Source organism: Terriglobales bacterium (genome assembly GCA_035561515.1).
In the GTDB taxonomy this organism is placed as follows: domain Bacteria; phylum Acidobacteriota; class Terriglobia; order Terriglobales; family Acidobacteriaceae; genus DATMXP01.
In genome coordinates this window covers 1-54,278 of the sequence record DATMXP010000050.1, presented here as the reverse complement: position 1 = coordinate 54,278, position 54,278 = coordinate 1, and the positions used below count along the sequence as shown (strand labels likewise).

Genomic DNA, 54,278 nt, shown 5'->3' with positions numbered 1-54,278 from the left:
TAGCACCTAGTTGGTCGTCGACAAAACAAATAGGCCAAACAAATGCGAAAGGTGGTGAGACGGAAAAGCGTCTTCACCACCTACATTTTCAGGATAGCAATTTGGGTGGGGGCATCATGCCAAGGTTTGGAAATTTATTTTGTGAGTGTTTTCAGGACTTTGCGGGGAAAAGGGCGCGGTGACCCCCTTGACATCGTTTGGAGCGGGTTGTGCCGAAATGGAACAAAAAGATGACCACAGAGACGCAGAGACACAGAGAGTTGAATGGGGAAGAACTCGGTGTGAATGCTGATGGTAGTTCGGTCATTGGTGTCGCCGGGTAGGCGTCTAAGTCCCTCCGGGATCGGAGTGCAGTGGACTCCACCTTAATGTCCCAAGATGCGAGACGTGGAGATGGGCACGGAAGCCGTATAAGTGGTCCGGTACGTGGGCTACCAGCCGATATAGCTAGTGCGTTAGGTGGGCCACCAGCCCAGATATGGGGCACCAGAACGCCGAAAGGGCTGGGCATCCGGACACGCCTAACGCAAAGGGTCGGCCTCCCGCCCGTCTTCGGCGGCGATCTTTGCCTTCAGTTCCGAGACCACCTCATCTTCGGGTTTTCCGCAAAACGAACCGGTGTATTCGGTTTCTTTCTTGCGTCTGGTTTCGCATTCCATCTTTCCCAAAGCGAAACGCCAGACGCCGAAGCCATCGAGGCGGAAAATATATTCCCAAAAGTCGTTGGGTACAGGGGAACGAACGACGAAAAACACGCATAACTTATGCCAAGGTATGGGCGGAAAGTCGGTGGTCTCATACACAACTGGTTTGCCTTCCAACAACATGTTCCCGCCATACTTGCTGATGACAACCTTGTCTCCGACTTTTACGAGGTGCTGAGGATCTTTGAGAACCTCGGCAATGGACACCGTAAAGTCAGTCATCACTTCAGATTCGTCCGTCGAAAGCCGCGTCGTTTCATTGACTACCTCACCGCGGACGATCAAAGTGCTGCCTTTAATCAATTGGGCGAGCGTGTGCGGTTCGTGCAACGGGAGATCCAGCCAGCGGCCGTGTTTGGCGTAACCCTTCTGCCTCACTTCTTCGCGCAGGTTTCTACTCTGTGAAGATGCGGGAGTAGCAATGGACAGAAGAATCACAAGTAGTGTGAGGGCGAGTCTTCTCATCAAATCCTCATCACGCATATCGGCCAGCGAAGCTGCTCCGATGCATCGGATGGTAACACTGAAGTTATTCGAGGGAAGCCAGTCGGTCTGCAATATGCCTTAGTTCTTTCCCAATTCGGAACGAAGAAGAAGAGGGAATCGTGCGTCATCCGGTCGACGCTGGCTTGGACCGGGCTGGGTATACAGAAAACGTAACCCCTGACGGGTGCGAACGTCTGTGATGCCCGGGTTAGCCCAACAGCAGGGCGAACCCGAGGCACCCGATGCCTGTTGGTAGATGAATAGAACCCGGGCCAACTGCCTAGTTTCACTTCGCGCCGACGGCGGACACTCATCAGTGCTTCTTGAGGCGGCACTGCTTTCTGGGTTCCGCATCTCACAGGTGCGGTCGTCCCCAACCGCGTGGGCCAGAATGTACAAATGGGTACTTTTGATCCTGCCGATTGGCTTGCTTGCGCAAGACCTGCCGAACGCGCCCAGTTATTCCACTCATCAGCCACTCAAAGCCAGGGCAGCAACATCTTCCAAAGCCAATGCGATTCCGGAGGCAGCGATTGCGTCTCCGCCGAAGAAGCAAGGATTCCGGTGGGGACATGCTACTGGGGAGACGCTGCTGGTGCTTGGCGTTCAACACGCGGCTAACCTGGGCATGGACAAGTGGGCACGCCAGACGATTCAGAAACCCGACTTCTTCGGGCGGTGGTTTCACGCGGTGGAGAATGTCCGCTGGACGGTGTGGAACGATAACGATCCGTTTCTGGACAACTACATTGCGCATCCGATGATCGGCGCGGTGTATGGATGGATCCAGGTGCAGAACGATCCGAAGTATAAGGACGTGCCACTGGAAAACTCGCGACGATACTGGAAGAGTCGTTTGAGGGCGATGGCATGGGCCGCCGCGTGGAGCACGCAGTGGGAGATCGGGCCGCTGAGTGAAGCCTCGATTCAGAACATTGGCGGCTTTCCTTATTACTCGAACGAAAGCAAGGGCATGACAAACGGGACGGGGATGGTGGACTTCGTGATGACGCCGGTTGCCGGAACCGTTTGGATGGTGGGCGAAGATGCCCTGGATAAATACGTTAGCTCGCGATTGCGACGGGTGAGCAAGAATCGGCTGTGGCTGCTGGGTGTTTCCATACTGACGCCGACACGCGGCGCGGCCAACCTGGTGCGGTGGAAGGCGCCGTGGTATCGCGATTATGAGACGCGTCCGGGGATGCTGGTGCAGTTGGAGTCGGCTGTAGGTGAGCCATGAAGATTGCGGTTCGCCTTTGCATTCTCGCCGGCTTGCTTGTGGTGGCTACGTTGGGTGCGGCACAGGATGAATTGCCGGGGAAGCATGAGGTCTCGGTGTGGCTGAACCGGTCGTTCAGCAATGGGCACGTCTTCGGATGGGCGCAGAACCGTGAACTCTTCTTCGCGGAGGTTCGATATGCGCGCCGATTCGCAACTATCAAAGGCATGGAATTGCGTTACCAGGCGGCGGTGGTGCCGGTTGCACTGCTGAATGACGATCTGGGCAACTACCAAAGGGAGTGGGTTTACGCGGCTGGCGCGAGTCCGATTGGGCTGCACGTGCGGTTTCGTCCGACGAAACGCGTCTCGCCGTTTCTCTCGAACACGGGCGGGTTTCTCTACTTCCAACGGCGGGTACTGTTTGATGACACGACGCAGTTCAACTTCACGGTTGAGCTGGCAGCAGGGACGGAGATTCGAGTTGCGAGCAGGGAGGCGGTTGTATTCGGGTATAAGTATCACCACTTCTCGAATGCAAATCGTGGAGTGCGAAATCCGGGGCTGGATTCGCACATGCTGTTCGTGGGATTTGCGTGGTTCCGGTAAGGGCTCAGCTACTTCTTCAGCAGAGATTCGAGTTTGACAAGCGCCGGTTCGAGTTTCTGTTTCAGCACTAACACGGGCGAGAAAATGTCGCCGAGCCGGGCGAAGCGATCGGGCACGGTGGCGAGGGTGAACTTGTCAGGGGTGAGCGAGGGGACGAGTTCGTTCCAGTGCAGGGGAGTTGAGGCGGGAGCGCCCGGGAATGCGCGCAGAACATACGGCGCGGCGATGGTTTTGCCTTCGGCGATCTGGAGGTAGTCGAAGTAGACCTTGCCTTTTTCGCGTTCGGAGACGGTGCGCGGAGTGGTGAAGAGATCGGGCCGTTCGGCAGCGGCGAGGCGCGCGAGGATCTCGGTGAACGAGCGGACCTGCGTGTAGTTGTACTCGGGAGCGAGTGGCACGTAGATGTGAAGGCCGTCGCCGCCGGTAGTTTTGGGGAATCCCTGGAGCTGGAGCGAGTCGAGAAGCTTTTTGATCAAGAGTGCTGCGTCGACGATTCGGTCGAAGGTGCAGTGCACGGGATCGAGATCGATGAGCATGAAGTCGGGGCAGTCGAGCGATCCGACGCGGCTCATCCACGGATTCTGGTCGATGCATCCGAGATTGGCGAGGTAGAGGAGCGAGGCTTCGTCGTCGGCGAAGAGGAAGCGGATGGGGCTGCCGCGATGCTCGGAGTCAATGAGGTGCGACTTCATCCATGATGGCGTACCGAGCGCGGCGTTCTTCTGGAAGAAGTATTCGCCTTCGATGCCATCGGGATAACGCTTGAGTGAAAGCGGGCGGTCCTTGAGATAGGGAAGAATGAGCGGCGCGACGGAGTGGTAGTAGTTGATGACGTCGCGCTTGGTGTAGCCCTCGCGGGGAAAATAGATCTTGTTCAGGTTGGTGAACTTCAACGTCTGGCCGTTGATGGTGAGCGAGACTTCGGTGCGCTTGCCATCGAGGAGAGGAGCGGCGGTGTCGGTGGCTTCGGGCTTAGTCGTTTCGACGGAAGGGAAGTTACAGTCTGCGGGAGCGACGTCGTCGCGGAGGCCGAGGTAGACAGGCGCGCGAAGATGCTTTTCCTTGGTCCACTCCATGTACTTCACGGTGCACACGAGCTTGGGCTCGACCCAGGTGATCTTTTCGGGGATCTTTGGCATGTCGCTGATCGGCGAGGTTTTGCGGATCAGCGGCTTGAGGAGCGAGTGAAGCTGGTCGAGTGACTTCTGCGTGAAGCCGGTACCGACGTTTCCGGCGAAGAGGAATTTGCCGTCCTGAAAATAGGCAAGCACGAGCGCGCCGAAGGGTTCGCGCTCACCTTTGGTGAATCCGCAGATGACGAACTCTTGTTGGGTGACGACTTTGACTTTTATCCAATCGGTGCTGCGGCGGGCTTCGTAGCGGCTGGTGGCGCGCTTGGCGACCACGCCTTCCAATTCGTTTGCGCGGGCAGCGTGAAGGAGTTCAGGTCCGTTTTCGAAGTGGTCGGAGTAACGAACAAGTGCGGATTGCGAGAGAACACTTTTGAGCAGAGCCTTGCGGTCGATGAGGGTAGCACCGCGAAGGTCGTAGCCGTTGAGGTAAAGAAGGTCGAAGGCGAATAGGAGGACGGGCGAGGTCTCGGCGAGCTTTCGGCTTTTGGCGGCGCCGGCACCGATGCGCTGTTGCAGCAGTCCGAAACGGGGGCGGCCCTGGTCGTCGAGCGCGACGATTTCGCCGTCGATGATCGCGGAGGAGGCGGAAATGTGGCGGGGAAGGTCGGCGAGTTCGGTGTACTGCTGGTCCATGGTGCGTCCGGTGCGGGAGATGAGCGAGACCTTGCCGTCGCGGATATAGCAGAGAGATCGGACGCCGTCCCATTTGGGCTCGAAGATCCAGCCAGGACCTTCTGGCAACGACGGTGACAATGTCGCAAGCATGGGGGAAAGCGAAGACGGCATGTCGGCTTTGACGGCACCGGTGACAGCGGAAGGATCGGTAGGAACTTCGAGAACGCTGCGGATGTCGGATTCGGGATCCCAGCCGAGGATGACGGCGAAGTCGTTCTTCTTAATCAGAAGCCAGTCTTTCGGCGATTTCTTTGTCCGGACGAGCGCGAATTCGCCAGCCAGTTTCTGGCCATGGAGGCGGAATTTCAGGTCGCCGCGTTCGAGTTGCTGATGGATGGGCGCGTCGCCCAGGAGTTCATATCGGCCGTAGTCCCAGAGCGAAACGGTTCCGGCACCATAGTTTCCCTGGGGAATAGTGCCTTGGAAGGTTCCGTATTCGATGGGATGGTCTTCGACATGGACGGCGAGGCGCTTGTCGGTGGGATCAAGTGTCGGTCCCTTGGGTAGAGCCCATGATTTCAGTACGTTATCGACTTCGAGGCGAAGGTCGTAGTGGAGGCGGCGGGCGGAATGTCGCTGGATGTAAAAGCGATTTTCGGGGTGAATCGCGGGTTTTCCGGGTTGGGGCTCGGGCGTTTTGTCGAACTTACGCTTCGTGCGGTATTGGTCGAGAGACATTCCTGTTTGTAAACGCCCTATTTCTGTGGTATTTACGAAGCACTCTGCCCATTTTCCAGCCGAGGTGTACGGATGGCAACCACGGTTTGGAAGGGACACCTTACATTTGGTTTGGTATCTCTTCCAATAAAACTTTTTAGCGCGGCTCGCAGCGAAACGGTCAGCTTCAATCAGTTGCACAAGTCCGACCATTCGCGCGTGAAGCAAGTCCTCTACTGTCAGGTTGAAGATAAACCAGTTCCTCGCAGCGAACTCGTGAAGGGATACGAGTACGAGAAGGACAAGTATGTCGTTCTCGACGAAGAGGACGTGAAGAAGGCTGCACCTTCGACGGCGCGGACGATGGAGATCCTGGAGTTCGTGAAGACGGACGAAGTGGATCCGGTGTACATGGAGAGCTCGTATTACGTCGCTCCGGACGAAGCGGGCGAAAAGCCGTACACGCTGCTGTTCGAAGGACTGAAGCGGACTGGGTACGTTGCGCTGGCCAAAGTCGCAATGCACAACCGTGAGCACATCGTGATCATCAGGCCGGGTAGCCGCGGGATGATCCTGCACACGATGTATTACGCGGACGAAGTCCGGAAGGTGGAAGAGTTTCGCGCCGATACGACGCTGGTGAAAGACAAGGAACTGGAACTGGCGACGACGCTGATTGAATCGCTGGCGGCGCCGTTTGAGCCGGAGAAGTACAAGGATTCGTATCGCGAAAACCTGATGGAGATGATCAAGGCGAAGGTGGAAGGGAAGCAGTTGGTGGAAGCTCCGACCACGGAGAAACTCGCGCCGGTGATCGACATCATGGAAGCGCTGAAGATGAGCCTGGCGCAGGCGAAGAAGCCAGTTCGGTCGACGACGGGCACGGCGGCCCAGGCTCCGGTGGCGACGGAAACGAAGGAAGCGTCGGCTGCAAAAGGGAAGAGAAACCGCAAGGCATCGGCTGCCGGGTGAGGATGAACGTCATGCATTGTGAAGCGTATCGATCGGCAGCATACGACTCCACGGGGGAGTGGGCGGTGGAGTGCGGCGCTGCGGGAGAATATTGCGCGGTGTGCGAGATGGTGCTGTGCGCATACTGCCACAAGGCCGTCGCGGATGATCCTGATCATCTGGGCAAGAAGACGCCGGTGAGCGTGAAGACGGCGGAGAACTCGCGCAAGGCGGGATAACGTCGACTTCGGTCCGCAGCAAAAGAAACGGGCGACGGCAACAAGCCAGATTGTCGTGCCCGAAGATCACATCCGTTCCAACTCGGATTGTCCTGAGAACTAGATTTCTTCCTGTTAGAACTTGTCTCGTGTTGCTCACTTCTTCGGCGGCTGGTTCTGCTCTCCCTTCATCATTCCATCTCCGTGCTTGCTACGCATCGTCTTCATCATGCTCATGCACTTGTCCATGTGGTCGTTTACGTTTGCGAGCGCCTTGTCTGCTTCATCAAGCGCAGCCCGCATCTTTGCGGGGTCGTTGGACTGCTTTGCAGCCGCAATGTTCTGTCTTGCTTGAGTGTTTGATTGCTGCATGGCCTGCATGTTCTTGTGGCAGTCCGCCATCATGCCGTGCATCTGGTCATTTCCACTATGCTGCATCTGGCCGTGCATTCCTTGCATTCCCTGCATCGATTGGTTCTGCTGCTGATTGCTGGTGTTCTGGGCGACAGCGATGACCGCAAACACTAATGCAATCAGTGCGAGAAATGCGAAAGTCTTGATGTGCCTCATAATGTTTTCCTTTCGTTCATCTGCTGAACAGTTGGATAGCAGCACTGGCCCCCAGGGATTCCCACACCATTACAAGTCCTTCCCCGTCCCCATTTCGGGACTGGATCTGAACCCACTAGTCATGAAGTAAAAGCGATTCGAACCTTTGGGCGAGGGTTCGAGTCACCTGCGCCGAATAGGGACTTGAACCCTCTTGTTCACCGGGGTATTGGCGTGTGCTGTACACTCGTCCCGTGCACAACGAGGAAGCACTGATCGCTGCGTTCGTAAAGCGCAACAAACGAGACCGTTACCGGGAGATCCTCTCCAACCCTCGGCTGCGACATAAGTTTACGAATCAGTTAGCGCACTTCGCCGACTTTGATCCCAAGTATCGATTGGCCCTTCCCAGCAATAAACTATTCGTAGACAACATTGCGTGGGAGCTACAGAAACGGCACTCTCCGAGCATCGTTTTCGCTATCTCGGAAGATCCTGCACTCGATGGGAAAGAACTACCGCTGATCGAGGCCCTCAAGCAAATCGTCGGGCGAGGTATGGGAACCGTTCTCTCATGTATTCCGGGAAGATTGGCTTTTGTTGAGACAGAGGATGAACGATTCATTCTGGAGCGGCACGATCCATTGGAGAAACGCGAATTCATCCGGTTTGTCATCGGCCGTAAGGATGACGACAGTCATGTTGAACAGGGCATCTTCCGGGCGGTTGCTCTAGCCATCGAATGGCAGGACATCAAAGGTGCTGATGCTGACGAGTTGAACGCACTGCTAATGTGGTTTAGTGAGAACCTGGAGAAACCAAGTTCCTATGGGCGCGACAAGCTACGCCGCGGTATTTGTTGGTTCAAGACCGACGCCAAGGAACACATCTCTCGGATCTGGGAAATGGTCCAAATCCTCGAGCGCAATAGGATCTACGTGAAGAAAATCAAAACCGACAACCCGGGTTACGTCGTCTATGAAGACGAATGGCAACTAGTAGCTGAACCGTTCCGCAAAGGCACTTTGCTTAGGAAATGACGAACCCTAGCCATACCGAAGGAAACTGAGGAAGGTGAAGATCTACCGGATGTAATGCTATTGGCTGCCCCCCAGGGATTCGAACCCCGATATGCTGATCCAGAGATGCACTGTGCCACTTTTCTGGTGCAATCGTGAGTGCTCAAATCTACTCATGAATCCCTCTGAAACGCTTGTCTATAGCGGCTTTCCATCGAATCGTGAATTCTGCTGAGTATGTGCGACATTTCCTGAAAACAGGCGGATTTTTGAAAGTTATGTGGGAGTTATGTGGGAGTAAAACTCCCGGCAAATCTTCTTTCATTTGAACCATCGTAGAACTGTACCGACATCTCCGCACGTGCCGAAGTTTGCATCCTTCCGGAGCCCGTGTCAATGATCGACAACGTTACGCCCACCTGCAATTGTCGAACAGCGCAATCGTCAGCCGACTTGTTTCAACCAAGCTTCCAGCGCGGACGAGAAAACAGGATCTCGTTTGCACATCTGAGTTCCTGCGCAACATTGCCTTCGTAGTTTTAATCGTCGGACCGCGCGTTGCGTGCAGCGAAAACACATAGTTCGCGAAAGCGACAAATCGCGGGACCAATGTTTCACAACCTCGGAAAATAGCGATAAGTACCGAGGAAATGGTACGTTCTCTCGTGCGAATAAACTTCACTTGCACCTATCCCGAATTTTGCAATTGTTGATCTAAGCGATTGATTACACACAGGATTTACATCAACGATGTCAAGTTTCTTAGCAATAAAACTTGACACACTTTCTGCAAATGGACGTGATAGGGAAAGAATCTGAATCACAGTGCCAGCTCCTTTGCTACCGTCCCTACCCCTCATGGACAGAGGTGCAATTAGGCTTTCTTGAACTGAGAGAAATGCTCCAAACAGTCCGAAGACTCAGTTTGGACTGTCACATTCTGTCGAATCACACCTGTGATACAAATTCCCGAGAATCGTTTACGTGGTGCTTCAACCGCAACAGAACTGCTACTCGATTCTCCGTGGCGCTCACGTGAGCGCCATTGGTGTTAATGGAGAGCGCACCTATGCACGAACTCTGGAATCGTGATGAGCTGTACAAAGAAGTCTGGGCAGAACCGGTCCAGCGTGTGGCTGCAAGATATGGAGTGTCGGGCAACGCCATCGCCAAGGTCTGTCGAAAGATGAATATTCCAGTGCCGGGCCGAGGCTACTGGGCGAAGAAGGACAGCGGGCAGCATGTAACACAAAGACCATTGCCGCCGATGAAAAATGTCCCTCAACTCTGGAAGCCTGAACCCCAACCGAAGACGCCGCCACCTCCACCGGATCCCGAGTTCGATGAAATTGATAGAAGGATGGCTGCCGGGGACTTCGAACCTCCGGCGACTCGCACGAAACGACACCCTCTTGTAGAACGAGCGAAAGAGTTACTGTCGTCTAGCACCGGCGAGAACAACTTCCGCAGACTTCACGTTTACGGCCAGGACACACTCAACATCAGAGTCTCCAAAGCCGTACTTCCACGTGCGTTGAATCTTTTCAATTCACTGTCCGATGTTGCCGAGAGAATAGGGGGATCAGTTCGCCTTACGACCAGGTGGTCAAATAAGGTAACCGTCTTTGCCGCTGCTGGTGGTGAAGCTGAACTGAGAATCCGTGAAAAGCTAACGATGGTAAAGAACATGGACAAGGCAAGGTGGTCCGGAGGCCACTACAATTCCTTTGAACCAGCCGGGATCCTAATTCTAGAAATCACCGCGTACTCCAGCGGACTAAAAACGGAATGGAAGGATAAACCCAACCTGCCGCTCGAGAGCCAGATTCCTGCAATCATCGCGACGCTAATAAAGGTCTGCGTCATCCATCGTCGGCGAGTTGAAGAAGAGGAGCGCAAGGAACTCGCACGGCGTAAACGCGAAATGGAACTGGAGGAATTAGCAAAGTTAATCTCCGTAGAGGAAGCGCGGGTTAACGCGCTGCTGACGGATGTGGAGAATTGGCAGCGTGCCCGCGGCATTCGTGACTACGTTGCCGCTTTAGAAACTTTGGACGGAGAAGCTCAATCGAAGCCGGGCTTTCTAGAATGGGCTAAGGACCAAGCTGATCGTCTAGATCCGTTGACTCCTTCGCCTTCCTCAATACTGGATCGCCGTAGCGAAGTCTCACACTGATTTCAGCAACAATCACGTTATTAGATATGGGTTACGAATCAGCACTCTCGATTGACAGCGGTCGAACCTTAACGGACTAGCATTCGGCTCCCATTGTGGATGAGCTCATTTCATCAGAAATACCCAAAGCCATGCTGCCGCAAGAAACAGAAGCAATCCCGGAATGACCTGGAAGGCAAACCGCCTGCCACCACTCGCTACCGCCGCAATCATCTTGGCACCCGTGTTCGTCGTGAGCCCAGCCAGCACGGGAATCAGGGAGTCTTGCGGGTTCAGCTTCCCAGATGCAACGAGCGAGGCTACTGAAACGGCCACGGAATGTGCATCCCCAAAACCAGCAACCGCGGCTGCCACGATGACGCCCTTTTCTCCGAACCAGTAGTTCAGTGCTGCAGATACCAGGAGCATCACCGCGATGGCCAGAGCGAATCCCAACGCTGTACGCAGGCTAAATGGCCGTCCCCGTTGGGGCTGCTCAGGCACCTCGTGCCGAAGATTTTTCAGAGTGAAGATTGCCCCATAAACGACAGCCATAGCGCCAGCTGCAATCAAAGGAATCGCCATAACCTGAAGCGTTGCTCGGCTTGTTGCAGCTAAGACTATGGCAAGCTCGATCACCGTTGCAATCGTTGAGAGTACGGCACCCGCCACGGCAGGCCGCGCGAGGCCGGGTTCCTTTAGCGCCCTTGCACCCATGGATCCAATGGTGGCGATGCTGGAGACAAATCCGGAGGCTAGACCGGCGAGTGGAAGTCCAAACCTAGGGCCGATCAGGCGGACGGCTATATAGCCCAACGCGCTGATCGACATCATCAGAATGACAATGATCCAGATGGTATGAGGATTGATTGCGTTGAATGGACCGAGGTACCGATTCGGAACAAGAGGCAGGATGACAAACACACCGGCTGCGAAAACCAGTGCATCGGAGAGTTCATCTTCGCTGAGCGCGACACTCACAAAGCGGTGAATGCGATCTCTGGCGGCGAGAAGTATTACAACAGATACCGCGAGGCCTGCCGCCAATGCCGGGTGGACGGTGACCAGCGCACCCAGAAGAACGGTCAAGACCAGTGCTGCTTCGGTCGTCAGTCCGGGATCATCCTGGCTCGAGCGAGAATAGGCGATCGCACTAAGGCCAGCCATCGCCACAGTACACGAGGCAAGCAACCACGGTGTGCCAATGGTCAGGCTGACGGCGCCGAGTAAGGAAGCAATCGCGAAGGTTCGGATTCCGGCTGGGGAGCGCGAGGGCCCCTCTCCCTTGCGACGTTCGCGTTCAGCGCCGATCAACAGACCAATAGCAAGAGCAGATGCAAGTCGAAATGCGAGGCTGTTCACGTCCAGCATAGTCTTCCGCCAGATCGAACAAGTCCCGTCAGGAGGTCCACTTTACGCGTTCTCCTTCTTGTGACACTGAGTGCATTTTGTCGGAGCAGCGCCGCCGGACTTCTTGTGGCAATCAATGCAGGTGCCGGCTGTGGCAGTCGCGTTATGGAACGCAGCCTGTTTTCCCGTCTTCATTCCAGGTTGTGTGGGCTTGGTATGGCAGTCGGTACACGCCTGTTGTGCTACTTTGCCGGGCTTCGGCTCACGCGATGCATGGTGACAGGTCTCGCACGCGACAGGATGCTTGCTGTGCTCGAAGCGGACGCCGCCCATCGGATTACCCGTCAGCAGTATCGGCTTTGTCGGTGCCGTGGCCTGTTGTTGTGAGAGTTTGGGTGGTGTAGCAGTGGCAGCTGCTTTTGTCGCGGGAGCTGTTGGTTTAGATGGTTCAGCTGCGGCTGGCTGCTGTTTCGCGATTACCAGCGCGGCTATCTTCTTGTACGTGGCCTGGGGAAGAACCTTCTTCTTTACGAGATCTGCCTTCGCCTTGTAAGGACGGTTCTCGATGATTTTCTGGGAGTAGGTATCTCCAATGCCAGGAAGTGCGGCAAGCTGCTCTTTCGTGGCCGAGTTCAGGTCAATCAGAGTCTTGCTTTTCTGAGTCTTTGCCGCTTGAGAGCTGCTCGATTTACCGGTACTCGACTTTGCTCCAGACTGTGCAAGTGCCTGGTACAGACACATCAACGAACAGGCGACTATCAGGACTGCGTACCATGCGGTGCTTCGCTTGATCATTGTGCCTCCAGTATGTGGATCACTTTATGTGAATGTCGATGGGGCTCCGGCTCTTCTCTTTTAGAACAATTCCTTTCATGTAGGTGTCCTAACGAGGCGGAACCCCAGTCGACTCGCGTCATGCTAAGTTTGCCTTCGCGCCCTATTCAAGCGATTTGGGATCGGACCTATTCTTAGGAGATTTCTTGTTCAGTAGTCCGACTAGCTTTGCCCCACTTGCGGGTGTTCCGACCGAATGCTTGGCGAGGATGTCTTCGGCACTTAACTTTTTGCCATAGAGGTTTTCGTTAGCCCCACCGTCAGAGCGGAGCGTCGACCCTTCCAGAGAAACACCGGCGAACAATCCTTTAGAGCGAGAGTAGGAAAGGATCTCTGCCTTCATTACCACATCCGTAGCAGCTTGGGCCGAGCGACCCTTTGGTCCGGCCGCAGCAGCTGCATCTGCGCCCAACTTGACTTTGCTCTTGAACAGTGACCGCGCACCGCGCGGGTTCATTACGAGAAGGACGAAGTCTGTCGCCTGTCCGCCCAATTGGAATCCGATATTACCTCCTTCCAGAGCGTAGAATGCCGGAGCACCCCAAGGACCTGTGAAGTGTTCGCCGCCTCGGCACACCATTACCCCGCGACCGTAACTGGCGCCGATACCGATGGCCAACTTCTTGACCGATGGCAAAACCACTACGCACTCCGCCTTGTCCAGAAGATCCTGAGGTATGTTGTCCGGAATGTTCAAAATTTCGGTGAGCACCTCGCCCGCATCCTTCAGTCGCTCTTGTTCCTTCTGCTGGGCAATCAGAGGGATAGCGAGCAAGGCGAAGCAAACGACAATAACCAAGTTCCGCATTGAGATACACCTCCGTTCAAATGAAGACTAATCCCGAATCCTCCCGACCGCACCTAACGTGCCACTTCGAAATCTGCTGTACACCCACCCGAAACCCAGAGGCGCCCGTTGTCGATTCCCCAAGTGGTGTTCTTGCGGCAATTGCCATATGCGTTGATCATATGAGCGTCGCGAATATAGCTTGTACTCTCGCACATCTGCCGGGCGTTGCCAGGCGCCGAACCGCAATGCACAAGTGCCTGGTACTGTTCATTGCGATCGTAGCCGCCAATGTTGGACCAGCGTCCACGTCGCGGTGTTTCTACACGGAGTGACGATATGCGCCCGCTCCAGTTCTTTGAAGGATCGTCTGGAATACTCCAGGAGCGAAGATCAGCTACGTCGCGAGTGGTACGTGCGGCAGCTCCTGCAAAATCGCTGTCGTTGAACATCTGAACTTCACTGCCCCCTATGACCTGGATGGATTGGATCCGGTCATTGAAGCCGGGCGGAAGGTTATCCAACGCGCGACCTTGATCGACACAAAAGCTTCGGCCTTGGAAATTAGGCCGATCGAAGAAGCAAGCGCCAGTCGTCGTGGTGGTTTGGCGACGTCCCCAGATGAAGTCCCACGGACGGTTGCCGGTATTAGCCGGAGAGGTAGCATCGACACGCAGTGACGAAATTCGCGTTGTCCAATTCTTGTTAGGCTCGTTGGCCAACGGGATGGTCCTGAGGTCGGCGACGTCGTTCTGGATGAGTGTGCTTGCACCCACGAGATTGCCATCGTTGAACGCCGTCAGTTGAACGTTGCCGAAGATTCGAATGGAACGAATCGCATCATTGAAGCCACTCGGGAGCGCTGATAGAGTTTCTCCTGCTTGAGTGCAGAAGTAGGCGCCGCGATAATTGATGTCCCGATAGAAACACGCTCCGTTCGTTGGAATGCTGGTTTGTGCTGACGCGGTGATGAAGCCGAATAGGAAAGAGATTGCGAATAACAGCGTGGCCCATTTAAGAGATTTCATGGCAGAGCCTCCTGTGGTAACACCCACTAGTTCTTCAGCATGTGAAGTTCTGTGCCCCCGTGTTCATACCAGGCACTGTCCATCAACTGATTGATAAGGTAGATTCCGCGTCCGTGTTCTGAGTAGACGTTCTCACCCATGACAGGGCTGGGAATGGAAGAAGGGTCGAACCCCTGGCCGGGATCGCGAACGACGATGATCATCCCTCGATCTTTGTCACAAGCGACACAGCACTGTACCTGCTTGGCCGGATCGTTGTGACAACCGTGCAAGATGGCGTTGGCCAGGGCCTCCCTGATTGCTGTTTCAATCTCAAACTCCTTGCCAGCAGCACACTTCATTTCAGAGGTGATGGCCAGGATGCCTTCCACAATTGCTGAGATAGAATTAATGTCCGCCGAGACAGTGATGTCCAGGCGGATGATTAGTTTGTTCCTTTCGAAATCACTAGAATGCACAGCGTCGTCACGCATGTGGCACCTCGCCTGGTTCTAGGCGGTCAGTATGCTCTCCATGGCTGGTCTTTTCAGTGACATGGGCGAAACCCGACCGCTCAACCTAAAGTTCGAGATCTCCGGGATCATGCTGCAGGTATCTTCAGTTCCTGGCCGACCCGAATTTTGTCAGGATCAGGGATCCCGTTGGCCTGCGCTATCTTGTTGTACAGATTTGCGTTGCCGTAGAAACTCTTGCTGATCTTCGAGAGGTTGTCGCCTGATTTGACGACGTAGACGGCCCCGGATCCCACTGTAATAGTGTGTTGTAGATCGGCAAAAGTTGGGTCAATTTTCTTAATCTCGTCCCATGCCCGATTCTTGAGATAGTCGGTTGGTGCTGCCGCTGTTAGTACAGCCTTTCCGTTCTCCACATGAAAGTGTTCCACCTGAAACGCATTGGCGGACATGAAGTCGACTACCGGCTGGTACTTGCTTTTGAGTTCTTGGTCAGTCATTTGAGAGGCACTCCTTTCTTGCATGCTTGCATATATGACGGCTGCTGATTGAGGGGATGATCGTTAAGCGTTGCAGTGCCAATCGTCGATGCGAGATTTGTCCCAGGCAGCACACGTCAGGCGGTTGTAGAGTCCTCGATACTGGCTACCGGCGCATTTTTCATTACGGATTTAATCCCATTCTCCATTGCCGCCACCGACGAATACATTTCGCTTTTCCCGATCGTCTGTCCGTTCGTAGCTTTCAACACGAAGTATGTTTGGCCATTCTTCGCAGTCTTCCGTTCGTAGCGAGCCTCAATGGGCCCATTTGTCTTGACGGATTCAATCCCGGCGAGCGCACTTTGCTTTTCCTTGTATAGTTCGCTGGTAAGAATAATCTCGCCATTGCCGGCTTTCAGATTGAACATGAACTGACCACTGCCGCCCTGCTTCAGTTGGTATTTCGCTGCCATAGATCCTCCTGTTGGAACTAGTGTGTGAACGAGATGTTGAGACCGGTTGTAAATAGAATGTCATTCTGCTTCTTGCCCGCTGGCGGGTTACTGACATAAATATCCCCGAAGGCGTTCTGCCAGCCCAGCCACTTGCTGAATTTGGTCACCGTCCCAAAGTTGAACGTCGCTCGGTAATCTCCTGTGCTGGTCAGGTTCGGATAGAAATACAGACTCTGCGTCAAAGATGTACTTGCCCTTAATTTGTGAAGTAGTTCTTCGCCCAGGGTCGCTGCTGCAAAGTTCCGGCTGAAGTCATCGTAATTCTCACGGGTGTAATTGACCCCGGATAGAAGATCCAGTGTGGTGGCCTCGCTCTTGATGACGTGGAACCCGAGACCGCCACCCAGAATCGTTCTGAGATTCAGGGTCTGCAAGCTGTCCGACTGAAAGTCCGCACTACCGAATCCGAATAAGCGTGCCGTGAAGTCGTGATCGTAGCGCAGGCCTCCTTGAATCGCATTTGCCGTTGTACTGGGAGTAGCGCCGGGAGCGTCGTTGGTCGCAAACACCGTGTTTGCGTAGAGTCCAAGTTTGTCGTTCAGCGTCTTGCGGGTGGCATTGAAGGCGAGTGCCAGGTTCTTGGTCTGACTGTTCCCACGTGTAAGAGCGAACCCAACGTTAGTCCCACCGGCCCAACCTTGCAGCAGGCCCGGATGCAGGGACTTGTCATAAGCGAGTTGTTCGGATTCGCTACGGATCTTGCTGACATCACTTCGTGGAGTTTCCACCGTTCCAGTTGACTTGGTACTGACGACGAGGTTGCCGTCCGTTGTTGAGACCGGCCCCGCTACCTTTTGGCCGTTTTTCAGCTCAACATGGAGCGGCTGCGAAGAAGTCAGCTCCCGAATCCCGTCCCACTGGATAGTCACATCACCAGCAAACTCGGTCTTGATAACCAAGCTTTTGGTGTCGGCTTTGACGATCGTTCCGGTGAGCCGGTCACCGTTCTTCAACGTCACCTGATCCGCTAGTAAGGAAGAAGGAAGAAACATGGCAAACAACAGGAAACCGAATAATCTCATAACTCCTCCTATCGCGATCAGCAGGAGCAAAGAGTGCTGGTTCTTTGCTCCTGCTGTCGGCGCAGTCCCCCGTGTCGGCGTCGTAAAACAATGTCTTAAGTCGTCGTTGTTTAGGCTGTCTGCGCCTCACCACACCATTTGCATTTTCGGGCTGAGATGCCGATCGTTTCCGTACAAGCTGGACAAGTCTTGGTTGTGGGGTCCGGCGGTGCCTGACCACGGGCTTGACGCGCCTTCCACGCGTTCATCGGAGCAACCATCGCGAAATAGACCGCAGCTGCCACCAATAAGAAGGCGATCAGGGCATTCAGGAACAAGCCGTACTTGACCTCACTCCCGTGCACGTTTGCGACAAAGGCCGAGAAATCCGGCTTGCCAACAACCGCCGCGATCAGCGGATTCAATACGTCAGTGACGAAAGAAGTGACGACCGAGCCGAATGCGGCACCGATCACCACCGCAACAGCGAGGTCAATGACATTACCTCGCATGATGAATTCCTTGAATCCCTTTAGCATGCGCATCCTCCGGTCATTTGAACAGGATCAGTACGATTCGTGTTTTCATGGAGTCCTCATCTAGCGTGCCGCAACTCGAACAGCCTTCGGCACGGGCTCTTCGGAAAAGACACCGTAAACAACCCCTGCGATGGCTGCACCGATGATTGGAGCAAGCCAGAACATCCAGAGCTGTGCTAGTGCCCAGCCGCCGACGAAGATTGCCTGACCGGTGCTTCGAGCCGGATTGACGGAGGTGTTGGTAACAGGAATACCGACAAGGTGGATCAACGTCAGACATAGGCCGATCGCGATTGGGGCCAAGCCTTGCGGTGCGCGCTTGTCAGTCGATCCAAGAATCACCATCAGGAAAAAGAATGTTAAAACGACTTCGGCGACTAGGCAGGCCAGCAGAGAGTATCCGCCGGGCGAATGAGCGCCATAGCCGTTTGTAGCAAACCCCGCAGCTGTGGAAAATCCTCCCTTGCCGGAGGCGATAACGAAGAGGGTCCCGGCGGCGGCAATTGCGCCAAGCACCTGCGCGACGATGTACGTAAATAGCTCAGCTCCAGGGAAGCGCTTTCCCACCCAAAGTCCGATTGAAACAGCAGGGTTGAGATGACATCCGGAGATATGTCCTATGGCGTATGCCATAGTGAGCACTGTCAAGCCGAAAGCGAGTGCGACGCCCAAAAACCCAATTCCTAGCTGCGGAAAAGCGGCAGCCAGAACCGCGCTGCCGCACCCTCCGAACACCAGCCAGAACGTACCTAGAAACTCCGCGACAGCACGTTTCGTGAGAGACATGGCGACCTCACTGAGTTTTGTATTGATCTTGCCTGGCCCGGGGTTGGACTACGAGAACAGTTTCCCTTTCAGCAGTTCCATTCCCTTCGACATCAGATCTCCTTCTGGCACCTCGCCGTTCGGAGTCAGTCGGTCAACGATCTGGGGAAGAAGTTGTGCAAGGCCTGTCTGGGCAGCCTCGGGTGAAATACCTGCTTTGGCTGCGATAGCTTGAACCTGATCGGAGCCGAGGGCGTTCTGTACCTGCTCAGGTGAAATCGCAAGGTTTTGGCCCGTGCTGATCCACGAATGAATAATGTCGCCTAGACCCTTGGCGGTGAACTGATGTGCCAGTCCCGAAATGCCTCCGCTCTGGCTGGATAGCATCGAGAGGACGGCAGATGCGAGAGAATTCTGGGAGTTGTCCTGTACTGGGGCAATGCCAGCTGCCTTATTGAGTACGTCATCCAGTAGACCCATATGCACCTCCACGATTTGCGCCAGGTCAGGAAAGCAACGTTCTGCTCAAGGATTTTGCTTCCTGATTACGTATCAAGTTCGGGCATGCGAATCTTGTCCCTTTTTGTATCGATTGTCTTCTGCAGTTCAGTACACAATTTCTCGACCACCCCGCGATCCGCAGCAGACAGCTCGGTTCGTTCAGCAACGAGCGTGCCCCCTCGAGCCTGTTTGGAATAGCCGGAGGTCAACTATGCCGCCAAAGTTACCCCTCTGTAGCTGAAGCGTCTGTGCGCAGGGTCACTACTACCGCGGTTACCTTATTGGCTCTACGCGGGGGACTTCTTGAAAAGTCGATATATAACCAGCAGAACGATCGCTCCAATGAGCGACATTATGAAACCAGCGGCCTGACCGGGCTGGTACCAACCAACTGCGCGGCCGAGGAATGTCGCAATAAACGATCCGGCAATTCCCAACAGCATCGTGATAATGAAGCCACCCGGGTCCTTGCCGGGCATGATGAACTTTGCGAGGGCTCCAACGACAAGGCCGATAATGGCCACCCACACGTAATGCATAAAGGCCTCCTAGTCGAGAGAACGAGATTGGAACGGCATCCTAGGCTCATTACGGCAAAGGATTATAGGCTGTCTCAGTTTTCCGTCAACAAATTTGGCTGGCTAGTCTGGCTGATCTGCGCTAACTTGTGACGAACCTCAGCAGTACCGGAAGTGACCCGAGGAAGCAATTCCCGGGTCATTTCCATTTATGCTTCTCGTGCCACAGATGTGTGCGGCTCGCTTGCCTGAGCCGCGCCAATCTCAGATCAGTCTTGATCGGCACTATCTTCTGGTTGTCGTTCCGGCGTGCCAGATGTTTGAACTTGTGCTGAGCGTACGTCTGATTGCGCGTATGCTGCCGCTGCATTATGGACATACACAAGTTTGCCGCCCGCATGACCAACTCGGACAGCCAGCCCGGCTACCGCGAAGGTCCCCGCAACTGTTGCAATAGCGAGCGCGCGAGCCACACGCGACTGGGGTATTAACACCAGCACTCCGACCGCAAGTGTCATGCCCACCGCCCAAACGAATTGTTCCGCAAACGCTTCATGCGTCTCAATTGCACGCTCTGCAACAACCCTCTCCACGCGCTCGCCCTCGCGTTCTCCGGTGTTCATAGCCAGGAGCCCCGCTGCTAGCAATATGGCTTGGAGGACTATGATCACCAGCCAAGCGCGAGGCTGAATCCTCTTTGTCCATAGTGCCCATGTGAATCCGATGGCCAGAATTGGGAGGATGAATGCTAGCCCAAGCGGCAGGTGTACGAGCGCGGGGTGGAGTGGTATAGATGACACGGTAAGTCTCCTCGTTCTAAATTGCGCCGTACCGAAAGGACGACGCTGCGATGCTGTTCAGATACCGCTTACGCACGCACTTGTCATCGCACGTATGAATGAAGGCCTAAATACATGAAAAATAGTGACGTTACAGAGCGTGATCATACGAACGTAGGATTAGGGCCGACGGGGTTTGCGGCGATTCTGTTCGGAGCAATCGCTGTCCTGATCGGATTTGACATCGTGGCAGATTACCGGTCAGGCACCCAATTTCGTCACGTTGCAGTCGAGGGGCTGGTGATGGCCCTGGCAATCGGTGGAGTGGCTACTCTCTGGCGTCGCTTTCGGATTGCTAGCCGGCGAGCAACCGAACTAACCATTGATATTGAGGCGGCACGTCGGGAGGCACAACGCTACCGAGAGGAAGCTGCCGAAGCTCTGAAGGGTCTCGGAGAAGCGATCGAGAAACAGTTCGTCCGTTGGGGGCTGACCCCCGCCGAGCGCGAAGTCGGCTTGCTGATCTTGAAAGGCCTCAGTCATAAAGAGATCGCCGGAATCAGATCCACAACTGAAACGACTATTCGACAGCAGGCACTCGGGGTATACCGCAAGTCAGGTGTCCGCAGCAGGACAGAACTGTCGGCCTATTTCTTGGAAGACTTGCTGTTGCCCGTGCAACAGCGATAGCGCTCCTAGCTTCGCGTCCCTTACCCACAAGCGATGATGATGCTACGGGGTAGTCAATGGGACGAGCACAATCTTACCCGTTACCCCTCCACTTCCAAGTATCTCTTGTGCCTTCCTCGCGTCGCGTAAATCAAGGCGCTGACTGATCAACGGTTTGATCTTTTGCTGCTGAAGTAGGTACAGCAGGAAAAGGAGGTCCTGTCGGAACCACGAAGGCCTAAGGCGTTTTAGCGTTTGGATGCTGTACGGCACCATCCGCTTGCGCCCTGGGCGAACCCAGCTCCGGAAAACATCGAGTCCGAGCTTGGCGGCTTCACGAAATTGATGACGCCCTCCTGGAGGACCCGAAGCAAGCCGCCCACGATCGAGAGAGGACGTGAAGCCATAAACCACTACTTTACCGCCATTCCGAAGAGCCTCGCGCGAACGCCACACGTGGCTGCCTCCGATCCCGTCAAAGACGATATCGACGCCCTCACTTGTAAGGCTTCGGATTTCCTTCACGAAATCCTGCTGCTTGTAATCAATTGGGGTCGCGCCCATGTCGGACACAACGGATGCGTTCTTCGATGAACACGTCCCGTACATCTTCAGTTCGGACAACCGTCCAAGCTGCAGCAGTGCTGATCCCACTCCGCCTGCCGCTCCATGAATTAGCACCGACTGTCCTGGTTTGACCTTCACCGAACGATGCATCATTTGATATGCCGTGATGTAGTTCAGGATGAGGCTCACCGTTTCGGCAGCATCCAAACCGCTCGGAACCGGCGTTAATTCACGCCGCCGGAGGCAAGCGTACTCCGCATACGCGCCGCTGATCGGCATCGCCGCCACAGTCTGCCCGATTTCGATGCCGGTTACTCCCCGGCCGAGGCTGTCGACCACTCCAACCAGGTCCCATCCTGGCGTGTAGGGAACCTCTGGGGTCTCGGGATGGAACCCTTCTCTTACCATTATGTCGGGCAAGGACACGCCAGCCGCCAGCACCTTGACGCGAACCTCGCCAGGTTTCGGTTCGGGACACGCCTCCTCGACAACTTGCAGTGCCTCAGGTCCGCCGTAGTGGGTGACGATAATCCGCGTGTTCTTCACACTGCACCTCCTCACGCAGGATGACCCGAATCGGAATGGCACAGCCTCTCGCAAAGGCGCGCCTATTTCAAGAGATTGCTTTTACTGCTTCGCTTCCCGTGCGTCTGCAGCTCAACGCAGACGCGTAAGCATAGGCTAATGGGTTGACGGTTTAGCACCTGTGCGGGCGCTTCGATGTAAACCGTTGAAAAAACTGAGTAGTTCACGGAACGGTGCCGCCTGGAGCTGATAGATGTTGTTGCGTCCTTGGCGCCGGACAGAAACCATGCCGGCCCTAAGCAACAGGGCGAGGGACTGCGAGACGGAAGCCCGGGAGCCGATCTTGATCCGTGAGTAAATCTCCGCGACCGATTGGGGCCCGCGGCGGCGAAGGATGTTGATTATCATGCGACACATGTAGCGGTCGAGTCACCCAGCGTGAAAAGGGACTCGAACCTCAGTCTTCAAGCTCCCACTGCTTCAAGTCACCCACAGGTCTTGGCAGGCGCCCCTCCAACCATTCTGCACATTGATCCGGAAGGAATTCTTTCTCCCGGCATTCGATAACCCACGACAGAAACTGCTCTGGGCCACCGTTCATATAGGGTGGTGGAGATACAGGCTTAAACACGGTTGGGAGCCTCTCTTCCAGCGAAACGTAGTTCAGAACGTGTCCGAGCTCTTGGACAACACGCCAAGCCAAAGGATGGTCTGTCTCAATCGTGAACTTAACCCACCAGCAACCATCTGCATCGGCTCCAGTCCCGATGTTCCCAGTAATCGCTGGCACTTTCTTGAGGTATTCAGTTAGCGGGTTGAACTCTACTTCGTCCTTGGTGATCACGGGACCTTCACGTCTTGGCGCTTATAGTTCGCCGGGGGCTGGTATTTCGATACGTCCGGCTCGCCGACCTTTACATTCTCCAGTTGATTGGTGAAAGTGCCCCGCGCAGGATCAGTGTTGGTCTCAAGAATCATGACTTTCAGTTCTGGTGAATACCAACATTCGCTGACGGAAACAGTCGGCCTGTCGCGATCGGAACGAGCTGGCACAGTGCGGGTGAGGCGAACACCATCGGCCGCGACTCCTTCGATGGTTTTTGTCCCGAGCTTCTCCATCTCGGAGTTCCGCGTCAAGGCGCTCATAAAGGGATTGGGCTGACGCCCGGAATTGTTGCCATCGTCCTTTGGCCAATGAACAACTTTTACCTGTTTGTCGCCCGAACTCCAGGTGGTATCTGTGTTAGCAACGGGATCGAAGATCCGGACGAGTACCTCGCTCTTCTCAACATCTTTGTCGCCGACGCGCGTTGTCCAGAAGCGTTCGCCCGCAATGAACTTGCGTCCTTTTCCGTCACGAGCCTCACTTTGAACTGCTTCACGCCGTTTAGTTGTACCGTCCGCGTTCAACTCCGTCGTGATAACCCGACGTAGGCCAGAATACGGAGCATTCAGGACCGGATTACCACCATCATCTGCAACGCCAGCGCAGTAGATACCGCGATCAGCTTGCGCAAGCGCCATTGGCGTGATCGCGAAGAAAGTGGTGCAGACTACCGCATTTACCAGGCGTCGGAGGCGTAGGCTGTTCGACATAATGGTGTGTGTATCACAATCCGTCGAGGATTGCAGTGAATTCTCCCAAAGCGCAAAACCTTCACTGGACGCGGTGGTTCGGTGTTAGTAAACTTCAGCTTCCCCCGCTAACTGCTCTGGCGTGAAGACGAAGACGAGCTTCGATCTAGACCTATTACGAGACGGAATGCCCGGCCTGACGGCTGCTAACGGCAGCGTACTGGCCGAAGCGGCATCAGTTTGTCTCGAAGATCAGTCCCACCACACCGGTGTAATCGTTGTTGTAGACGGGTCCCAAGCTGACAACTTGACTCTCACCTGGGATGCTGTAACTGATCAGCAGCGCAGAACGTATGCTGATCTACAAGAAGCAACCGAATGGGGCGCCTGTGGTATCGGGATCATTGCTGTGTGTAAACAGACCGGGCAAGTGGTCGTTGAACGCTCCCGGAAAGGCACAGGATTCGATTACTGGTTTGGAGAAGAAGATGACGATCTGTTCCAGAACAAAACCCGTTTCGAATCATCAGGTATCCTCAACGGCGACGGCTCCGTTATTGGCACGAGAGTCAAGCAGAAGTTGGAGCAGGTAAAGGCTTCCTCACACACGGGAACACCGGCGTACGTATCTGTCGTTGAGTTCAGCGGGCCGCGTGCTCGCGTGGTTATAGGAAAGTGAATCACACGAAAGACCTTCATCGAGCGGCGATGCAGCTATTGGATGACGCGCTTGCGGCGCGTCAACGGGGAGACATGGAACAATCCATGTCACTTCAGAAGCTTGCTCTCGAAAAGGAAAGGGCAGCTGCCGATTCGGTTGCAGGCAATTTGGACCAGGAGCCGACTCGAAGCATTCTTCATAGAAGTGCCGCCACTATTGCGCTAGATGCTGGTGAATACGCCCTGGCTGAGCATTTGATTTGCCGCGCCCTGATTGGGCGCCCTACCTCCGACATCGCCGAAGAGCTAAGAGATTTGCTCGAACAGGTTTACTTCCGTCGGCACCTCAGTCTGAGGGGCATCGAGCTTGAGAACGACGAGTTTCAAATGTCAATCAGTGGCACTGATGTGGGCTACGGGATCACTCGAACCGATACGTTCTTGCAGCGTGTATCCAGCGTAGAAAAGCTCCTATACCGCACCGCAGAACGAAAGTTGCAGCGACCATACCGGTCTGCTGGAGCGGTGGCCAAGAAGTTCAAGGATGAACTCGAGGTATACCTTTCTGTTCCTCGGGCAGCCAGCTTCGCTGTCAGCTTCAAGTTAGGCAGGAGCCTCCAGATTCAGTTTGAGGGCCTGTCCTTTGCAGAGCGAGTCGTCGATGAGGTGCTCGAGTGCTTTTCGATCTTCAATTCGGCTAGGGAGCGGGAGCTGCGCGAGCGAATACCTGATCCCGCCTACTACACGAATTTCGTTGGGCTTGCACGCTCCATCGCGCCAGATGGCAAAGAGATCAAGGTTGTAGGCTTCACCTCTGTGCGACAAGGCAAAGCGCAGGAAGTGGCCCTTACGCTTGATCAATCGAGGGTGCCGCTTCAGATGCTGACAGCGGTTCCCCCAACACCAGGGGGAGAGCCTCCTCGGGTTCGCGTCGAAGGCCGACTTGCATTTGCAGACGCTCTTCGCCCTGACAAAAGTCAGATCAAAGTCTCACCAGCGAAGGGCAGGCCGGTGACGATCATCGTCCCTGAAGGGATGATGGACGACATTGTGAGGCCACTCTGGGACACTGACGTCATCGTCACGGCTGTTCGAGACGGCAAAGACCTAAAACTCGTTGAGATTGACCCCGCCAGCGCCGATTCAAACGACGCCGACAGTGAACCAATTTAGCACGTCGTTATTGGGTCGCTAGGGACAAGGTTCACCACGACCTTTGCTCCGACCTAATTTCCTCAAGAAGCTCCAAATCGCTTATGCCGATGCCAATCGAAGGCGCCGGGGCCTTAGCAACCGGCTGCTGATCCGCCGGCCGCAGCAGCTGGGGGAGGATGGCCTTAAGCGATTGCACGACGACATCGGTCTTCGACACGTGATGGGCTGACGCGGCTTCTCGGAGTTGCTCGCGAATCTGCTTCGGTAGGCGGAACGCCGCCATCTGAGGGTCGTCCTCGTCCTGACGCAGGCTAATCCCTACGACTATCGCTTTAAGGATGTCGTTTTCGTGATGTTGTGCCATTAAGTGCTCCATGTAGATGGGACGATCATCAGTAGCTTTCCACGCAGTATGGCGCTAGCTAACCAACGCTCATAGTGACAAGACCTGTTCGCCTGGCAGTGCGGGTCTGTCTATACGGCTGTATGCAGTCCGTATTCGTCATCGTATAACACTAGTATTATCAATCACTTACACGCAAATACCTCTTGCAATCGGTCTCGAACTCTCTATCATGCAGTCCACTGCCGCCGTGACTACCAGCCCAGATCACCGGAAGCAACGACGAGGAAAAAGCGATGTACATCTCGACGTTGCGAACCTGACGTTGTCAGACGACCTGCTCAAAGGTCTGATCGACGATTGGATCGGTCCGACGCTCGTTCGTTCGTACGCACGCATGAGCGTCGAACCCCGAGCGGAAACTGCGGACGACAAGTCACAAACCACAGCGGCATAACAGTGAAGGAGAGGAAATTGTGAGAGCGGCAATCTACGCCCGATCTGCACAAGAAGACCGAACCGCGATCGAGCGCCAACTCGTTGCTTGTAGGGTGCGAGCTGGCGAACTCGGACTGTCGATCGATGAATCGCAGATATATGTCGATTGCGGTGTGCCCGGAAACAACCTTGAACGGCTGAGGCAGTTGCAGAAGTTGATGTCAGCGGCCGAGTCCGTTCCACGACCATTTGACTACGTCTTATTTACTGACGTTTCTCGCTTGGGCAGGGACCTGTTAGGAGTTATTCGCCTCCTAGATCGGTTATCGAGCGCCGGCGTAACCACACATCACACACAAGGAGGGCGAAATGAGGGTGGCAATATATGCGCGCTACTCGTCGGACTTGCAACGACCGACGTCGATTGAGGACCAAGTCCACCAATGTCGCCGAGAAGCGGCGGCACGCGGTTGGGCAGTGATGGACGAATTCGTACGGGCAGATTCGGAGGTTTCTGGAGCAACACTGAACCAGCGCGATGCACTAGCATCCTTGCTCGACGACGCAAAGAAGCGACCAGGTCCGCCATTCGACTACTTGTTCATTGACGATACTTCTCGTCTGGGCCGCAACCTAACCGACGTCTTGAGGATCAGCGAAGTACTTAGACACGCGGGTGTGTTCCTCTATTTCGTCAGCCAGCGGCTCGACTCCCGTGATACACGAACGTTCCGACAACTCTTGATCGTGAACGGCATGATGGATGAGCAATACCTAGTTGGTCTCGCCGACAAGGTTCATCGAGGCCAAGAAGGTCGCGTCTTGAAAGGCTTTGTCGCCGGTGGTCGTTGTTATGGTTACCGCAACATCGCCATCGAGGATCTTTCCAGGATGGGCGAATACGGCAGGCCGGCAATTATTGGCGTAAAGCAAGAGGTGAACGAAGCCGAGGCCGTGGTCGTCCGACGAATGTTCGATCTGTATGGAAGTGGTCGCGCGAGCCTGTCAAAGATCGCGAAGATCTTCAATCGGGAGAACATTCCTCCCCCGAGACCGCGAACCGGATTTGATCCGGGATGGACACACAACGGGATTAGGGACATGCTCCGAAATGAGCGGTACATTGGCATGGTGGTGTGGAACCGAACAAAGGCAGTGTTGAATCCCGAGACTCGCCTTTGGACGTACGAGATGCGCCCCGAAAGTGAGTGGATCAGAGTACCGACACCGCACCTGAGAATCGTCAGCGACGAGCAGTGGAAGGCGGTGCAAGCGCACATCAGTCGAATCAATGAAAAGTACGGGTACAAGAGAGTCGGCGGCTTCGGGAAGGCCAAGCGCGACTATCTGTTCAGCGGACTATTGAAGTGCGGAATATGCGGCCGCTTCATGGTCATTGTTTGTGGCAGTGGCGTTTACGCTGCATACGGCTGCCCAGCACATAAGAACAAGGGGATTTGCCCAAATGATCAGACGATCAAACACACCGATCTAGAAGATCAGTTGCTAACCTACATCATTAAGCGTGTGCTTAGTCCAGAGTCTTTGGAGTATGCAACAGAGGTATTCCTCCGAAGGATCAGGCACGACCTGGCGGAAGCGGAACGACAGGCCTCTAGAAACCAAAGCGACGGACCTAGGCTCAAACAACAATTGCTCAAGCTCCAAACAGAAGCCCGTAACATCACCGATGCTATAGCCGCTCAAGGGCACCACAGATCCCCCACACTACTTGCACGGCTCACTCAAGTCGAAGCGGAGGTGGAAGCTATCCAGGACAGACTGAACAGGCCCGTCTTTAAGGCGCCCAACATCTCGGAAGAGGAGATCCGCAAGTTCGTTATTGGGTGTGCCGGCGAGTTTGAACGTCTTTTGCTTGGGAATAGGCTCGAAGTTAAACAGGCTCTACAGGCTCATCTGACAGCCTTCGTATTGACGCCCAGGAAAACGGAAAGCGGCTGCGTATTCGAGGTTCGGGGAGAGGCAGATCTCTTCTCGGATCTATCTAGTGAAATGCTGTTGGCTGCCCCCCAGGGATTCGAACCCCGATATGCTGATCCAGAGTCAGCTGTCCTGCCGTTGAACGAGGGGGCAGCACCTGCTTTTCACTATAACTGACACAGGAATATGGGTCAAACCTGTACAGGTTCAGGCTCTGATGCCGCATTTGTGACGTAAGTCCTACCGTTGTTTCCGGCCGTTTGTTCCCCTATGGAGTGCGCCAAACCGGCGCGACTCGTATGACGACCGGAACAGAGCAAATCACTCAGTTATTAAGCGGAGACGAAGCCGTAGCGCTCGCCGCATTCGATGCCGGACTGGCGCTTGGAACCGGGTATCCGGGAACGCCTTCGACGGAAATCCTTGAGTATCTCGATCACCTGGGCGGCAAGGCACAGTGGGCGCCGAACGAAAAGGTGGCGCTGGAAGTGGCGATTGGCGTGGCGTTCGCCGGCGGACGGGCGATTGCGACCATGAAACATGTGGGCCTGAATGTTGCTGCCGATCCGCTCTTTACCGTGGCCTACATGGATGTTAAAGGCGCACTGGTGATCGTATCGGCCGACGATCCCGGGATGGCGTCGAGCCAGAACGAGCAGGACAACCGCCGGTATGCCGTCGCTGCCGGCGTCCCGATGTTTGAGCCTTCGGACTCGCAGGAGGCCTACGACTTCACACTGAAAGCCATTGAAGTCTCCGAGCGCTGGAGCGTGCCCGTCCTGCTGCGATTGACGACACGGGTTTGCCATTCCAAGACGCTGGTGAAGCGGGCCGATCCGGGGACGATCAAGCCGGCGCCGAAGCCTCACTACGAGCACGACCTGAAGACGCACGTGATGATTCCGGCGCACGCGCGTCCGGCACACCAGCGATTGCGGGCGAAACTGGCGCAAATGGCGGAGTGGAACGAGCAGGATGGTCCGAACCAGTTGGTACCGGGATATACCTCGTTGGGGATCATTACCTCGGGGATTTCGTATCAGCATGTGCGCGAGGCTGCACCGGATGCGAGTGTGTTGAAGTTGGGCATGACGTATCCGCTGCCGCTTGAGTTAGTGCGGAAGTTTGCGGCGAGCGTTGAGCGGTGCGTGGTGGTGGAGGAGGGGGATCCGTACCTGGTTGAAGGTGCGCGGATGGCGGGGATCAACGTTGAGAATAAACCGGAGATGTATCGCTTCGGGGAGCTGAATGTAAATCGCGTCCGGCGCATTATCAGCGGCGACACTTCGCCGGAACCCAAGCCGTTGCCGGGTAAGCCGCCGGCGTTGTGTCCGGGATGCCCTCACCGGAATGCGTATACCGGCCTGAAAGACCTGGACACCATTGTTGCCGGAGACATCGGTTGCTATTCGCTCGGTGTGCTGCCGCCGTTCGAGGCGATGCACATTTCGGTTTGCATGGGAGCGTCGCTGGGCGTGGCCCTGGGCATGCGCCATGTGCTTCCGCCGGAACAGGCAAAGCGAGTAGTGAGCGTGATCGGTGATAGCACCTTTATTCATAGCGGTATCACCGGGGTGGTGGAGATGGTGTATAACCCGCCGCCGACGGGGCACGTGCTGGTGATCCTCGATAACGGGATTACGGCGATGACCGGCATGCAGGAGCATCCGGCGACCGGGCGCACGCTGGATCACGCTCGTACCGGTAAGGTGGTGTTGGAAGATTTGTGTCGCGCGCTCGGTGTGAAGAACGTGCATGTGATCGACGGGACCATGGATCCGATGGGCCTGGAAAAGCTGATTAAGGAAGCGATCGAGAAACCCGAGTTGACGATAATTGTGAACCGTCGCGCATGCCTGCTGGCCGCTAAGGCAATCAAGGAATACGAGAGGATCAATGAACAGCAACCGTGTAACTAACATAGTGGTCGCCGGACTGGGCGGGCAGGGCGTACTGAAGGCGTCCGACATTATTGCTGACGTGGCATTCGCGGCCGGACTGGACGTGAAGAAGAGCGAAGTACACGGCATGAGCCAGCGCGGCGGATCGGTGGCGAGCGACGTCAGGTTCGGTGAAAAGGTCTTCAGTCCGATGGTGCCGGAAGGCGAGGCGGATTTCCTGATCGTCATCTCCGAGGACCAGGTTCCGGTGAACCAGCACATGCTAAAGAAGTCGGGGCTGGTGATCGATCCCACGAAAATCGACGTGAACCAGCTTCGGAACAAGAAGAGCGTGAACGTGGCGCTCATCGGTATGCTCAGCCGTCACCTGCAGTTTCCGGAAGACGCATGGGTCGTTGCGCTGAAGAAGAACCTGCCCGAACCGCTGATCGAAGCCAACTTGCAGGCGTTCAACTTGGGAAGGGGATAAGTATGACTACGGCCGTTGCATCCGACGTAAAGGTGATCAGCAACTTCGTGGAGTTGAGGCAACGTGCACAGGCGGCCGGTCCGAAGAGCGTAGCGGTGGTTGTCGCCGACGACGATGTTGCGCTGACCGCCGCCGATGGCGCGCTCTATCTGGGTATCGCCAAGCCGGTGCTGATCGGCGATGACAAGAAGATTCGTGCAAAGACTGAAGTTCTGAAGCTTAAAAGCCTGCTCACCGATGCCAGTTTTGTTCATGCAGACGAAGCCAACTCGGCCGCGGAAACTGCGGTACGCATGGCGCGAGAGGGCAGGGTCGATATCCTTCTGAAAGGACATTTGCGCACGGATGAACTGCTCAAGGCTGTCCTCAACAAAGAGTGGGGTCTCCGCACCGGTCGTGTGCTAAGTGACGTGCTGCTCTACGAGGACAACCTCACGGGATCGCGCAGGCTGGTGGGCATTACCGATGGCGGGCTAAACGTCGCCCCCGATCTCGAGCATAAGAAGCAGATCGTACAGAACGCTATCGAGGTGATGTGGAGCCTGGGCCTGCGTCGTCCGAAGATGGCAATCATGAGCGCGACGGAAGCGGTTTCGGAGTCGGTTCCTTCCACGGTTGACGCCAAGGCTCTTCAGGACATGGCGAAGAAGGGCGAGTTCGGCGACGTGGACATGCTTGGTCCGGTGGCTCTCGATTGTGCGTTGCTGCGAGAAGCCGCGGAGGCGAAGGGAATCACCCATTCCGTCGCGGGGTATGCGGACTGCATGGTGGTGCCGAATATCGAGTCGGGAAACCTGCTGGGCAAGGCCGTGAAATACCTCGGCGGATCGCAATGCGCGCACGTCGTGGTCGGGGCGAAGGTTCCGATCCTGATTCCGTCGCGTGTGGAGAGCGCAGATGACAAGGTCAACGCCATCGCGCTGGGGGTGATCTTTGCCGCACGCTGAGTACAGAATTCTTGCCATCAATCCCGGTTCTACTTCGACTAAGTTCGCGGTTTACCTTAACGAAAAGCCGGAACTGGTGAAGGTGCTGAGGCACTCGGATGAGGAACTGGCGAAGTTCAAGGGACGGCCGATACTGGAACAGAAGGAATTCCGCACCGAATTGATCGAGGCTGAGTTGAGGGCGGCCGGTTTCCGGAAGGCTGACTTTCATGCGGTCGTCGGACGGGGAGGCCTGCTGCCTCCGCTGACGAGCGGAACATATCTTGTCGACGACACGATGCTCGAAGAGTTGCGGCTGGCAAAACGCGGAGAGCACGCTTCGAATCTGGGCGCGGTGGTCGCTTTGTCGATCGCTACGCACGCCGGTGTTGAGGCATACGTTGTCGATCCGGTCAGTGTCGATGAATGGCAGGCCGCAGCGCGGATATCGGGATCGGCTCTCATTGAGCGCTCGTGTCTCTTGCACGCGCTGAACACGAAAGCTGTGGCGAAGCGGTACGCGCGGGAGAAGGCGAGGTTGTACGAATCGTTAAGGATGATCGTGGTGCACATGGGCAGCGGGATCTCGGTATCCGCGCATGAGAACGGCCGCATCATCGACAACAATACCGGCGAGGACGGACCGTTCGCCGCGGACCGGTCGGGGTCGCTGCCGGTGCAGCAACTCATCAAACTATGCTTCAGTGGCAAGTACACGCAGAAGGAAATGGACAAGCAGGTTTTCGGTGAGGGTGGCTTTTCCTCGTATCTCGGCACGAAAGACCTGATGGAAGTGGAGAAGCGAATCGATGCGGGCGATAAGAAAGCCGCAGGTGTCTTCGAAGCCATGATCTACCAGGTGGCAAAGCAGATTGGCGCCATGGCATCGGTTTTGCACGGCAAGGTAGACGCCATTCTGCTCACCGGCGGCATGGTCCATTCGCCACGGGTCGTAACTCATCTGAAGAGTTACATCGAATGGATTTCGCCCGTCGAGCTATACCCCGGCGAAGATGAGTTACAGGCGCTGGCGGAGGGTGTACTCCGGGTACTTCGACACGAAGAGCAACCCAAGCGGCTACAGTCGATGGCAGCAGGCGTCCACGTCTAACATAGCCAAGCGGAAGACATTTCTGTACTTGTGCAGATCCGCGCTTTCGATTTCAAATCGTCGATACCATCCGTGAAAGGACAGTGATGTCGGCAATCATTCTTGATGGCAATCGGATAAGTGCGGAGATTCGAGCGGAAGTAGCGGAAGAGGTGAAAGCACTCGCCGCGAAAGGCTTACGGCCTGGGTTGGCTGCGGTGCTGGCGGGACATGATCCGGCGTCGGAGATTTACGTTCGCAATAAGGTGAGGGCGTGCGACGAAGTAGGGCTGTACAGCGAGAAAATCACGCCCGACGAAAAGAATTCGACCGAAGATCTGTTGGCCATAGTTGGTGAGTTGAACGCGCGCGACGACATCGACGGGATCCTCGTCCAACTGCCATTGCCGAAGCAGGTGGACGCGAAGAGAGTTTTACTCGCGGTCGACCCAGCGAAGGACGTCGACGGATTCCATCCGATGAACGTGGGCTACCTCTCAACGGTACGTCCGGGGTTGGTTCCGTGTACGCCTGCCGGATGCATGGAAATTCTCAAGCGCAGCGGAATCAAGATTGAAGGGCAGGAAGCGGTTGTCGTTGGGCGCAGCGACATCGTGGGTAAACCTGTTGCCATGCTGCTGACCAATGCGAATGCCACGGTGACCATCTGCCACTCGAAGACGCGTGATCTGAAGGAGGTCTGCCGCCGCGCTGACATTGTTGTGGCTGCCATCGGAAAGGCCGGCATGATCACCCCCGAGATGGTTCGTCCGGGGGCAACGGTGATCGATGTCGGCATTAACCGTGTAACTGACCGCGCGAGTTTCGATAAGTTCTTTGCCGGCAATCAGAAGCGCGAGAAGCAGTTTGCGGAAAAAGGCTCAACGCTGGTTGGCGATGTTCATCCGAAGGTGGCGGAAGTCGCCGGAGCCATTACCCCGGTGCCAGGTGGAGTTGGTCCTCTTACGATCGCCATGCTGATGGCGAACACCGTGAAAGCGGCGAAGATGCGCCGCGGCGCGAAATTCGGTATTTTGCAATAAGAAAGGCGGCTGCATTCAGCAGCCGCCCAGCACTTCCAAACAATTTAGTGAAGAACCACACCATCGGCTGCAACACGAACCGTATAGGTTTCGAGTCCGCCGGGGGTGCCGTCCGGAATCACGCTGTATCCATCGACGACCAAGGTCCACTGACCTGCAAGCGGGTTGGCGATCGAACACGCCTCCGGAGCCTTATTGGTTCCGCAGTCGTAGTTCACGGTGCCATCCGGTGCAACCAGAATCACGTCAATGTCGTTGATGGGATAGCTGGCATTCATATTTAGCCAGGTGGCCGTGGTGTCCAGGCTCGAAACGCCGGCCGGAACGGTGAGGTTGTAGACGTGCTGTTGGCCCTGAGCGATCCTCGCCTTGGCGGTGAACAGCGGCGAAGACTCCTCGGTCGTCCACACGTCTACGCTGAAGGAAATGGGGCTCTTGTTGGTCCAATCACCCGTTGTCGTAATACGCCAGATACCTTCTTCCGGACGCGTAAACGAGTAGGTCGTATCGGAGTTGATGAACTCATACTCGCCGGGCAACCGACGATCCTTCGTGTGGACCATGCTGCCTTGGACGGCCAGGAAGAGATCATCGCCAAAAAAGGGATTCTGTTCGGCGCCGGGGAGAATGTCGTGGTAGCGCACGTAGAGCGCACCGGCATTCCTCGGAACCTGGTAGATGACTTCCGCTACCTGTGCCGGCAGTACATTCGTGAACGTCTTGGTAGTGTAAGCCGAGTACACCGGCAAACCGGCCTGCGAGAGGTTCGCCTGCAGGTTGCGGTTGTACATGTAATCGGTTTTCAGAGTGTCGGGGGCGTTGCCCGCTTGCAGCAGCGTATAAGCAGCGGATGCATCGACGTATCCAGCACCCTTGTCGTACTTCCCGGCAGCCGGGATCATGGCCGGATTAGCGCCCATGATGATGGCGTTGCGAATCTGGCGACCGGTTGCATTCGGGAATGCCTGACGAAGAACCGCGGCGATGCCCGAGGTTTCCGGAGCAGAGAACGAAGTGCCGGAAACGAAACTGACCGTCGTTGCCGTGCCGCTGCCTTGGGTGAAATCATACGACCCGGAGGCAGTCACGTCGGGCTTGGCGCGACCATCGTGAGTTGGACCACGGCCGCTGAAGTATGACATCTGGATGCTTGTATCCGGACGCCACATCTGGGCACAAGCAACCACCTGGGCTTGAGGAGCGGTGCTGCAAGGAGCGCTGAACTGCGCACGATAAATCCACTCATGCGGAGGTGTCTGCGCAGCGCCAACCGTCAGAGCGCCCATGGAAGTTCCCGGAGATCCACCGGTGATGGCGGAGAAACCTTCGTTGCCGGCAGAAATGACGGTCACGATGTCATTGTTCAAAAGTTGCTCGACCATGCGGTCATTCAGCGTGCGGCCCGCGTAGCTGGTTCCGCCACCGAGACTCATGTTCAGGACCTTAATATTCACGCCGGTAGTGTGATCGGCGTCATAGGCTTTACGCTGGTTGAGGACGTGCTCCATCGCAGCCAGCGTCCGGGACGAGGGAGAGCCCGCGCCACTGTACGGGAACACTTTGACAGGATAGATCGTTGCCAGTGGTGCGCTGCCGACCATCGGTACGCGGATGGCAGTGGTAGCACATCCGTTGGTGCCGGTGCCGGGCGTTGCTGCGCCCATCGCAACTGCGGCTACGGCAAAGCGAACCGTGTTGCTGAAGCAGAATGCGATATTCGCGGCGACCATGCCGGCGACTTGCGTTCCGTGCGGATAATTGTTGTTGTCCTTGGCATTCGGTTCACCAGGGACAAGGCTGTAGCCGGTGAGAACGCGACTGGGGGCCACATGGTTATACATTGGACGATAGCCGCTATCGATAATTGCGACGATGATGCCGTCTCCGGTGTACCCGGCGGGCCACAAGGATGAAACATGGCTGATGTCGGCGCCCACAGTGTAATCGGCCGGGGCCTCTGATGTTTCGGCGATCGACTCGGCCTCTTCAAAACGCGCTAGCGATGCCGTACCGCTGTTGGCATCGGGCATATACATCATTTCGTCCTTGCCGATGTTCTCAGCGCCGAGCAGTTTTTCGAGTGTAGGAATCGCGGCGTTGGGAACTGTCGCTGCAATTCCGTCAACGTACTTGTATTGGTAAGTGACCTTACCACCGAGGTTCTGGATGGTAGTGACGAGTTTGTCGTAGGGCTTTGACGCGCGGATAAGCACGTCCTGACGGTCCGCAGCGAAAGCAGTAATGGCGACCAGCGCCAGAACTGCCGCCAGGATTACTTTGAGACCTTTCATGATTTCCCTCACAGTCGAAAGAAAATGTACTGCCCACTGACAGAGGACGCAGGTATGCGTCGTATCAGACAGTCGAAGGCATTATTCAGAGGGAGGAGGCACATATATTGCCTTCTATTTCCCTGTTTGGCAAGAACTTGGAAGTTAAAAGATGGACGACATCACAGGCTGCTGTGACATTGCGGCTTGCGAGGCACCAGTCACGTAAAGATAGTTGCAGTTAGGAGAAAGCCAGTGCATCCACTGCTTGATCGAGTTCGCAACGGCGAGATTTTGATTTCCGATGGCGCGATGGGCACATTCCTCATCGCCAAAGGGTTGGCCGCGGGAGAATGTCCGGAGTCCTGGTGTGTGTCGCACCCGGACGCAGTCCGCGATGTGCATCGCGCCTACATCAACGCCGGCGCCGACATCGTTGAGACCAACTCGTTCGGTGGAAGCCGGTTGAAGTTGCAGTCGTACGGCTTGGCCGACAGAGCCGCAGAGTTGAATCGCGCTGCCGCAAGGCTCGCGAAAGCGGTCGCCGCGGGAAAGGGATATGTCTTCGGATCCGTGGGTCCAACCGGCCAGATGCTCAAGGAAGATCACGGGACGGCATCCTCAGAAGACGTGTACGCCGCTTACAAGGAGCAGGTGATCGCATTGGCCGAAGGTGGTGCTGACGCAATCTGCGGCGAGACGTTCTTCTCTCTGCACGAGGCCACGCAGGCTATACGGGCGGCAAAAGAGAATACCCAACTACCCGTTATCTGCACATTCACTTTCAATCTGGGAAAGCGCGGGTTCCGGACGATGATGGGCGCCACTCCAGAGCAGGCTGCCCAAACGGCTCTCGATGCGGGAGCAGATATCGTCGGCACGAATTGCGGTAACGGCATCACCAATATGATCGAGATCGTGAAACTGATGCGCGCTGCTCTCCCGAACACGCCGCTGCTGGTGCACGCGAATGCCGGACTCCCGGTGATCGAAGATGGAAAAACGGTCTACAAGGAGACGCCGGAGTTCATGGCGTCAAAAGTTCGAGAACTGCTCGCGGCTGGTGCGAGTATTGTCGGCGGATGTTGTGGCACCACTCCGGAGCACATCGCGGCAATGAAAAAGGCAGCCCTCGATCGACAGGCTGCCGTTTCTCTTTAGGGCAAGTTATTTCACGCGGGAAAGCGTCATCTCAAAGAACTTCATCCACGAGGTTCCATCGGGCGAGGCTTCTCCGATTTCACTCCACTGCTGCTTTTCGTTCAGCCTGATGGTGTAACGGATCTTGCGTGGGCCGGCCTGCATGAACCATAACAACGTCGAGCCGTTGCATTCCGCATTCGTATCCAGGTAGCGCCCGTGATTTTCGTAGCTGCGAAAGCGGTACGACTTGGATTCCGGATCATACGCAACCGTCGCCAGCGCGTGATGCACGATCTTGCCGCTCGCGTCTTTTCCAAGTCCTTCGATCTGAAGCACAAGACCGTCGAGCTTGGACTCCACAGTTTCCATCTGCGAAAAGGTTCGTCGGTCGCCGGGTCCCATGGCCATCCAACCTTCGCCTTTCCATTCGCCTACGAGAAAAGAACACTGCTTCATTGCGTCGATTTGGGCAGGCGCAGTCGATGGAGGCTGCTGCGCAAAGATGGACATGGTCAAAAGGAGCGTACAGAGGAGAGTTACTGTTTTCATCATCATCTTGTTCCGGCTGCTGCCGTCGCCCGGCTAAGGCAAGCACGCAACCGTGCTGTCAGTTGCGGGGGCGTGAAAGGCTTAGCCAAGTAGTCGGTCGCACCGGCATCGAACCCGGCGCGCGTGCTGGCTTCGTCGCCATGTGCCGTCAAAATCAAGACTGGAACCTCTTTCACGCTGCTGGAAGAAGCCCGCAGCCGGCGCAGAGTGTCCATCCCGTTCAGCCGTGGCATATCGAGATCGAGGACGATCACATCCGGCTGTTCGTCGGCAACGCGCTTCAGCGCCTCGATACCATCTCCAGCTTCAGTAATCACGTAGCCTTCGCGCTTCAATGTGGCGGCGGCCAAGAGTCGGAGGTTCGGATCGTCGTCAACAACCAGCACCTTCATCTTCCGCATGCTGGTTGGTGCCGCGGGATCGAGATCGATTGTGCGGACGCGGTCCGAATCGCTGCCAGTGATACCCATCTCGAGTCCTTCGTACGCGCAGAACACGTGCATCAGAAAATTCCGCCGGCGGGCAAGATTCCGTGCGCGACGTTCGATCTCGGCAATTGTAGCGTCGTCGTGAGTCGGATCATGGTGCGTCAGCGCCAACTGCCGGACATCCGACATGGCCGCAAGTTCGACCGCGTACTCGTAGGTGCTATGGCCCCAGTTGCGTTTCGCCGGATATTCCTCAGGCGTGTACTGGGCATCGTGAATGACGAGGTCGGCATGTCGCATGAAATTAGCGTGGCGGCGGTCGCCTTCGTGAAGAATCGACTCCGGACGTCCCGGGCCCGCTCCTTCACGCCACAGGTTCTCGGAAAACGGCTCGTGATCGCAGAGATAAACGACGATTACGCCATCGGCTTCAATCCGGTAACCAAGGCAAGGCGCGGGATGATTGATGAATTGCGTGATTACGCGTGCGCCGCCGAAGTCAAAGATGCCTTCGCCGAGTTCGCGGAATTCGATTCGCGCAGGAAGTTGATCGAGTTCGACAGGGAAGTAGGTGAACTCCATCTGGCCGGAGAGGACGTCGGCGAGCGATCGCCCCATCCCCTTGGGTGCAACGACGGTGAACTTATTGCCGGGCTCGAAGGCGGGCATGAAAAACGGAAAGCCCTGGATGTGGTCCCAATGGGTATGGCCGAGCAGGATGGTGGCGTCGATGGGTTTCTGGGCGGACTTCTGAATCAGGTCGAGTCCGAGAGGACGAATGCCCGTTCCAGAATCAAAGATGAAGCGGTACCCGGAGTTCGTCACGACTTCGATGCAGGAGGTGTTACCTCCATATCGCAACGTGGTCGGACCCGGTGTCGCAATGGATCCTCGAGTACCCCAAAAACGAACCCGCATGCAGGTCTCCTACTGGTATTCCACCGTCAACTGCTCTAGGTACGCCGCCAGTTCGGCTGCCTTGGTGGCAATGATGTTGCGCTCGCCGACTTTGGCCGCGCGCTCGATTTCGGCGCCGATCTCCGTGATTGCCGGAAATCCGTACGCCGTCCCTGTGCCCTTCATGTTATGTCCCAACGTGCGGGGAGTGTCGAGTTCGCCCGCGGCGAGTGCTTGCAGGATTTTCTCCGGATTCGCTCGAATATTGGAGAGAAAAATAGGGACGATGTCGGAAAGGGAAGCATCAATGACAACAGCCTTACGGTCATTGTCCGGCTGGCGTTCACTCGATTTCGCTGCGGCTTGGGTATCCGTGGGCCCGATGCCGCTCTTGGGCGCGTACTTGCAGATGGCCTCTACAAGGGTAGCTTTCCGTATCGGCTTGGTCAGATAGTCGGTAAAGCCAGCGGCAATGCTCTTTGCACGAGTGTCCGTAAACGCATCAGCCGTCAGGGCGATCACCGGCAGCACCCTCCTGCGGTTCAACTTCTCCCATTGCCGAAACTGAGTGGTGGCCTCGAAGCCGTCCATAACCGGCATATGCACGTCGATAAAGGCAAGATCGTACGACTCGGTCGTCAGCCTCTTCAGCGCAATTTCTCCGTTTTCGGCGAAGTGTAGATCGCACGCGGTGTCCTTCAGATAGGCATGAATCAGGAAACGATTGTCGTCGGAATCGTCGGCCAGCAGGACACGACACGACGGCACCGCGACAGGCTCGTGTTGAGCGGGCGATTCATGGATCAAAGCTTCCGAAGCGATACCGAACTCAGCCGTAAAGAAGAACGTGCTACCGAGGCCGAGAGTGCTTTCTACCCAGATTTGCCCGCCCATCAACTCCACGAACTTCTTTGATATCGACAGTCCGAGTCCCGTGCCGCCGTAATTGCGCGTCGTCGATGCGTCCACTTGCGTGAAGTCCTGAAACACGTCGTTCAGCTTGTCTTCAGGAATCCCAACACCGCTGTCGGCTACAGCGAAGCGAAGCATGGTGCGATCATCGGCGATGGTTTCGACATTCACGGAAACCGTGAGTCCGCCGAGTTCGGTGAACTTGAGCGAATTGCCGAGCAGGTTCAGCAGGATCTGCCTGAGCCGGGTCGGATCACCGACAAGGAAGCGGGGGACTTCCGGACTAATGTTTACGGTGACTTCGAGTCCTTTTGCCTTCGTCTTCACCCGAATCAATTCCGCCACCTGGGAAATCACGTCGTGCAAGTCGAAGCAAATCTGTTCCAGTGTGATCTTGCCGGACTCAACTTTCGAGAGATCAAGGATGTCATTGATCAAGCTGAGCAGATTGTTGCCAGCACGCTGAAAGGTCTGCACGTAATTGCGCTGGTCGGAGTCGAGCGAAGTTTCCGCGAGCACGTCGGCCATTCCCAGAATCGCGTTCATGGGCGTGCGGATTTCATGAGACATGTTGGCGAGGAAGTCGCTCTTAGCCTGGTTCGCCCGCTGCACCTCGCCGTCCAGACGCACGATCGTGTCATTCTGAAGCGATGTCTCGTGCGCGTACTGAAGTACCAACTGGTGCTCGCGATAGATGGTATCGGCGCGCTCTATCAGCAGGAAGGCACGGTCGCCGTTTCGAATTGCGCGTGCCTGAAGATGGATGTCAGAGTTGCCCAGCGGTTCCGTCCACAAGTCCGAAGGAGCAATCGACTCCACCGCGCCGGACCAGAACGCCTCCGCATCAGGCAGGAAGACTTCCAGCAGCGGAAACCGAGCGGCAATGTCGAACTGCTGATCGGAAGTGCATTCCGGCATAAGCCGCGTGAGCCATTCGGGCGGACTCCCAATTACGCGATACGATCCGCCTACTCGCTCGAACAGGGCGATGTCCAATGCAGACAGAAGGTCGAATTGGACTGCCTCTTCAGGCGCCCGCTGTGGAGTGCTGTTCGGCATGATCCTTTCTCAACATCTGCTTCGCAATTTCAAGAAAGATGTATTCCACGGCCTCGCCGTTCTTTGCGCTGGCGCGCACCACGTCCCAACCCAACGCCGTTAACGATCCGAGGTCGGCGTCCTTTATCTCCCAGCTTTCCTGGACATCGGCTTTGTTGATTACAACGATGAAGGGTGCGTCACCCACGGCCTCTCGAGCCCGCTGCTGAAGGCTGATGGCTACATCGAGGGTGCTTTTGCGGGTGCCGTCGATCACGAGTAGATATCCCGACGCGCCACGCAAGTGCGCGGGCTTTACCGTGGTGAGTGCGTCTTCGCCGGCCAAGTCCCACAGCACCAGCGTGACTTCCTCGCCATCAATAGTGAGCTGCTTCTTATCGATCTTTACCCCAACAGTCGTCTGATACTTCTCACTGAAGATGCTGTGAACGAAGCGCGATACCAGGCTTGTCTTGCCTACGCCGAATGCGCCGACCATGCAGATCTTTTTCTGAATCATGGTGCGACCTTGAGAGAAGGCAGGTTTACGGAAAATGTCACTCGCCGGTTGAGGTCCTCGAGATAGGAATCCGATTGCGATTCCGCCGGGCGGGTCGCTCCCACGCCTTGCACGGTAAGCAATTCAGGAGGCATGCCCCGCGCGATCAGTGCCTTTCGAACTTCCTCGGCACGCCGCTGACTGAGCAGTGCATTCGCCAGCTCCTGCCCGCTACGGTCCGTGTGTCCGGTGATCTGGATCGTCACCGGGCTCGACATGCTCTTTGCCTGCCTGGCCAGGAACGAAATCTGCGCCTGGATCATATCGAGCTTTGCGAGTTCCGCGGCATCGAGTGTCGATGAGCTTACGGCAAATCGAATCACCTGCTGCTCGATGGCATCGCGGGTATTCAGAAGCTTGCGTGCGGTAGCGAATGTCGGATCGAGAGAAGAGTATGGCTCCCAGCGTGAATGCACTTTTTCAGGATTCACGCCAGATTCCTTCAACAGTACCTCAGGATCGGCCGCAAGGGGATCGCGTAGTCCGACCACCGAGTACGAATTCCATCCGCGCTGCTCGGAGGCCAGAATGATCCCCGGCTCACGGCTCAAACGTTCAACGTAGGCATTCCACCGCATTCGCTGCCGGATGAGATAGAACGATCCCCCGACGATGATGATCGTGAGCAATGCCACCGGCCAGACCCATCGGTAGGAATGCTTTGGCTTCGCGGCCTGGCTTCCAAGCAGACACGCTTGCAGTCTGGGCGTGGTATCGGCAACCGATGAGCTGTCGCCCGAAAAACTGCTGAGCTGTGCCGCGAAGTCGGCGTGAATACCTTCGAGCGCCTTTTGAAAAACGTTGCGCAAGTCGGGAGGTGCGGCCCCGCTAACCACGGCCGCGAGTAGTGCCGACGGCCCATGCTGCACCCAAACGACGTATTCACCGACCTGCATGGTCTCCAACTCCTCGCTCTTGCCGCCGGTGAACGAGTCGCGCACGAAATCCTGTACCGCCGTCAGCATTCCGGATACGAGGTCCGTATCCTGAACCACCGCTCCTTTTGCCGCTACGTGGTTCAACAGCAATCCGGTCTCGCGGTGGATCAGAAAGACCTGTTCCACCCTGAAACGCAAGCTGCGCATCAATGCAATTTCGCCGAACGACTTGCCGGTCCGGAGTGCCTCAAACCTCCACTTCAGACTTTCAAGGGAGAAGCTCCGTTCGAGGATATGGTTCAGCGACTCGACCATCCCTCGCAGCGAGTGCGCTACGGCCTTTCGCACGGCTTGTCCGATGATAGGGAATAGCGAATCGGCAATGATCTTCGGATCGCGTTCAACCGAGATTCGCAGCGCCTCCTCGATCATCGGCTGAAGCGTGCGCAGCATGGCTCGGTCGTGCCGGGCGCGCAACGCAATGGCTTCGGCCACGATCTGGCTCAAATCTTGTGTGCGAAGCTCCGGATCATCGAGCCGTGCGCGCAAGTCTGCAAGCTCGCGTTGTTCCGGGCCGACGATCAACTCGCGCAGCTCGGCGAGCGAGTGCGGATTATGGTTGGCGCCGGGAGATTCCGGCGTCACACCCGATGCGGTGGAACTTGCCATGGCTGTTAATCTTCGCGTCCGGCGCGCGCCACCTTCTTCTTGTTGCCTTCCGGTTCGCCGGAAATCTGCATCGCCATATCGGCCAACAACGCCGCGATCAACGACCGGTCAGCCTTGTCGGCACGCAGCTCGGCAGTTCGCTTTTCAAGCAGAGAAGTCAGTTCATCGCTGCGGCGGCGGATCTCATCCAGCAGCTTGCGCGATTCCGCGAGCAGGTCTTGGCGAAGTCCGCTCTGGGCTTCCGCGGTCTTGTTATCCAGTTCGACGATTTTCTTCGTAAGTGCTTCGGTGGCGGATTTCAGATCTCGCGCCAGGTCGCGCGCGGCTTCGCTGCGTTCGTCGCGCTCAGCCTTGATCCGCGACGCCAGTGCTTCCGTCTCCTTTTTTACGAAGCCTTCGAGCGACTCGAAACGGCGCGCCATCATGTCCTTGATCTGGGCGTTTTCGCGCGCGAGCGTTTCCTCTAGCCGAACGAAGCGCGCCTCGTAATTCTTGATCTGGGGTCCGAAGAGTATGTCGCGGATTTTATCGACACTGGCGCCCGACTGTTCCGCATCACCGTTGGGCACTACGGCATCAGGCATGAGTTCCTTTTTTGGGCTGGTCACGAGTTTGAGTCCTTTCTTCTTTGGCCGATGGCGAAGAGGCATCATTTTCCAATCCTTGCTAGGAAAACCGTGTGCGAAAGGGGCCCGAAACCGGATTACTTTGGCCATTTAGGGAATGGCCTTCAGGGGAGCAGGGGAATATGATGCTGCAACATGGGGCCGGTACGCAAAGCTATTCTGATCGTAGACGACGATCCGGAGTTGTGCCGCCTTCTTTTGCGACTCCTCCATGACGAAGATCTGGACGTTGAAACCTGTGGAACCGGGGCCGAAGCCGAGGACCTTTTACTCCGTCGGAGTTGGGATTTAGTCCTCCTGGATCTCGGTTTACCCGACTTCAACGGTATGGAGTTGCTCGAGCGGTATTACTCGGAAGACGGTCCCCGGTTCCTAATCATCACCGCCGACGAGACCTCCGAAAGCGTGCTCCGCGCCGTTAAGGACCAGGCCTACGGCTACGTTCGGAAGCCCTTCGACCCCAAGGAATTGGTGCATCTCGTGCGGGAATCATTGGAGGCGCCTAGACTGCCGGCCATAGAGGTGATCTCCGCGAAGCCAGAGTGGTTCGAACTGTCGGTGCCGTGCTCACGAAACGCGGCCGAGCGGGTGGACCAGTTCATGCGGCAGATCACCGGTCTGCCCGAAGAATTACGAGACTCCGTCGCCCAGTGTTTCCGGGAATTGCTGATGAATGCGGTCGAGTGGGGCGGAGGACTCGACCCAACTCGGCGCGTCCGCATCTCCTATCTGCGGACTCCCCGCATGCTCCAGTACCGGATATCCGATCCGGGCCCGGGTTTCAAGTTTGAGGAACTGGCTCACGCAGCCGTCGGCCACGCCGGGGGCGACCTCATTACCCATACGACCGTCAGGGCCGAGAAGGGAATTCGCCCTGGGGGATTCGGGCTCCTGATGGTGAAAGCCATGGCCGACGAACTGGTTTTCAACGAGAAACAGAACGAGGTCGTCTTTATTAAGTACCTCGATCAGCCCGCAACCGGCGGGGAAACCTAAAGTTAAACTTCAGCTTTAATTCTGTTGCCCCAAAAATCGTGCAGGTGTATGATTTTCAGCCGTTCTCCCCGACCGGTTTTCCGTAACATCAGATCAGGAATGCGGTCATGTCATCTGGCAGAATTCTTAATGGAGTACTTGAAGTAGTTACAAGCGCAGGGCCTGTCTATCTCTGTCCAACGTTCTTTGAGCGGCTCTGTCTCGCCTGGATCTTCCGCCACTTCCGCATTCTTCCTGTGGCCGTACTCAACCCGCGTGCGCAAAGGCTCGTAGAGGGCATCGTGCAGAATCGCCGCCGTGCCGACATGCACGACGACATTCTCGGCACCGTGGACTGCCGCCCGGCAGATACCAAGAAGAACTCTTCTAATCTTGCGCCAAAAGAAATCACTCAGGAACTTGTGGAAGCCTAGAGGGCGGAATAGACAGAGCTCCCATTTCTACACCCATAATTGGTGTGAAAAGGCCACCGCAGACGATGGCCTTCTCATGTTTGTGCCGACGTAGTTGGCCACCCTGCAATTAATGTACTGTGCCATCGTGTGGTGGCCCAACTTCGCGTTCGATGCGGCTGCAATCAATGCCGGCCACGCCGGTTAGGTTCCCACTGACCAACGAAGTGGTATCGCAAACAATCGATGCTCGACCGCTGGAACTGATCACCGGCGGATTATCGAAATGCGCGCTCGAAAGGCGTCTGACCGTAACTCCGGCGTCGGAATTGTTTGAGATCGTCGCATCGCCGATCGTCATCCTGCTATTTTGTATCGCCAGCAAGCCGAAACCGCCGTTTTCGGAGATTGTGATGTTTGTCGCGTCCAGCGATGCACCGCCATCAAGCCGGATTCCGCCGCGTTCAGGGTTGGTGCTGTTGCCATTGTTTTGTATTCGTGTCATACCGCCCGTAATGGTGAAGCGACTGAGGCTACCGACCGACACTCCGTTAATCGAGTGTCCTTCGATTACTCCTGGGCTACCGATTTGCGCGGAACTGCCCGCCATTCGTATTCCGATTTGTCCGTTGTTGCGAATGACAAAGGCACTGGCCACACGAAATGCAGATGCGTTCACAAAGTTCAGGCCTGCCTTGTTGTTTTGAAAGATCACTCCATCCCCAGTAGCAGGGCCGAATAGAGTTAACCGACCACTCACGACCGAAACAGCAGTGTTGTTGTCCTCCACCGTGAGAGCGCCGTTGTTTACCTCGATGTCGCTGGCAACAACGTTGAGCCCCGCGCCTCCAAGATTCCGCGCGATGAACAAACGTTCCGGGCCCACCCATACAACTGAGCTGTCCGTGCGCAAGCCGTTCCTCTGGTTGTCGATGATCGACCCTCCATCTACTTCGAGAACGGATCCGATAAGCACATCAACACCATTGGGTGCGTTCTTCTGCACGACAGAGTTGCGCAGGACCACTTGCGATTGCTGAGTTACCAGCAACCCCGGTGCACCATTTTCGATCGTCAAGTTCTCCAGCGTCACGCCGTGAGAGGAATAGACTCCGACCGTAGGCATTGCTGGATCCGCTGCCACGATGGATGCCGTCCAAGGAGGCATGTCCCGCAGAGTTACGTTGTGTCTCTGTGCGATGGTTATGTTTTCATTGCAGGTGCCCGCGATCCATATCGTGTGAGGCCCAATGCTGTCCAAAGCGTTTAACACTTCATTGATTTTTGAATCTGGACAAAATACTGCCCAGTCACCTGCACGTGCCGAGGCAATTGAACATACGACAAGTGCAAGCAAGGGAAGTACATTGTGAAACAACGGTTTCGAGAAACTCATATCGACCTCCAACGAGTATCTAGGGTCGTTGAGACAAGAGCCGAACCGCATGGATTGGGTGTTTACACCTGAAGGGATCGTTTCCTAGTCGAGATTGTCCCCCTCGCAGGAGGTCACAAGGCGTGAAAAATCCACGTTTTTGAGTGCAGTCCCGAATTGGGACTCATTTCGTGATAGGAAATATTTAGTTGGTGCGTTTAGTGACGCGATTCAAATGCCCGCAAGGAAGACATCCATGTTGTTTTGTAAGGGGTCCAGGAATGGAGGCCCTGGGCAGAGTCGAACTGCCGACCAACGGTTTAGGAAACCGCTGCTCTATCCATCTGAGCTACAGGGCCGTGCCTTGATTCTAACCAAAACTAGCGCGTTGCGCGACGATTGCTTGCGCCTTGCGCGACCATCGCATGATGCGAGCGGAACATCCATCGACATCGCACCGAGCTAAACCGCTTCAGTCGTACACTTTCCTCTGTGACCTGTGCAATTGACTTCCACCCGCACAGTGGTAATCTGTCGCCGGATTTCAATAGTTCGGACATCGAACAAACGTAGCTGGAGTCATTATGCTTCCCCAACAGTGGGAGACCTTTAAGAAAGCAGCCCGCCTCGAGAAACTCAGCCAGATACCCATGGCCATGATTATCGACAGCCCATGGGTCCCGGGTTATCTCGGCCTCAAACATCTCGATTACTACCTTGATCTCGACCTCTGGTTCCGCTCGAACCTGACGATCATGCATGAATTTCCTGAGGTCATCTTTGTCCCGTCCTGGTGGATGGAATTCGGTATGGCCGCCGAGCCGTCCATTCTCGGCGCGAAGATCAAGTTCTGGCCCAATACCACTCCTAGCGAGGAAGCGACTCTGTATCGCCTCGAAGACATCGATAAGATTTCCAAGTACGAAGTGGAAGTGGACTCGTACGCCGCCCTCACGCTTCATCACATGAGCATGGTGAAGCAGCGCATTCTCGACGCAGGTTACACGCTGCCCATGATCACCGCTCGCGGCCCTCTCTGCACGGCGGGTTTCGTTCGCGGGACACAGAAGTTCATGATGGACATTCGCAAGGACCCTGCCGGCGCTCACCGGCTCATCGACCTCTGCACGAATGTCGTCATCGACTGGCTGAAAGCGCAGCACAAGGTTCTGGGCGACACCGTCGAAAGCATCTTTATCCTCGACGATATCGTTGGCTTTATCAATGAAGAGAAGTATCTCGAATTCGCTCATCCGTACCTGAAGCGAATCTGCGACGCGTTTCCAAAAGATTGGATCAAGGTCTATCACAACGATGCGGAAGTCGGCGCCTGCCTGAACCATTTGCCCGACGTCGGCTTCAACGTGCTGAACTGGGGAAAGCAGCGAAACATTCGCGAAGTGAAGCAGCGGGTAGGGGATCGCATGTGTCTGATGGGCAATGTGAATCCGCTGGAGATTGGCGTTCGGGGCACACCGGAAGAGGTGAAGGCCGCGACGCTCGATGTGCTTGAGGACTCCCAGGGAGAGGGGATCATCCTCTCATTGGGTGGTGGTACCAGTCCCGGAATGCCCGGCCAGAATATCCGGGCAATGATCGAAGCTCTGCATGCGTACAACGCAAACCGGGGTGCCACCGCTGTGGTGGCAAGGACGTAAGTGACCTTCTGATAACTTCGACCCGCGTCGGGGGACGCGGGTCATTTTTATTTGCCGGATTGCGTTGCTGTCAGTTCGTGTTGCGGTAGTGGCCCAACATCCTTCGGCATCTCGCCCGTAAGCGATTCCATAAATGCAATCAGGTCGGCGCGTTCCTGCGCAGTCAGGAAGTCGAGAGCGTGGACTTCCTTATCCAGATGCGGGTTGGAGTTGCCGCCGCCGATATAGAAGTCGAGTACTTCCTTTAGCGTCTTGCGGCTACCGTCATGGAAGTACGGTGCAGTCAGCGCCACATTGCGAAGCGTCGGAGTTTTGAAGGAAGCGGTGTCGGCAGGATCCTTCGTCACATCGAAGCGCCCGCGATCTTTCACGCTGTCTTCGGTAGCGCCCACGCCGATGTTGTGGAACTTGTTGTCGGTGAACAGAGCGTAGTTTTCGTTCACCGTATGGCACGTCTGGCAGTTGCCCTTATGAGGATCGCGGAATACTTCGAAGCCTCGTTTCACCGAATCGCTGACCGCCTTCTCATCTTTGCCGTAGTACCAGCGATCGAAGGGGGAATTTCCGCTCACCACGGTGCGCTCGAAAGCCGCGATCGCATTCACCACCCGCTGAATGGTGATTGGTCCGTTACCGAATGCCTTCCGGAATTCCTCGGCGTACCTGGGATTCTGGGTTAGTTTCTGTTCCACTCCACGCAATGAGTGGGCCATCTCGACGGGATTCTGCATCGGACCTTCGGCCTGTTGTTCCAGGCTCGCGGCACGGCCATCCCAGAACTGCGAGGAGAAGTAAACGGAGTTCAGCACCGTCGGGGAATTCCGTGTGCCCGTCCGTTTCAGCACGCCTTCGGAAACCGGCTTCGGATCGGAAAAGCCAAACGCCGGATCATGACATGTGGAGCAGGCTATGGTGTTGTCCGCTGAAAGGCTGGTGTCGTAGTAAAGCTGCCGGCCAAGCGCAACGGTTTCGGCCGTGGGCGGATTGTCCGCGGGAAACGGTACCGGAGGCAGTCCCAGTGGAGTTGGAATCACAATCGACTGTCCCACCGGCCGTGCGGAAACCTGGCGGTCGCTGCGCGCGTACCACAACAGCAGAACGACGATCGTAAATAGAAGTAGAACGCTGGAAAGAATTCTGCGGGTATTCACTCGCTCCTCCGTTTCGGAGCTTACAGTCCAGTGTATCGCAAGGGGTCAGGCGGCGGACAGGGCTGGAGATGAAAGCGGCATGGAAACTCGCCTCCTGAGACGTGCGCGGGCGGAGTACCTTGCGCAGTGTTTCCATGCCGCTGGACCGGAGCGCAGTGAGCGAATCACGCAGTGGGGGCGTGACTCTTCAACTCCGGCTTCGAACCTTGCTTGTGGGCTATCTCATGCTCAGTCTTAGTCTCGGCATACGCCGCGTAGAACAGCATCGCGCCCATTACCACGAACACGATCAGGGCCACCACCCCCATAGCAATGATCGGCATAAAGCACCTCTGGGTGGGAGTCTGAGACAGGTTGACACCAGAGTCGGTGATCTTACTCACAGGCCTTTGTGAACAAAAAAGCCACCGCCGAAGCGGTGGCCCGAAGGAGGAATGATGGGACTACTTCACGACGAAAGAGGAGGATGCTGTTCCTGAGATCGATCCGCTGGTCACGGTAGCCGTCACCGAGTAGGTGCCGACCGAATCCTGTTTCTTCAGCCTGAGGTTCAACGTGACAGTGCCGTTGGAGCCCGTTGTGCCGCTGAGGTTCGTGACCGAGCCATTGGCCTTGGTGACGGAAACCTTCACGCTTGCACCGGACACCGGCCCGCCGTTCGCACTCGCGCTAACGCTGATAGGTACAGTGGTGTTACGCGAGTACGACGTCTGTGCCGTCGAAACGGTGACGCCCATCGAACTGGACACAACATAAGTGCCCGTTGTCGATGCAGCGTAGTTCGTAGCCGAAGAGTTTGCCGCACTGGCGGTGAAGTTGTAATAGCCGCTCGTTGCGCCCGAAGGAGAGGTAACCTTCAGCGACGTCGATGCGTTCGTGCCCGGATTCACGACTATGGCCGAACTGGCAAGGGACCCAACCCAGCCGGATGGGACCACATTCGCCAGATTGAAGGTTGCGGCCGAGCAATTGGTGGAATCGTTGTTCTTTACGCTGAGCGTGTAGGTGGCGGTGGAACCCGGCGCCATCCATTGGCTTTGCGAAGGAGAGAGTGACACGGCGGGATTCGACTTCGTACAGGGCGCGCCGGTGAGCGAGACGTTGAGGGTCGCCCCCGTGCTGCTCGACGATGCCAGCGTGACCGCCACGCCTGAATCCGGATCCGAGAATGTCTGTCCGACGCTCAACGCCGGCCCGCTCCAGCCCGTGCTTGTGGGTTGCATGTCCAGCAGGTTGGCGCTGTTGCCGTTGCCTTCATAGCCCGTGTGCACGAGCACACCATTACTTACGTTGCTGTTGTTGGCGATAATGCCCATTGCGTCAAAGCCCACCGGACGGCGGAACTCCACGTAATACCAGGTTTTGTATCCGGAGCTGTCGGTGCTCTTGAGGATCTTCAGGGCCTTGTAGCCGCTCGTCATGGCCGCATACGGTTCGATTGTGTACGTGCCACTCGACTGTACCGTCAGCAGCGGGTAAGAGCTGCCATAGTTCAGCCATCCCAGGCGTTCCTTCTGGAATGCGCTGAAGTGCTCGTAGTAGCCGTTGCCCATGATGTCGAAATTGTCGCCGTATTCGCCGATGCTGCAGCCTGCCGCGAGCGTCGTTGTGCCGCAGTCATAAGAACGCGCGTGCCACAAGCCAAGGTTGTGGCCCATTTCGTGACCGACCACCGCGAGGCTGAAGGTGCCATTGATCCAGGCATGCGTCGGATTTCCGCCTACGTTGCCCAGTCCCCACCAGCCGCAACTACCGGAAGGGAAGCCATACACGCGCCGCGGATACTGGCTCAGGTTGTAGCCGGCATTCTGGGCGGCCTGATCGCCAAGCGTGGCGATCTGGTTGTAGTCGCAAGTGCTGTTCGACATCGGCAGGGTGAACCATCCGGCCACAGTTCCCGTGAGCCAGGTCTGGTTCTGCGAGTTCTCCATGTCGAACTTGCTCGTGGTGTTGAAGACTACGTCATACGCATAGGCCGGAGTGTAAGGCTGGGAGGTGTTGTCCTGGAAATTCACCAGGATCACCAGCGTGCTTTGCGCGCCAAATGTGTTCGGTGTCGCAAGCGCCAGGGTCTGTACGGAACTCGAGTCCGTTCCCGACCGCATCAGCACATCAGTATTCAAACGCGAACCCTTCACGCGGACCTTGTCTCCGCCGCGCAATTGGTACGGTTTGTTTGCCCCGAAGTGCAGTTCAAGACGTTCCCTCGCCGTCTTCAGGAAGAAGTGATCGTGATGGGAACCGTCATTGCGCTCTTCGATCAGCACTTCCATCTCGCCGTCGAGCGTAACGGGTGCTTCGACTGAACCCTGATCGGCCGCGGGAAGCGAACTGCGCAATCCCGCTGGTGCAAGCAAGCGCAACGCATCGGCCGGAGCCTGACGCATCAGTTCGGACATCACTGCCGCGCGCTGCTTTGCCAGCCCGCGGGCGTTCATTAGCTTTTGGGACTTCTCGGAATTCGGTGCACTCTTGTACTCGTCCACTGACGCGCTCAGCGACAGAGTAAGACGCTCAGCCTGCGCAACCTTCGCTGCGACCTGAGCCGGGGTAAGTTGGTTATCTTTTGCGGAAGCGGTAAGAACAAAACAGAACGACAACAGTAGGAAGATGAAGGTGTACTGGGGGCGGTATGCCACTTGAATCTCCTTGCGCTTCTAGTGGCGTGGTAGCTCACACCATTAGTTACGATATTTGGACTTTAGGTCATCGACGTAACCTCCAACAGATTACGAACAGGCCGTTCTCCTTGAATGGAGTACAAGGCCTTCCGGTGGAAAGTCCATCTTTCTTGTCCGCAGAATACAAGCGATTTTGAGTGGGCGTAATCCGCATTAATCCCTAAGAAAACAAAAAGAGCACTCAGCGATTGTTGTCACCAAGTGCTCTTTATGCGGTTGTCGTCTAAGGTTTATTGCTGAAGCGAAGCCATGTCGATTACAAAGCGATACTTCACGTCGCTCTTCAGCATGCGCTCGTATGCTTCGTTGATCTTCTGGATCGGAATAATCTCGATGTCGGAAACAATGTTGTGCTTGCCGCAGAAGTCGAGCATCTCCTGCGTCTCTGGAATTCCGCCGATCAGCGAACCCGCAAACTGTCGCCGCTTGAAGATCAAGCTGAAAGCTTCTGCCGGAAGCGGCTTTTCGGGAGCACCCACCAGAGTCAGCGTGCCATCACGCTTCAGCAGGTTCAGGTACTGGTTGATGTCGTGCTGCGCCGAGACGCAGTCGAGAATGAAGTCGAAGCTGTTCAGGTGCTTCTCGAAATTGGCCGGATCCCTGGTGACGACGATCTCTTTCGCCCCAAGCCGAAGCGCGTCGTCTTTCTTATTGGGCGACGTTGTGAAGAGGACCACGTGCGCGCCCATCGCGGCGGCAATCTTCACGGCCATATGGCCCAATCCGCCGAGACCGACAACGCCGACCTTCTGTCCGGGACCGACCTTCCAATGGTGCAGCGGGGAGTACGTAGTAATGCCGGCACAGAGCAGCGGCGCGACAGCGGCAAGGTTGTCCTGTAGATTCTCGGGAACGCTCAGGACGAAGTGCTCGTCGACCACAACATGCGTCGAATAGCCTCCGTAAGTCATGCCGCCGAGGACCTTGTCTTCACCGTTGTATGTTCCAACAAAGCCCACATCGCAATATTGCTCGTAACCCTGTTTGCAGTTCGGGCAGGTTCCACAGGAGCCAACCATGCAGCCGACAGCGGCCACTTGCCCGACCTTGAACTTCTTTACTTCGTTGCCGACGGCTGTTACGCGGCCGACGATTTCATGTCCGGGCAGCGACGGATAGATGGTGTTGTTCCACTCGTTGCGGACTGTATGCAGATCGGAGTGGCAAACTCCGCAATAGAGGATCTGGATTTGAACATCCTTCGGGCCGGGAACGCGGCGCTCGAACGAGAACGGCGCGAGTGGGGAAGTAGCGCTTTGTGCGGCGTAGCCGAGCGCTTTCGTGGTTTTGGCAGATGTATTGGATTGCTCAGGAACTTCGACTGTATGACTCATGCAAGTTCTCCGTCGGTGAGACTAAATGGATTTTGTTATGGGTGCGGTGATGAATGGCACATCGGCAACAGACGTGGTTGCCGCGACAACTATTCGATGACTGTCTAAGCGTCGGGATGCAAACTAAATCGGCGCAAGGCATTGAATCAAAAGCAAATCTTTTACATCTAATAGATAGTTTGACTACCTTCTGTGTAGCGATACACTGGAAGGGACAGCGGCCCGGAGAAAACCAGCCCCGGGCCGGTCGAACAGACCGCAAGGTTTCTGCACAGCGGGCACACCGAAATGGGGGCGCCACGGCTTCGACGGAGATGATTGCGGCAGCGAGGCATACCGGGGTGCACACGCCCGTGACTGTGGCAAAAATGATAGTTGCCAATCAAGAACTGGCATACGCAGCCTAATTAGTTAGGTTGCCGCTGTCCTCGGCTTTGTCTACGGGCTGAGAGCCGGCGTCGCACAGTAGGCTGGGTTCCAACCGAGGTCCAAGGGCGGAACCGAGATTTGCGGACTAGCGGCTCGCGTTTCTTGTCGCGTTCTCAGCGCGAGCGGCGAAAGTTGGGCGTAAGCCCGGCGTGAATGCGACTAAGTATGTAGGCTCTCTGCTGACTACACCTTCGGACGCGGGTTCAACTCCCGCCGCCTCCACCATTCCTTTATTACTAAAATCTCCACCACCACAGCACCAGGAAGACGACTTCCGCCAGCACGCAGCTTACCCAGAGTCCTTCGCGGAGGCGGGCGTAGCGGAGGTTCTTTTTCTTTTCCGTCATGATCTGGCGGACGCGGACCTGGTAGGCCGATTCGGTTGCCGGAGTGCGGACCGGCGGCGGTGGGGGCGCGAAGACAAATCCGCGGTAGCGTTCGGCGGGATCTTTCGGCGCGTCGGGGTAGAAGACTTTTGGAGTGTCGAGCAGGTCGGACCAGCGCGGCGCGGTCAGGTAGTCGGACGCGCGCGGCGGATTCACCGGCGCCGAAGTGATGGCCAGCGCGGGCTGGCGCTCGGGTGCGATCGCGTCGGCCAAGTTGCGGACCAGCGACGTCCACCAGGGCTTCGACGTCTGGTCGCCGATGAGTTCCACGTCCACCGGAGCGGACTGGAGTTCGAGAGGCGGTTGCGTTTCCGGGGTGATGACGTCACCGAGGTTCGTGAAAACCGTCCGGTACCACGGCATCGCCAGCCGGTCGCCGAGGATCATCCCCAGGTTGACTGGCTGCGACGTGACTTGCAGGGGCGGCTGCTTCGGCGGGGCGATGGCGTCGCGCAGATTGGAAAACAACCGCTTCCAGAGCGGCGTGGTGAGGCTGCGTGGCGGCAAGAAGTTCGGCGTCATCCAGTAACCAGTATGCAATACCCTGAGTGGAAAGAGAAATCTCGGCAGGCGCCTAATTCAGGGGCTGGCGGTTAGAAAAACCCTTGCCCAGACTGTCGCGAATTGGGTAACCCCTCCCCCCTCCCCCCCGGTTTTGCCTTTCTATAAGAAAACAAAGC

Annotated in this window: 52 protein-coding genes, 2 tRNA genes and 1 other RNA gene; 20 read left to right on the top strand and 35 right to left on the bottom strand. The window is 56.2% G+C overall.

The features are described 5' to 3' along the window. Window positions 1-521 precede the first annotated feature (521 nt). Complete coding sequence (locus tag VN577_22060; GenBank protein ID HWR17529.1) at window positions 522-1,169, bottom strand: hypothetical protein; 648 nt, start codon at window positions 1,167-1,169, stop codon at window positions 522-524. 277 nt (window positions 1,170-1,446) lie between these two features. Here VN577_22060 and VN577_22055 point away from each other — a divergent pair, with 277 nt between their 5' ends. Beyond that, the gene (locus tag VN577_22055; protein ID HWR17528.1) at window positions 1,447-2,430 is read left to right on the top strand and encodes a hypothetical protein; all 984 of its coding nucleotides are present in this window, start codon (window positions 1,447-1,449) and stop codon (window positions 2,428-2,430) included. Further along, a complete protein-coding gene (locus VN577_22050; GenBank protein ID HWR17527.1) occupies window positions 2,427-3,017 on the top strand; it encodes an acyloxyacyl hydrolase in 591 nt (196 codons plus the stop codon). Before VN577_22055 ends, VN577_22050 begins: the two co-directional genes overlap by 4 nt. Before the next feature lie 8 nt (window positions 3,018-3,025). On the opposite strand, the gene ligD is transcribed toward VN577_22050, so the two are convergent. Next, window positions 3,026-5,503 carry a DNA ligase D gene (gene ligD / locus VN577_22045; protein ID HWR17526.1) on the bottom strand — a complete coding sequence of 826 codons (2,478 nt, stop codon included), beginning with the start codon at window positions 5,501-5,503 and terminating at the stop codon, window positions 3,026-3,028. Between the two features lie 72 nt (window positions 5,504-5,575). Between ligD and VN577_22040 the strand changes: the two genes are divergently transcribed. Together VN577_22040 and VN577_22035 are read left to right on the top strand one after the other, a co-directional pair. After that, window positions 5,576-6,454 carry a Ku protein gene (locus VN577_22040; protein ID HWR17525.1) on the top strand — a complete coding sequence of 293 codons (879 nt, stop codon included), beginning with the start codon at window positions 5,576-5,578 and terminating at the stop codon, window positions 6,452-6,454. An 11-nt stretch (window positions 6,455-6,465) separates the two neighbouring features. Then, a complete protein-coding gene (locus VN577_22035; GenBank protein HWR17524.1) occupies window positions 6,466-6,672 on the top strand; it encodes a hypothetical protein in 207 nt (68 codons plus the stop codon). A 135-nt stretch (window positions 6,673-6,807) separates the two neighbouring features. Here the strand turns inward: VN577_22035 and VN577_22030 are convergent, their stop codons facing one another. Then, a complete protein-coding gene (locus VN577_22030) occupies window positions 6,808-7,221 on the bottom strand; it encodes a hypothetical protein (GenBank protein HWR17523.1) in 414 nt (137 codons plus the stop codon). Window positions 7,222-7,436: 215 nt separating this feature from the next. Between VN577_22030 and VN577_22025 the strand changes: the two genes are divergently transcribed. Both VN577_22025 and VN577_22020 read left to right on the top strand, forming a co-directional pair. After that, the gene (locus VN577_22025; protein ID HWR17522.1) at window positions 7,437-8,240 is read left to right on the top strand and encodes a hypothetical protein; all 804 of its coding nucleotides are present in this window, start codon (window positions 7,437-7,439) and stop codon (window positions 8,238-8,240) included. Between the two features lie 1,048 nt (window positions 8,241-9,288). Then, on the top strand, window positions 9,289-10,395 hold the full coding sequence (locus tag VN577_22020; protein ID HWR17521.1) for a hypothetical protein: 1,107 nt from the start codon (window positions 9,289-9,291) through the stop codon (window positions 10,393-10,395). 105 nt (window positions 10,396-10,500) lie between these two features. Here the strand turns inward: VN577_22020 and VN577_22015 are convergent, their stop codons facing one another. From VN577_22015 to VN577_21955, 13 genes are all read right to left on the bottom strand, one after another. Beyond that, on the bottom strand, window positions 10,501-11,745 hold the full coding sequence (locus VN577_22015; GenBank protein HWR17520.1) for a DUF4010 domain-containing protein: 1,245 nt from the start codon (window positions 11,743-11,745) through the stop codon (window positions 10,501-10,503). A gap of 42 nt (window positions 11,746-11,787) precedes the next feature. Further along, a complete protein-coding gene (locus VN577_22010; protein ID HWR17519.1) occupies window positions 11,788-12,519 on the bottom strand; it encodes a cytochrome c3 family protein in 732 nt (243 codons plus the stop codon). A gap of 142 nt (window positions 12,520-12,661) precedes the next feature. Further along, a complete protein-coding gene (locus VN577_22005) occupies window positions 12,662-13,366 on the bottom strand; it encodes a lipid-binding SYLF domain-containing protein (protein ID HWR17518.1) in 705 nt (234 codons plus the stop codon). A 53-nt stretch (window positions 13,367-13,419) separates the two neighbouring features. Continuing rightward, window positions 13,420-14,373, bottom strand: coding sequence for a peptidase inhibitor family I36 protein (locus VN577_22000; protein ID HWR17517.1), 954 nt, complete (start codon window positions 14,371-14,373; stop codon window positions 13,420-13,422). Between the two features lie 26 nt (window positions 14,374-14,399). Continuing rightward, window positions 14,400-14,846, bottom strand: a complete 447-nt coding sequence (locus VN577_21995) for an ATP-binding protein (protein HWR17516.1) — start codon at window positions 14,844-14,846, stop codon at window positions 14,400-14,402. A gap of 107 nt (window positions 14,847-14,953) precedes the next feature. Beyond that, the gene (locus VN577_21990; protein ID HWR17515.1) at window positions 14,954-15,325 is read right to left on the bottom strand and encodes a LysM peptidoglycan-binding domain-containing protein; all 372 of its coding nucleotides are present in this window, start codon (window positions 15,323-15,325) and stop codon (window positions 14,954-14,956) included. A 116-nt stretch (window positions 15,326-15,441) separates the two neighbouring features. Next, window positions 15,442-15,780 carry a YegP family protein gene (locus VN577_21985; protein HWR17514.1) on the bottom strand — a complete coding sequence of 113 codons (339 nt, stop codon included), beginning with the start codon at window positions 15,778-15,780 and terminating at the stop codon, window positions 15,442-15,444. 17 nt (window positions 15,781-15,797) lie between these two features. Then, window positions 15,798-16,844: a DUF481 domain-containing protein gene (locus VN577_21980; protein ID HWR17513.1), complete on the bottom strand. Its 1,047-nt coding sequence runs from the start codon at window positions 16,842-16,844 to the stop codon at window positions 15,798-15,800. Between the two features lie 110 nt (window positions 16,845-16,954). Further along, window positions 16,955-17,362 carry a large conductance mechanosensitive channel protein MscL gene (mscL, locus tag VN577_21975; GenBank protein HWR17512.1) on the bottom strand — a complete coding sequence of 136 codons (408 nt, stop codon included), beginning with the start codon at window positions 17,360-17,362 and terminating at the stop codon, window positions 16,955-16,957. 60 nt (window positions 17,363-17,422) lie between these two features. After that, window positions 17,423-18,148, bottom strand: a complete 726-nt coding sequence (gene aqpZ, locus VN577_21970; protein ID HWR17511.1) for an aquaporin Z — start codon at window positions 18,146-18,148, stop codon at window positions 17,423-17,425. Window positions 18,149-18,196: 48 nt separating this feature from the next. Next, complete coding sequence (locus VN577_21965; protein ID HWR17510.1) at window positions 18,197-18,607, bottom strand: YidB family protein; 411 nt, start codon at window positions 18,605-18,607, stop codon at window positions 18,197-18,199. A 308-nt stretch (window positions 18,608-18,915) separates the two neighbouring features. Continuing rightward, window positions 18,916-19,167: a GlsB/YeaQ/YmgE family stress response membrane protein gene (locus tag VN577_21960; GenBank protein HWR17509.1), complete on the bottom strand. Its 252-nt coding sequence runs from the start codon at window positions 19,165-19,167 to the stop codon at window positions 18,916-18,918. Between the two features lie 248 nt (window positions 19,168-19,415). Beyond that, complete coding sequence (locus tag VN577_21955; protein ID HWR17508.1) at window positions 19,416-19,946, bottom strand: hypothetical protein; 531 nt, start codon at window positions 19,944-19,946, stop codon at window positions 19,416-19,418. 114 nt (window positions 19,947-20,060) lie between these two features. Here VN577_21955 and VN577_21950 point away from each other — a divergent pair, with 114 nt between their 5' ends. Further along, window positions 20,061-20,615 carry a helix-turn-helix transcriptional regulator gene (locus VN577_21950; protein HWR17507.1) on the top strand — a complete coding sequence of 185 codons (555 nt, stop codon included), beginning with the start codon at window positions 20,061-20,063 and terminating at the stop codon, window positions 20,613-20,615. Between the two features lie 42 nt (window positions 20,616-20,657). On the opposite strand, the gene VN577_21945 is transcribed toward VN577_21950, so the two are convergent. The 3 genes from VN577_21945 to VN577_21935 all read right to left on the bottom strand — a co-directional run bounded on the left by VN577_21945 (window position 20,658) and on the right by VN577_21935 (window position 23,282). Continuing rightward, window positions 20,658-21,707: a medium chain dehydrogenase/reductase family protein gene (locus VN577_21945; protein HWR17506.1), complete on the bottom strand. Its 1,050-nt coding sequence runs from the start codon at window positions 21,705-21,707 to the stop codon at window positions 20,658-20,660. 436 nt (window positions 21,708-22,143) lie between these two features. Next, window positions 22,144-22,530 carry a hypothetical protein gene (locus tag VN577_21940; protein HWR17505.1) on the bottom strand — a complete coding sequence of 129 codons (387 nt, stop codon included), beginning with the start codon at window positions 22,528-22,530 and terminating at the stop codon, window positions 22,144-22,146. Then, entirely contained in the window at window positions 22,527-23,282 is a 756-nt protein-coding gene (locus tag VN577_21935) for a hypothetical protein (GenBank protein HWR17504.1), read from the bottom strand. The genes VN577_21940 and VN577_21935 overlap by 4 nt, the downstream gene beginning before the upstream one ends. Before the next feature lie 166 nt (window positions 23,283-23,448). Between VN577_21935 and VN577_21930 the strand changes: the two genes are divergently transcribed. Together VN577_21930 and VN577_21925 are read left to right on the top strand one after the other, a co-directional pair. Next, the gene (locus VN577_21930) at window positions 23,449-23,940 is read left to right on the top strand and encodes a hypothetical protein (protein HWR17503.1); all 492 of its coding nucleotides are present in this window, start codon (window positions 23,449-23,451) and stop codon (window positions 23,938-23,940) included. Next, a complete protein-coding gene (locus tag VN577_21925; GenBank protein ID HWR17502.1) occupies window positions 23,937-25,094 on the top strand; it encodes a hypothetical protein in 1,158 nt (385 codons plus the stop codon). Before VN577_21930 ends, VN577_21925 begins: the two co-directional genes overlap by 4 nt. Window positions 25,095-25,125: 31 nt before the next feature. Here the strand turns inward: VN577_21925 and VN577_21920 are convergent, their stop codons facing one another. Then, complete coding sequence (locus tag VN577_21920) at window positions 25,126-25,440, bottom strand: Arc family DNA-binding protein (GenBank protein ID HWR17501.1); 315 nt, start codon at window positions 25,438-25,440, stop codon at window positions 25,126-25,128. A gap of 211 nt (window positions 25,441-25,651) precedes the next feature. Here VN577_21920 and VN577_21915 point away from each other — a divergent pair, with 211 nt between their 5' ends. After that, window positions 25,652-25,876, top strand: a complete 225-nt coding sequence (locus VN577_21915; protein HWR17500.1) for a hypothetical protein — start codon at window positions 25,652-25,654, stop codon at window positions 25,874-25,876. A 2,001-nt stretch (window positions 25,877-27,877) separates the two neighbouring features. On the opposite strand, the gene VN577_21910 is transcribed toward VN577_21915, so the two are convergent. Continuing rightward, window positions 27,878-27,951 (bottom strand) — tRNA-Gln (locus VN577_21910). A gap of 146 nt (window positions 27,952-28,097) precedes the next feature. Here VN577_21910 and VN577_21905 point away from each other — a divergent pair. From VN577_21905 to VN577_21885, 5 genes are all read left to right on the top strand, one after another. Further along, complete coding sequence (locus tag VN577_21905) at window positions 28,098-29,717, top strand: thiamine pyrophosphate-dependent enzyme (GenBank protein ID HWR17499.1); 1,620 nt, start codon at window positions 28,098-28,100, stop codon at window positions 29,715-29,717. Continuing rightward, window positions 29,695-30,168 carry an indolepyruvate oxidoreductase subunit beta gene (locus tag VN577_21900; GenBank protein HWR17498.1) on the top strand — a complete coding sequence of 158 codons (474 nt, stop codon included), beginning with the start codon at window positions 29,695-29,697 and terminating at the stop codon, window positions 30,166-30,168. Before VN577_21905 ends, VN577_21900 begins: the two co-directional genes overlap by 23 nt. A 2-nt stretch (window positions 30,169-30,170) precedes the next feature. Next, complete coding sequence (locus VN577_21895; protein HWR17497.1) at window positions 30,171-31,115, top strand: phosphate acyltransferase; 945 nt, start codon at window positions 30,171-30,173, stop codon at window positions 31,113-31,115. Further along, a complete protein-coding gene (gene buk, locus VN577_21890) occupies window positions 31,102-32,205 on the top strand; it encodes a butyrate kinase (GenBank protein ID HWR17496.1) in 1,104 nt (367 codons plus the stop codon). Before VN577_21895 ends, buk begins: the two co-directional genes overlap by 14 nt. An 86-nt stretch (window positions 32,206-32,291) precedes the next feature. Beyond that, window positions 32,292-33,227 (top strand): bifunctional 5,10-methylenetetrahydrofolate dehydrogenase/5,10-methenyltetrahydrofolate cyclohydrolase, encoded by a 936-nt coding sequence (locus tag VN577_21885; protein HWR17495.1) that lies wholly within the window; start codon window positions 32,292-32,294, stop codon window positions 33,225-33,227. A 44-nt stretch (window positions 33,228-33,271) separates the two neighbouring features. Here VN577_21885 and VN577_21880 read toward each other — a convergent pair whose 3' ends face one another. Next, window positions 33,272-35,518, bottom strand: a complete 2,247-nt coding sequence (locus tag VN577_21880) for a S8 family serine peptidase (GenBank protein ID HWR17494.1) — start codon at window positions 35,516-35,518, stop codon at window positions 33,272-33,274. Between the two features lie 234 nt (window positions 35,519-35,752). Here VN577_21880 and VN577_21875 point away from each other — a divergent pair, with 234 nt between their 5' ends. Then, window positions 35,753-36,658 carry a homocysteine S-methyltransferase family protein gene (locus VN577_21875; GenBank protein ID HWR17493.1) on the top strand — a complete coding sequence of 302 codons (906 nt, stop codon included), beginning with the start codon at window positions 35,753-35,755 and terminating at the stop codon, window positions 36,656-36,658. A gap of 6 nt (window positions 36,659-36,664) precedes the next feature. Here the strand turns inward: VN577_21875 and VN577_21870 are convergent, their stop codons facing one another. Genes VN577_21870 through VN577_21845 form a run of 6 tightly spaced genes read right to left on the bottom strand, consistent with a single transcriptional unit; the run spans window position 36,665 to window position 43,223 of the window. Continuing rightward, on the bottom strand, window positions 36,665-37,195 hold the full coding sequence (locus VN577_21870; protein HWR17492.1) for a DUF1579 family protein: 531 nt from the start codon (window positions 37,193-37,195) through the stop codon (window positions 36,665-36,667). Further along, window positions 37,192-38,535: a response regulator gene (locus tag VN577_21865; protein HWR17491.1), complete on the bottom strand. Its 1,344-nt coding sequence runs from the start codon at window positions 38,533-38,535 to the stop codon at window positions 37,192-37,194. The genes VN577_21870 and VN577_21865 overlap by 4 nt, the downstream gene beginning before the upstream one ends. A 9-nt stretch (window positions 38,536-38,544) precedes the next feature. Further along, entirely contained in the window at window positions 38,545-40,485 is a 1,941-nt protein-coding gene (locus tag VN577_21860; GenBank protein ID HWR17490.1) for an ATP-binding protein, read from the bottom strand. Beyond that, window positions 40,454-40,984, bottom strand: coding sequence for a Rab family GTPase (locus VN577_21855; GenBank protein HWR17489.1), 531 nt, complete (start codon window positions 40,982-40,984; stop codon window positions 40,454-40,456). Before VN577_21855 ends, VN577_21860 begins: the two co-directional genes overlap by 32 nt. Beyond that, complete coding sequence (locus VN577_21850; protein HWR17488.1) at window positions 40,981-42,570, bottom strand: OmpA family protein; 1,590 nt, start codon at window positions 42,568-42,570, stop codon at window positions 40,981-40,983. The genes VN577_21855 and VN577_21850 overlap by 4 nt, the downstream gene beginning before the upstream one ends. A 5-nt stretch (window positions 42,571-42,575) precedes the next feature. After that, on the bottom strand, window positions 42,576-43,223 hold the full coding sequence (locus VN577_21845; protein ID HWR17487.1) for a hypothetical protein: 648 nt from the start codon (window positions 43,221-43,223) through the stop codon (window positions 42,576-42,578). A 108-nt stretch (window positions 43,224-43,331) separates the two neighbouring features. Between VN577_21845 and VN577_21840 the strand changes: the two genes are divergently transcribed. Further along, complete coding sequence (locus VN577_21840) at window positions 43,332-44,192, top strand: response regulator (GenBank protein HWR17486.1); 861 nt, start codon at window positions 43,332-43,334, stop codon at window positions 44,190-44,192. 107 nt (window positions 44,193-44,299) lie between these two features. Beyond that, window positions 44,300-44,605, top strand: coding sequence for a hypothetical protein (locus tag VN577_21835; protein HWR17485.1), 306 nt, complete (start codon window positions 44,300-44,302; stop codon window positions 44,603-44,605). 109 nt (window positions 44,606-44,714) lie between these two features. Here VN577_21835 and VN577_21830 read toward each other — a convergent pair whose 3' ends face one another. After that, entirely contained in the window at window positions 44,715-45,710 is a 996-nt protein-coding gene (locus VN577_21830) for a right-handed parallel beta-helix repeat-containing protein (GenBank protein ID HWR17484.1), read from the bottom strand. A gap of 531 nt (window positions 45,711-46,241) precedes the next feature. Further along, a tRNA-Arg gene (locus VN577_21825) sits at window positions 46,242-46,318 on the bottom strand. Window positions 46,319-46,543: 225 nt separating this feature from the next. On the opposite strand from VN577_21825, the gene VN577_21820 reads away from it, so the two are divergent. Next, window positions 46,544-47,617 (top strand): uroporphyrinogen decarboxylase family protein, encoded by a 1,074-nt coding sequence (locus tag VN577_21820; protein HWR17483.1) that lies wholly within the window; start codon window positions 46,544-46,546, stop codon window positions 47,615-47,617. Between the two features lie 47 nt (window positions 47,618-47,664). Here VN577_21820 and VN577_21815 read toward each other — a convergent pair whose 3' ends face one another. The 4 genes from VN577_21815 to VN577_21800 form a co-directional block, all read right to left on the bottom strand. Further along, a complete protein-coding gene (locus tag VN577_21815) occupies window positions 47,665-48,768 on the bottom strand; it encodes a cytochrome c peroxidase (GenBank protein HWR17482.1) in 1,104 nt (367 codons plus the stop codon). Window positions 48,769-48,932: 164 nt separating this feature from the next. Beyond that, window positions 48,933-49,091, bottom strand: a complete 159-nt coding sequence (locus VN577_21810) for a hypothetical protein (GenBank protein HWR17481.1) — start codon at window positions 49,089-49,091, stop codon at window positions 48,933-48,935. A 120-nt stretch (window positions 49,092-49,211) separates the two neighbouring features. Then, window positions 49,212-51,407, bottom strand: a complete 2,196-nt coding sequence (locus VN577_21805) for an NEW3 domain-containing protein (protein HWR17480.1) — start codon at window positions 51,405-51,407, stop codon at window positions 49,212-49,214. Between the two features lie 272 nt (window positions 51,408-51,679). Next, complete coding sequence (locus tag VN577_21800) at window positions 51,680-52,783, bottom strand: NAD(P)-dependent alcohol dehydrogenase (protein HWR17479.1); 1,104 nt, start codon at window positions 52,781-52,783, stop codon at window positions 51,680-51,682. A gap of 290 nt (window positions 52,784-53,073) precedes the next feature. On the opposite strand from VN577_21800, the gene ssrA reads away from it, so the two are divergent. Further along, window positions 53,074-53,437: a transfer-messenger RNA gene (ssrA, locus tag VN577_21795) on the top strand. Between the two features lie 11 nt (window positions 53,438-53,448). Here ssrA and VN577_21790 read toward each other — a convergent pair. Further along, window positions 53,449-54,138, bottom strand: coding sequence for a hypothetical protein (locus VN577_21790; protein ID HWR17478.1), 690 nt, complete (start codon window positions 54,136-54,138; stop codon window positions 53,449-53,451). Between the last annotated feature and the right edge of the window lie 140 nt (window positions 54,139-54,278).

Bases quoted from the DNA above. Each gene is read 5' to 3' on its own strand.
- VN577_22060 (HWR17529.1), bottom strand. From the start codon at position 1,169: ATGAGAAGACTCGCCCTCACACTACTTGTGATTCTTCTGTCCATTGCT.
- VN577_22055 (HWR17528.1), top strand. From the start codon at position 1,447: ATGAATAGAACCCGGGCCAACTGCCTAGTTTCACTTCGCGCCGACGGC.
- VN577_22050 (HWR17527.1), top strand. From the start codon at position 2,427: ATGAAGATTGCGGTTCGCCTTTGCATTCTCGCCGGCTTGCTTGTGGTG.
- ligD (HWR17526.1), bottom strand. From the start codon at position 5,503: ATGTCTCTCGACCAATACCGCACGAAGCGTAAGTTCGACAAAACGCCC.
- VN577_22040 (HWR17525.1), top strand. From the start codon at position 5,576: ATGGCAACCACGGTTTGGAAGGGACACCTTACATTTGGTTTGGTATCT.
- VN577_22035 (HWR17524.1), top strand. From the start codon at position 6,466: ATGCATTGTGAAGCGTATCGATCGGCAGCATACGACTCCACGGGGGAG.
- VN577_22030 (HWR17523.1), bottom strand. From the start codon at position 7,221: ATGAGGCACATCAAGACTTTCGCATTTCTCGCACTGATTGCATTAGTG.
- VN577_22020 (HWR17521.1), top strand. From the start codon at position 9,289: ATGCACGAACTCTGGAATCGTGATGAGCTGTACAAAGAAGTCTGGGCA.
- VN577_22015 (HWR17520.1), bottom strand. From the start codon at position 11,745: ATGCTGGACGTGAACAGCCTCGCATTTCGACTTGCATCTGCTCTTGCT.
- VN577_22010 (HWR17519.1), bottom strand. From the start codon at position 12,519: ATGATCAAGCGAAGCACCGCATGGTACGCAGTCCTGATAGTCGCCTGT.
- VN577_22005 (HWR17518.1), bottom strand. From the start codon at position 13,366: ATGCGGAACTTGGTTATTGTCGTTTGCTTCGCCTTGCTCGCTATCCCT.
- VN577_22000 (HWR17517.1), bottom strand. From the start codon at position 14,373: ATGAAATCTCTTAAATGGGCCACGCTGTTATTCGCAATCTCTTTCCTA.
- VN577_21995 (HWR17516.1), bottom strand. From the start codon at position 14,846: ATGCGTGACGACGCTGTGCATTCTAGTGATTTCGAAAGGAACAAACTA.
- VN577_21990 (HWR17515.1), bottom strand. From the start codon at position 15,325: ATGACTGACCAAGAACTCAAAAGCAAGTACCAGCCGGTAGTCGACTTC.
- VN577_21985 (HWR17514.1), bottom strand. From the start codon at position 15,780: ATGGCAGCGAAATACCAACTGAAGCAGGGCGGCAGTGGTCAGTTCATG.
- VN577_21980 (HWR17513.1), bottom strand. From the start codon at position 16,844: ATGAGATTATTCGGTTTCCTGTTGTTTGCCATGTTTCTTCCTTCTTCC.
- mscL (HWR17512.1), bottom strand. From the start codon at position 17,362: ATGCTAAAGGGATTCAAGGAATTCATCATGCGAGGTAATGTCATTGAC.
- aqpZ (HWR17511.1), bottom strand. From the start codon at position 18,148: ATGTCTCTCACGAAACGTGCTGTCGCGGAGTTTCTAGGTACGTTCTGG.
- VN577_21965 (HWR17510.1), bottom strand. From the start codon at position 18,607: ATGGGTCTACTGGATGACGTACTCAATAAGGCAGCTGGCATTGCCCCA.
- VN577_21960 (HWR17509.1), bottom strand. From the start codon at position 19,167: ATGCATTACGTGTGGGTGGCCATTATCGGCCTTGTCGTTGGAGCCCTC.
- VN577_21950 (HWR17507.1), top strand. From the start codon at position 20,061: ATGAAAAATAGTGACGTTACAGAGCGTGATCATACGAACGTAGGATTA.
- VN577_21935 (HWR17504.1), bottom strand. From the start codon at position 23,282: ATGTCGAACAGCCTACGCCTCCGACGCCTGGTAAATGCGGTAGTCTGC.
- VN577_21930 (HWR17503.1), top strand. From the start codon at position 23,449: ATGCCCGGCCTGACGGCTGCTAACGGCAGCGTACTGGCCGAAGCGGCA.
- VN577_21920 (HWR17501.1), bottom strand. From the start codon at position 25,440: ATGGCACAACATCACGAAAACGACATCCTTAAAGCGATAGTCGTAGGG.
- VN577_21915 (HWR17500.1), top strand. From the start codon at position 25,652: ATGCAGTCCACTGCCGCCGTGACTACCAGCCCAGATCACCGGAAGCAA.
- VN577_21905 (HWR17499.1), top strand. From the start codon at position 28,098: ATGACGACCGGAACAGAGCAAATCACTCAGTTATTAAGCGGAGACGAA.
- VN577_21900 (HWR17498.1), top strand. From the start codon at position 29,695: ATGAACAGCAACCGTGTAACTAACATAGTGGTCGCCGGACTGGGCGGG.
- VN577_21895 (HWR17497.1), top strand. From the start codon at position 30,171: ATGACTACGGCCGTTGCATCCGACGTAAAGGTGATCAGCAACTTCGTG.
- VN577_21885 (HWR17495.1), top strand. From the start codon at position 32,292: ATGTCGGCAATCATTCTTGATGGCAATCGGATAAGTGCGGAGATTCGA.
- VN577_21880 (HWR17494.1), bottom strand. From the start codon at position 35,518: ATGAAAGGTCTCAAAGTAATCCTGGCGGCAGTTCTGGCGCTGGTCGCC.
- VN577_21870 (HWR17492.1), bottom strand. From the start codon at position 37,195: ATGATGATGAAAACAGTAACTCTCCTCTGTACGCTCCTTTTGACCATG.
- VN577_21865 (HWR17491.1), bottom strand. From the start codon at position 38,535: ATGCGGGTTCGTTTTTGGGGTACTCGAGGATCCATTGCGACACCGGGT.
- VN577_21860 (HWR17490.1), bottom strand. From the start codon at position 40,485: ATGCCGAACAGCACTCCACAGCGGGCGCCTGAAGAGGCAGTCCAATTC.
- VN577_21855 (HWR17489.1), bottom strand. From the start codon at position 40,984: ATGATTCAGAAAAAGATCTGCATGGTCGGCGCATTCGGCGTAGGCAAG.
- VN577_21850 (HWR17488.1), bottom strand. From the start codon at position 42,570: ATGGCAAGTTCCACCGCATCGGGTGTGACGCCGGAATCTCCCGGCGCC.
- VN577_21845 (HWR17487.1), bottom strand. From the start codon at position 43,223: ATGATGCCTCTTCGCCATCGGCCAAAGAAGAAAGGACTCAAACTCGTG.
- VN577_21840 (HWR17486.1), top strand. From the start codon at position 43,332: ATGGGGCCGGTACGCAAAGCTATTCTGATCGTAGACGACGATCCGGAG.
- VN577_21835 (HWR17485.1), top strand. From the start codon at position 44,300: ATGTCATCTGGCAGAATTCTTAATGGAGTACTTGAAGTAGTTACAAGC.
- VN577_21830 (HWR17484.1), bottom strand. From the start codon at position 45,710: ATGCCTACGGTCGGAGTCTATTCCTCTCACGGCGTGACGCTGGAGAAC.
- VN577_21820 (HWR17483.1), top strand. From the start codon at position 46,544: ATGCTTCCCCAACAGTGGGAGACCTTTAAGAAAGCAGCCCGCCTCGAG.
- VN577_21810 (HWR17481.1), bottom strand. From the start codon at position 49,091: ATGCCGATCATTGCTATGGGGGTGGTGGCCCTGATCGTGTTCGTGGTA.
- VN577_21800 (HWR17479.1), bottom strand. From the start codon at position 52,783: ATGAGTCATACAGTCGAAGTTCCTGAGCAATCCAATACATCTGCCAAA.